This is a genomic window from Kitasatospora sp. NPDC048662, from assembly GCF_055587065.1.
The window spans coordinates 116,963-172,976 of record NZ_JBVJHA010000009.1 but is presented as its reverse complement, the minus strand read 5'-3'; the positions used below and the strand labels follow the sequence as shown (position 1 = coordinate 172,976).

The window sequence follows — 56,014 nt, the reverse complement described above, 5'->3', positions numbered from 1 at the left end:
CCGGCGGTGACGGTCTCGCCCGCTTCGGCGGCGATCCGCACGACCGTGCCGGGCATCGGGGCGAGCAGGGTTCCGGGGGCCAACTGGGCCGCGGGGTCCGGGAATCGGTCGAGCACGGTCAGGGTGTGGTGTTCGGTCGGGCCGTCCACGAATTCCTGGTCGCCGTGCCGGGCGATCCGGTAGCGGCGGCGCAGCGGGCCGACCGCGAGATCGACGGATTCGGCGGTGCTGCCGAGGAGTTGGACCTCGGGGTGGTCCTCGGCGAGCAGGCCGTCGCGGGTGAGGCGGTAGCGGACGTCGAGTTCGGTGCCGTCGCTGGTGCGGTAGCGCTTGAGCTGCGGCTGGGAGGGCAGGTTGCGCCAGCCGGACGGTACGGCGCCGGGGTGGCGGGCGGCGTCGGCGAGGGCGGCGGCGAGGGCGGCCAGGGGTGCGGATTTGCCGTCCTGGTCGAGGAGTTGGTCTGCGTGCTCGGCGAGGAAGGCGGTGTGCACGGCGCCGTCCAGGAAGGCCGGGTGGCGAAGCGCGCGGACCAGCAGGTCGCGGTTGGTGGCCGGGCCGTGCAGGCGGGTGCGGGCCAGGGCGTCGGCGAGGCGGCGGGCGGCGGCGCGGCGGGTGGGGGCCCAGGCGATCACCTTGGCGAGCATCGCGTCGTAGTGGACGGTGATCCGGTCGCCGCCGCCGCCCGCTCCCTCGCCGATTCCGGCGTCCAGGCGCAGTCCGGCGGGTGCCGGACGGGTGTCGAACTCGACGTCCACGCCCGGGACTTCGAGCAGGTGCACGGTGCCGGTGGCGGGTTGCCAGTCGCGGGCCGGGTCCTCGGCGTACAGCCGGGCCTCGATCGCGCAGCCCTGAGTGGGCGGTGCGGCGGCGGGGAGCTTTTCGCCTTCGGCGACGGCGAGTTGGAGGGCGACCAGGTCGAGGCCGGTGACGGCTTCGGTGACGGGGTGTTCGACCTGGAGGCGGGTGTTCATCTCCAGGAAGGCGAGTCGCCCGTCGGGGGCGAGCAGGAACTCGGCGGTGCCGGCGCCGCGGTAGCCGATGGCGCGGGCGGCGGCGGTGGCGGCGGAGTGCAGGCGGGTGCGCAGTTCGGGGTCGAGGCCGGGCGCGGGGGCTTCCTCGACGACCTTCTGGTGCCGGCGTTGCAGCGAGCAGTCGCGGTCGCCGACGGCCCACACGGTGCCGTGCGCGTCGGCCAGCAGTTGGACCTCCAGGTGGCGGCCGGTGGGCAGGTAGGGCTCGCAGAACACCTCGTCGTCGCCGAACGCGGCTGCTGCCTCGGCGCGGGCGGCGGCCAGCGCCTCGGGCAGGTCGGCGAGGGTGCGCACCACTCGCATGCCGCGTCCGCCGCCGCCGGCCGCGGCTTTGACCAGCAGCGGCAGGTCGGCCTCGGCGGGCTCGGGCCCGACGCTCAGCACGGGGACGCCGGCGGCGGCCATCAGCCGTTTGGCGGCGGTCTTGGAGCCCATGGCGGCGATCGCGGCGGGTGGCGGGCCGATCCAGAGCAGGCCGGCGTCCTGGACGGCGCGAGCGAACCCCGCGTTCTCGGAGAGGAATCCGTACCCGGGGTGGACGGCGTCGGCGCCCGCGTCCAGCGCGGCCCGGATCAGCAGGTCGGCGCGCAGGTAGGTGTCGGCGGGCGCGGCGCCGGGCAGCCGGACGGCGGTGTCGGCCTCCTGGACGTGCCGGGCGTCGGCGTCCGGGTCGGCGTACACGGCGACGGTGGCGATGCCGAGGGTGCGGCAGGTGCGGAAGATCCGGCGGGCGATTTCGCCGCGGTTGGCCACCAGCAGAGAGCTGATCATCCGTCAGTTCGCTTTCGCTGTAGGGGGTTTGAGTTCGTCGGTGGCGCTACATCCGGAACACGCCGTAGCCGCGGGCGCCTTCGACCGGGCCGCTGTGGATCGCGGAGAGGCAGATGCCGAGCACGGTCCGGGTGTCGCGCGGGTCGATCACCCCGTCGTCGTAGAGCCGGCCGGACAGGAACGCGGGCAGCGACTCGGCCTCGATCTGCTGCTCGACCATGGCGCGGATGGTGGCGTCGGCGTCCTCGTCGTACGGCTGGCCCTTGGCGGCGGCGGACTGGCGGGCCACGATCGAGAGCACCCCGGCCAGTTGCTGCGGTCCCATGACGGCGGACTTGGCGCTGGGCCAGGCGAACAGGAAGCGCGGGTCGTAGGCGCGCCCGCACATGCCGTAGTGGCCGGCGCCGTAGGAGGCGCCCATCAGCACCGAGATGTGCGGGACGGTGCTGTTCGACACGGCGTTGATCATCATCGCGCCGTGCTTGATGATGCCGCCCTGTTCGTAGTCGCGGCCGACCATGTAGCCGGTGGTGTTGTGCAGGAACAGCAGCGGCCGGTCGCGCTGGTTGGCGAGTTGGATGAACTGGGCGGCCTTCTGCGACTCCTGGCTGAACAGCACGCCCTGGGCGTTCGCCAGGATGCCGACCGGGTACCCGTGGACGGTGGCCCAGCCGGTGGTCAGGCTGCTGCCGTACAGCGGCTTGAACTCGTCGAAGTCGGAGCCGTCGGCGATCCGGGCGATCACCTCGCGCGGGTCGAACGGTGCCTTCAGGTCGCCGGGGACGATACCCAGCAGCTCGTCCTCCTGGTACTTCGGCGGCTCGTACCAACTCCTCGGCTCGGGGCCGGACTTGCGCCAGTGCAGGCGGTGCACCACCCGGCGGGCCAGGCGCAGCGCGTCGGGTTCGTCGAGGGCGAGGTGGTCGGCCAGGCCGGAGGTGCGGGCATGCATCTCGGCGCCGCCGAGGGACTCGTCGTCGGCCTCTTCGCCGGTGGCCATCTTGACCAGTGGCGGTCCGCCGAGGAACACCTTGGCCCGCTCCTTGACCATGATCACGTGGTCGGACATGCCGGGCACGTACGCCCCGCCCGCCGTGGAGTTGCCGAACACCACGGCCACGGTGGGGATTCCGGCCGCCGAGAGCCGGGTGAGGTCGCGGAACAGTGCGCCGCCCGGGATGAAGATCTCCTTCTGGCTGGGCAGGTCGGCGCCGCCGGACTCCACCAGGTTGACCAGCGGCAGCCGGTTGCGCAGTGCGATCTCGTTGGCCCGCAGGGCCTTGCGCAGCGTCCACGGGTTGGACGAACCGCCGCGCACGGTGGGGTCGTTGGCGGTGATCACGCACTCGGTGCCCTCGATCACGCCGATCCCGGTGACCAGCGACGCGCCGACCGGGTAGTCGCTGCCCCAGGCGGCCAGCGGCGAGAGTTCCAGGAACGGCGAGTCCGGGTCGATCAGCAGCTCGATCCGCTCCCGGGCCAGTAGTTTGCCCCGACTGCGGTGCCGCTCCACGTACTTGGGCCCGCCGCCGGCCAGCGCCTTGGCGTGTTCGGCGTCCAGCGCGGCGAGCCTCTCCAGCATGGCGGCGCGGTTGGCGGTGTACGCGGGCCCGCTGGTGTCCAGCCGGGTGGGCAGTACGGTCACAGCAGTGCCTCCGGGATGTCGAGGTGCCGGGAGCGCAGCCACTCCCCCAGCGCTTTGGCCTGCGGGTCGAACCGGGCCTGGGCGGCGACGCCTTCGCCGAGCAGGCCGCGGATGGTGAAGTTGACGGCGCGGAGCTTCGGCAGCAGGTGCCGCTCGATGGTCAACTGGCCGGTCTCCGGTATGAGTTCGCGGAGCCTCTCGGTGGTCAGGGTGTGTGCGAGCCAGCGCCAGCCGGCCTCGTCGCGGGCCCACACGCCGAGGTTGGCGTCGCCGCCCTTGTCGCCGCTGCGGGCTCCGGCGACCAGGCCGAGCGGGGCCCGGCGGGTCGGGCCCTTCTCCGGCTCGGGCGGCAACTGCTGTTCCGTCGGGGCGAGTTGGCTCACACCGTGCTGGTGGGAATTGACGGTGACGGGGGCGCCGCCGGGCAGGTGGGCCAGGTGCTCGACCTCCTTGGCGTCCAACTCCCTTGCCTCGAACACCCCGTAGGGGGTGGCCGGGGCGGGCGGGGCGGTCAGATGGAAGCCCGGATAGCCGGCCAGGCCGAGTTCGACGGCGGCCGCGGTGAGGGCGCGGCCGACCTTGGCCTCCTGCGGGTCGCGGGCGGTGAGCCGGAGCAGGGCGCTGGCCCGCTCCTCGGTGTCGGCGTCCGCATGATCGGTGCGGGCCAGCGTCCAGCGCAGTTCGGCCGGCGGGTCGGCCAGCGCGCGGGTCAACTGCCGTTGCAGGAAAGCCGCTTTGGCCTCGATGTCGAGCCCGGTGAGGACGAACACCAGCTCGTTGCGGTAGCCGCCGAGCCGGTTCAGCCCGACCTTGAGGGTGGCCGGCGGGGCCTCGCCGCGCACCCCGTCGATCCGCACCCGGTCCGGCCCGTCCTGGGTGAGCGTCACGGTGTCCAGGCGGGCGGTGACGTCCGGGCCGAGGTAGCGCGGTCCGCCTGTCTCGTACAGGAGTTGGGCGGTGACGGTGCCGACGTTCACCACGCCGCCGGTGCCCGGGTGCTTGGTGATCACGCTGCTGCCGTCGGCGTGCAGTTCGGCGAGCGGGAAGCCGGGGTGGTCGAGGAGGCCGTTCCTGTGTTCGGCGAAGAATGCGTAGTTCCCGCCGGTGGCCTGCGCCCCGCACTCCAGCACATGTCCGGCCACCACCGCACCCGCCAGCGCGTCCAAGTCGCCGGGCGTCCACCCGTAGTGTGCGATCCCCGGCCCGACCACCAGCGCGGCATCGGTCACCCGCCCCGTCACCACCACGTCCGCGCCACCGCGCAGGCACTCGGCGATGCCGAACGCCCCCAGGTACGCGTTGGCGGCGAGCAGCGGACGGCGCGGGTCCTCCCCCGTCCAGCCGAACTCCGCGGCGCGGGGCAACAGTTCGTCTCCCGTCAGGTACCCGATCCGGGCCCGCACCCCTTGCCGGTCGGCGAGCTCGCCGAGTGCCTCGGCGAGGCGGGACGGGTTGAGGCCGCCCGCGTTGACGACGATCCGCACGCCTCGGTCGATCGCCTCGGCGAGGCATTCCTCGGCCTGCCGCAGGAACGTCCGCGCGTAGCCGCGCTGCGGGTCGCGCAGCCGGTCGCGGGCCAGGATCAGCATCGTCAACTCGGCCAGGTAGTCGCCTGTCAGCACGTCCAGCGGACCGCCGGTCAGCATCTCCCGGAACGCGGCGAACCGGTCCCCGTAGAACCCCGAAGCATTGCCGATCCGCAGCACGGAACCTCCCAACTCCCAGCCGTCCGACCACCGTTCGTCCGGGTGGTCGCGACCGAGCGTGACACTGGCCCGCCGACAAATCAAGCACGCGTGCTTGTTTTTCTGCCGGCGCACGGCGCCCGCCCACCTGTCAAGCAAAACTGACGTTTCGTCGGTTTTGGGGAGGAAATCCACCGGCGGATCGACGGCCTCGGGCATGCTGAGCCTGCTGTGGTCAACCACCTTCCGGAGGAGTGAACATGTCGAACATCCCTGCTGATCTGCGGTTTGCCGAGTCGCACGAGTGGGCGCGCCTGGAGGCCGACGGCACGGTGACGGTCGGAATCAGCGATCACGCCCAGAACGCGCTCGGCGATGTGGTGTTCGTGGAGCTGACGGCGGTGGGGAAGGTCTTCAAGGCCGGCGACGCGGCCGGTCTGGTCGAGTCGGTCAAGGCCGCGTCGGACATCTACGCGCCGGTCGGCGGCACGGTGGTCGCCGTCAACGAGGAGCTGAACGACAGCCCGGAACTCCTCAACGAGGAGCCCTACGACGCCTGGATCTTCAGGCTCAAGCCGTCCGACAAGTCCGAGCTCGACAATCTGCGCGACGCGGCCGGCTACAAGGCGGTCATCGGCGAGTAGCCTCCGGGTCGGCCGGGCAGGCAGGGTCGGCCGGGGGCGCAGGGCCGGCCCGGGTGCGGAACCGAGCTCCCCCGCCGGGCGTCTTCTCCCGACGACGGCGACCGGTGATCATGAATGCCACCGGCGCCCCCACCGGAGGAGCATCGTGGCTGACGGCGTGTCGGGAACCGGTTCACTCGCGCGGAGAGGCCGCTGGTGGCGTCCGGCGCTGACCGTCCTGTGCGGCCTGCTGCTGCTCGGGCCTGCCGCGCTCGCCACGGTCCGCGTCCTGGGCCTGGACGACGGGACGGTCCTCGCCCTGCCGATCGCCGGGCTGCCGTTCGCCGCTCTGCTGACCTTGCTGCTGGTGCCGGTACTGGCCGTGCTGCGCCGCCGCTGGCTCGCGGGTCTGGCCGCCGTCCTGGTCGGGCTGCAACTGTGGTGGCTGGTACCGCGGTTCGTCCCGGACGGGGCGCAGGTGCCGGACGGTGCGCCGCGGCTTCGGGTGGCGACCAGCAACGCGTACATGGGCAATGTCTCGCCGCAGGCACTGGTCGACCTGGTCCGGGCGCAGCGACTGGACGCGCTGGCGGTCGAGGAGTTGAGCGGTTCGGCGGCGGCCGCGCTGGACGCGGCGGGCATCCGCGAGCTGCTGCCGCACCGGGAGATGCCGGACGGCACCGACACCGCGATCTACACCCGGCTGCCGGTGACGGCGGCGGCCGATCCGGCCTGGCCGACCACGAACGTGACCGTCACCGTGGACGGCCGGCCGGTCCAGCTGGTGGCGGTGCACACGTACTACCCGCTGGGTGACGCCCGCAAGTGGGCGGCCGGGATGCACGCGCTGCGGGATGCCGCGCCGGGGCGCAGCCGCAACGCGGTGCTGCTGGGCGACTTCAACGCGACGCTCGACCACGCGCCGATGCGGAGCCTGCTGGAGACCGGACTGGCGGACGTGCACGCCGAGTTGGGGGCCGGACTGTTCCCGACCTGGCCGGAGCACAACCTGGACTTCCCGTACCTGCCGCCGATGATCCAGATCGACCACGTCCTGCACGGCCCGGCCATGCTCCCCGTGTCGATCGACGAGCACACCCTGGTCCGGACGGACCACCGTGCGGTGGTGGCCGAACTGGCCGTCCGCGACAGCTGACTTTCCGGCCGCGAGGCTGGGGACCGCGACGGGTCGGTGGCGGAGCCCGCTCCACCAGCTGCCGGAAGACGTGCCTGCAGATCCGCTCGGCTGAGTGACCGACGTCTTCGTCGCCTCACCGCCCACGACACCCGCGCAGGCGAACGAGCCACGGACGGGCGCGAGCGGCCCAGCGACCGGCCCGCACGCCTCGGGTAGCGTTCAGCGGAAAGTGATCAAGCGATTCCGCCGGGCCGCGCCGGCGGACGGCGGTCATGGGAGGGCGATGTGACGTCGGCTACCGGCCGGAGGCTTGTGCTGGTGCGGCATGGGCAGGCCGAGCGGGACACGGCCGTTGATCAGGAGCGGCGGCTCGACGGGCCGGGGCGGGCGGAGGCGCTCGCGGCCGGGCGGTGGCTCGCGGGGTTCGGTGTCGTGCCGGAGCTCGCGCGGGTGTCCGGCGCCCGACGGACCCGGGAGACCTGGGACTGCATGGGCGCGGCACTGGCGCGGCTGCCCGAGGTGGTCCGCGAGCAGCGGCTCTACGACCTCAGCGTGGAGATCCACCGGCGGGCGGCGCCTCTCGGCGAACTGGTCACGCTGCTGCGGGAAACGCCCGAGGAGGTGGGCGAGCTGCTGGTGGTCGGGCACAATCCGAGCCTGCCGGAGCTGGTCGCGTTTCTGCTCGGAACGGCCGGCGGCGAGCTCTCGCGGCGGGTGGCGGATTCCGGTTTCCCGACCGCCTCGGTGGCCGTCCTGGAGTTCGACGGTTCCTGGCAGGACCTCGGGCCCGGTGCCACCAGGATCACCGCGTTCTGGACGCCGACGCAGGTCGCCCGGCCCGACGGGGGTGCCGGGCCGGGCGCCGGGTGACGGGCCGGGCGCCGGGTGACGGTCGGGCGCCGGGTGACGGTCGGGCGCCGGGTGACGGTCGGGCCGTCAGTCGAGGCAGAACTCGTTGCCCTCGACGTCCTGCATGACCTGGCAGGACTCGTTGTACCCGTCGGCGAGCAGGAGCTGGCCGCGGGTCGCGCCGAGGGCTTCGAGGCGGGCGCATTCTGCTTCGAGGGCGGCGAGGCGCTCCTGGCCGACCAGGCCGGTGCCGACCCGGATGTCGAGGTGGACGCGGTTCTTGACGACCTTGCCCTCGGGGACGCGCTGGAAATACATCCGCGGGCCGACGCCCTCCGGGTCGCTGGCCACGAACCAGGAGCCACGCTGCTCGGCCGGCTGCGACTCGGTGTACGCGCCCCAGCTGTCGAAGCCCTCCGGCACGGCCGGAGGAACGTAACCGAGCGCCTCGCACCAGAAACGACCGACGCGCTCCGGTTCGGCGCAGTCGAAGGTGACCTGGAACTTCTTGACCGTTGGCATCGCGCCACCGTAGCAGGGGGCCATCCTGCCCTCGACTGATTTACAGCGCCCGGCAGTTGATCCCGATGCCCTGGGCGCCGCGAGTGGATCGGGCGCGCACCTGCGGGGAAGCGGGCGGCGGAGTGATGGCGTGTCGGTGTGGCGTGCGATGCTCCCCCGCATGGGAGTGCTGTTCGGTTACTTCGCCGCCGCTGACGATGACGACGCCCTGGGGGCAGTGGTCCGGGACGACGACGAGCCCTTCGGGGCGGGGTACGACGGGGTGGTGGTGAAGGGCATCGATCCGATGGTGGTGCTCGGCCCGGCCGAGGAGTTGGTGACGGGCCGCTCGGCCGCCGAGCTCCGCGCGGACCCGCGGCGCGCGGCGCTGGTCGGCATGGCCGAGGGCGGCGAGGTGGTGGTGCTGACCCTGTCGGACACCTTCCGGGGCGCGCTCGGGCAGCTCCACGAGGACGCCGCGCTGCTGCACGAGGTCGCCGAGCGGTGGGCGGCGACCGAGGACATGGTCCACGACCAGGCCGAGCTCGCCGAGTTCCTGAGCGAGTTGTCCGGGATCGCGGTGCGGGCGGAGGCCGGCGGTGCGCGCCTGTACTGCTGGGCCTGCCCCTGACGGCCTGCTCCAGGACGGTCAATACCGCGCTCAACGGCGCGGCGGCCCTGCCGGGCGGGCGGGAGCTGGTACCCGGGATCGGGTGGGAGGGGCGTGCCGGTGCGCGTCGGGCGGTGCGCTGCCGGACAGGGCGCGGCCGGCGGTCTTCGAGCCGGACGCCACGACGCTGCTGCCGCGCAGGCGGGTGGCCGCCCTCCGGTGCGGGGAACCGTTCCCTCTCGCCGAGCGGACCGGCGTGGACGAATAGCGGGCGACCGGTACGTGCAGGTGCGGTACCGGCGGGACAGCGCGTGCTACCGGTTGGAGTACCGCGACGGCCTCCCGTCCGGGCATGACCGGGCGGTGACGGACTCCCCCGCTGCGGTGGCGGGCCTGTCGGCGTGGCGGCGGAACTTCGACCGGGCGCTTCTCGACGACCGGTGCACCCACCCGTCCGCCGGGCCGGTCAGAGGAGCCAGAGGCCGAAGCCGGTGACCAGGATGCCGGTGGCGATCAGGAGGGGGCCGAGGAGGTGGTCGCGCGGGCGGTCGGTACCGGGGCGGATCCGGATGGTGGAGGCCAGACCGACGGCGAAGAGCACGGCGCCGAGCGGGGCGATCACCCAGAGCGCGGGCGCGACAGTGTGACCGGAGATCATCGGGCGGTCGGCAGGGCGGCGGGTCGGGGGCGCTCGCCGGGCGCAGACGGGGTGTGGGGTGTGGCCATGGTGGGTCCTCCTGCGGTGTTCCGCACGACGCTACCCGCGTCCACAACAAGACTCCGCCACGGATTGGCAAAGCCTTTACCGCGACCGGCGGACGGGCGGGCCCGCTCGAAGTTTTGACGGTGCGTCAGCTCCCGCACGCGGTCCAACCGGCCGCGACGGGCGTCCTTCGGCTCCCAGCGAACGCCCAGGAAACTCCCCGGCCGTTCGCAGGGGGGTTCCGCGCGGGTTGCGCAGGCGGTGAGGAGAACGCGCCGAGGGCGCGGCGGCCGTGCGGAGGTCCTGCGCAGACGCCCCGGCCCCGGTCCGGCACCACTTTGCCGGTCCGGGGCCGGGGGCCCGTACGTCGAAAGGTCAGCCGACCGGGACGGAGGACGGCGTCGCGTTGACGGCGGCAGCTTCCTGCTTCGCGGTGCGGCTCGCGGCACGGCGGGCGAAGAAACGATTGACCAGGGTGACCGCCGCCCAGGCGTAGGCCCAGCCGACCAGCACGTCGATGATGAAGTGCTCGCCGCCGTAGACCAGGGTGAAGCCCATGGCCAGGGGGTACGCGGCGAGGATCACCCGCAGGGTGCGGCCGGCCCGGGGCCAGAACACCAGGGCGATCATCATCGGGTACGCGGAGTGCAGCGAGGGCATCGCGGCCACGTCGTTGGCGAACCGGCTGCCGTTCTCGAATATGGTGCCGGCCCGGTGCAGGCCGCTGTTCTCCAGCACGACGTTGACGATCCGGTCGACGGCCGGCATGTGGTTCTCGATCCCGGCCAGCCACGGCGGGACGGCCGGGTACAGCACGTAGGTGAGGAAGCCGGCGAAGGTAATGGCGAGGTAGCAGGCGAGGAAGTGCCGGAACCGGGCGTGGTTGCGCTTCCAGAGCACGGCGAGGATCACGAAGACCGCGAAGAAGTGCGACATGTAGACGCTGACTATCGCGTAGTCGTACCACTGCGGCTGGCCCGGGTGGTAGAGCAGGTGCTGCAGGCGCACCGTCCACGTCTCGCCGAAGCCGAGGACCTTGTCGAAGGCGAGCTGGGGGGCGTAGTGCGGCCGCCAGGGGGTGTGCGCCCCGTAGCCTCTGAGCAGCGAGTACGCCCAGACCACGGCCATCACCGGCACCCAGTCGCGCAGCACGTGCAGCCAGCCCTTGCGGCCGCCGCTGTGCACGGACGCGGCAACCAGCGCGGCGATCAGCCAGAGGAAGACCACGTCGTTGGCGTAGGGCAGTCCGTAGACCGCGAGGTAGCGCCAGAATGCGAGGGCGAACAGCGGCCAGGCGGAGTGCCTGGGGCGGAGTCTGGCCAGCAGATTGACCAGCAGCGAACGTGACCGGGCTGCCAAGTGGGACGAGTCGATCATGCGTCACGAAGCTAGCAAGAGCGTCTTGGAGAAACCTCAAGCCGCGCGCCCGGGCTCCCAGTGAATTCCCAGACGGCACACGGACGGGCGACGGGGGTGCGCCGCCGCCCGCCGGCGGTGGGCCGGGCCGGTCGGAACCGGCCGGGAAAGCCGAGACCAGCTGGGTTCAGTGGAGCCGGGTGGACTCGCCGAGGGCGAGGCGCGTGTAGCGGGCGTCCGCCTCGCCGTCGAGCCAGCCGTCGAAGTTCTCCCGGCCGGCCGCGCTGTGGTAGTGGTCGTGGATCGGGACGACGCGCCCCGGGCGGACGGCGCGCACCATCTCGATCGCCCCGCGCATGGTCAGCCACGGCCCGGTGGTGGGCAGCAGCAGGGTACGCACCTCCTCGTCGGGGACGTGCAGCGAGTCGCCCGGGTGGTAGAGAGCGCCCTCGACCAAGTAGCCGAGGTTCGGGCAGTCCGGGTAGTTGTCGATGACCTGGGCGTGCCGCCCGCCGACGGCGCGCACCGCGAAGCCGCCCGCCTCGAACCGCTCCCCCACCGCCAACGGGCGGACGCCGTCGCCCAGTTCGGCGGCGACGTCCTCCGGGGCGAACACCTCGAGGGCCGGGCCGGCCTTCCGGGCCGCCGCCAGCAGGTCGTGGTCCACATGGTCGCGGTGACCGTGGGTGATCAGCACCGCGCGGACTCCGGCGAAGGCTTCCGGCGCCGTCCAGCACCCCGGGTCGATCAGCACGGACTTCTGGTCGTCCTCGATCCGGACGCACGCGTGGACATACTTCGTCAGCAGCATCCGGTCAACCTATCGGCCCCGCCGGAGCGCCGCCTCCCGTTTTTCCCAGGCTCCCTGACGCTCCGTCAGCTCCCGGGAGCCCGGGGCGGCGGTCAGTTCGCGGCGGCCTCGCGCAGGCGCTTCTTGTCCGGCTTGCCGACGGGCGTCAGCGGGATCTCCTCGACGAGGTGCAGCACCTCGGGGGCGTAGATCCGGCCCTTGCGTTCGGTGACGAAGGCGCGCAGCTCGTCCAGGCGCGGCTGCCGGCCCGGGGCGGGGACGACGGCGACGTGGACGTGCTCGGTCTCCTGCTCGTCGCGGACGCCGAAGACCGCGCAGCGGGCGACCGTCGGGTGGGTGACCAGGAGGTCTTCCAGCTCGGAGGGGTAGACGTGCCCGCCGACCACGATGATCAGGTCCTTGACCCGGTCGGACAGGTAGAGGTAGCCGTCCTCGTCGAAGTAGCCGACATCGCCGGTGTGCAGCCAGCCGTCCCGCACCACCGCGGCGGTGAGCTCGGGCTGCTTCCAGTACCCGGCCATGACGGCCTCGGAGCGCAGGTGGATCTCGCCCTCCTCGCCGGTCGGCAGGTCGGCGCCGTCGAGGTCACGGATCGCCACCTCGACGCCCGGGACGGGCCGGCCGACCGGGATCTGCCCACCGCGGCCGGTCCGGCCGTGCTCCTGGGGGCCGAGGGCGGAGATCAGCTGTGCCTCCGACATGCCGTAGACGCCGACCAGCACCGGGCCGAAGACCTTGAGCGCCTCGCGGATCCGGGTCGGCGAGGCGGCGCTGCCGCCGTACATGATCAGCCGCAGGCTGGACAGGTCGGTGCGGCCGATCATCGGGTGGTCGAGCAGCTGGTGGAGCAGCGCCGGCAGCACCCAGAACTCGGTGATGCGTTCGCGTTCGATGGCCGCCAGGACGGCGCCGGGGTCGAAGGAGCGCTGCAGGACCACCGTGCCGCCGCGCTGGAGGACCAGGTCGGAGAAGATCCCGGCGAGGTGGGCCAGCGGGGTGGCGACGAGGAGCCGGGGCGCGAGGGCGCCGCTGCCCACCGGGGCGTCGAAGACGCGGCGGTAGGGCCCGTGCAGGCTGACGATGCCCTTCGGGATGCCGGTGGTGCCGCCGGTGTGGCGGATGCCGAGGTCGTCCTCCGGGCCGATCCGGACGTCCGGCGGCTCGGCGGGGCGGTGGGCGGCCGCGGCGATCACATCCACACCGATGGCGTTGGTGCCGTCGGCCGGACCGGGGCCCAGGGTGAAGACGGTCGGCACGTCGATCAGCGGGAGCAACTCCGGTGCGTGGGCATACCGTTCGGCGTCCACGAGCAGCACGGCGGTGTCGACGCTCGCGGTGATCTCGGCCAGCACCGGGGCGCTCATCCCGTCGTACAGGTTCACCACCCGGGCGCCGGCCAGGCCCGCCGCGTACCGGGCGCTCAGCGCCTCGGGGGTGTTGCCGGTCAGCAGGGTCACGGTGGTGCCGCGGGCGACGCCCCGGGAGATCAGCTCGTGGGCGAGGCGGTAGGTGGCGGCGGCGAACTCGCCGGCGGTGATCCCGGCGCCGTCGGCGGTGACGATGGCCGGCCGGTCCGGGGCGGCGGCGAGGGACCGGAGGATCAGCGCAAGGCCGTTGACGAACTCCGCGTCGGGCATGGCTACTTCTTCGTTGTGGTAGGCAACCATGGCCTCAGGCTAACCCGGCCGGGCCGCCGAACCGGGAAGCGGCGGCCGGTAGTTGGCGCGAACACTTCGCCGACGGCGCATTTTTGACGACCAGCCGGATTGCGCGCCGGGGGTGACGGTGGTGCAGATGCCATCCGGCGCTCGATGTCGGCGAGGTCCTCGTGGATGAGGCCGGTTGACGTGGCCGCACCGGGCGTGACCGTCGTCGCGCAGCGTGAGCAGCGAGCGGATCTCGGCGAGGGTGAGTCCGGCACCTCGGGTGTCGCGGAGGAACCGGGCCGGCTCACCGCGCTGTCCGGGCAGTCGCGGCAGCCGCCCGGGGTGCGCGGGGGCGGGCGCAGCAGGCCGCTGTCCTCGTGGAAGCGGACGGTCTTGGTCCTCGGCCCGGTGCGGGCGGCGAGGTCGCCGATGCGCATGGCCCCAGGCCGGCGCTTGACCTACCAGTACGGTGGAAGGTCCAGCCTCGAACGACGAGGCGACGAGGCGGCGAGGCGACGGGACGCCGGAGAAGTGGAGGAGCGGCACATGCGCATCACGGTGCTGACGGTGGCGGACTGCCCGAACGCGCGCCCCGCGCTTTCGCTGGTGACCGCCGCGCTGGCCGGGCAGGAGGCCGAGGTCGACCTGATCGAGGTGGCCGACGAGTCCGAGGCCGCCCAGCTGGGCATGTACGGCTCGCCGACCATCCTGATCAACGGCGCCGACCCCTTCGCCCCGCCCGGCGCGGAGCCCAGCCTGTCCTGCCGCCTCTACTGGCACCCCGACGGCAGGATGTCCGGCCTGCCGGACGAAGCCGCCCTCCGCCGGGCCCTCGCCGGACAGGCCACGCCGACGCAGCACGGCGCGGCAACGCAGCACGGCGCGGCGGCGGACTGCTGTTCGACCAAGTGACCGGCTAGTGGCGCAGCGCGGCGAGGGCGTCCCGCAGTCGTCCCGACCACTCGTCGGCGGTGCCGGTGATTCGGGGGTCGGCGGCTCGCAGGTCCGCCCAGTCGGGCGGGGGGACGGCGAGGGTGTCCAGCCGCAGTCGCCCCGGGTGGCCGGGCTCGCGGGCGAGGACGCGACGCAGCAGGTCCGGGGTGAGGGTGGCCGCGCACACTTCGGCGAGCAGGACGGCGTCGTACAGGTCCTTGGCGCGGGCTCGGCCCTCGGCGCCGTCGGCGTGCAGCCACAGCAGTTTCCAGGCGAGCGACAGTTCCCTGCTCGCCGTCCGGACCGCCGTCACCCCGGCGCCGTCACCGCGTGGCACGGCTGTCAGTACGGGCGGCTCGGGCAGCCGTTCGTCGTGCGCGAAGTCGACGGTCACCTCGCCGGCCGGCCGCCCGTCCGCCGTCCACTGCACGGCGATCCGCACGCCCGGTACCTCGCCGTCGCTGTCGTAGGTCCACCCGCCGTCGGTGCGAACGGAGTTGGGGTCGAGCGCGATGCCGGGGGCGGCCACCGGGTGCCGGGCGACGAGCTCGCGCAGCACCGTTTCCGGCCCCTGGTCGTCGGCCTCGGCCTCCGGTACCCAGTGGCATCCTTCGGGCGGGAGGTGCGCGCGCAGGCCGCGCGTCTCGAACTCCTCGAACGCCCACATCTCGTACCCGGCCGCGCCGTCGGCCGCCTCGGGCCACTGCTGGAGCGTCGTCAACTCCTGGACGTACGGGTAGGGGTCGGCCTGGTCGACGGGGACCAGGGTGGACGGTTCCACGACCCAGTCCAGATCGGCGGGTTCCCGCGCGGCCTCACCCACCCAGGCGGGCATCACCATGCTCCCCCGCAGCACCAGCGCGCCGCCCCAGGCCGACCCCGCCAGCAACGCCACCAAGTGGTCGAGCACCGCACGCCGCCCCACCGGCCACCCACTTTCCGTCCTGGTCCGCGCGGGCGACAGTAGCGGGCCCCACGGACAATCGGCCCGGCCGGGCCAATACTGTTGCCGCACACGGAAGTTATGTTGACGAACCGGTCCGGCTGGGCAACACTGTCTGACGCGGTCGCGTCAAGCGGCGGCAGATTCAGTCACCCGCACGACGCCCGGTCACCGGAGGTTGCGGTGGCCTGCCGTGCGCTCTTGTCAGGAGGACCCTCCATGGAAGCTCCTACCCTGCAAGCACCCCAGGGCGACACCCTCGTCCTCGACGAGGAGTTCGACCTCGTGGTCGGCGAACTGGAGCAGACCGCTCCGGCGAACACGCCCAGTGCCACCACCTGCACCCTGCACATCTACTGCGTTCCGCAGTAAGCGTTTCCGAATCGCTGGGCCCCTCCTACCGTCAGGGAAATCGATGGAGACTTTGACCGTGCAGGCGCCGCAGGACTTCACCTTCACCGCGGAGGAGGAGTTCGACCTGGTGATCGGTGACCTGGAGCAGGGCGTTCCGGAGCACCGGCAGACCAGGATGGAGAGCGTCCCGACCGCGACGTGGGCGCGCATCTACTGCTGCTTCTAGCTCCGGGCGCGACGTAGCCCACGGCGCCGCGCGGCCGGGCGCCGCGCGGCGCCCGGCCCGAACGGCCGCGCGGCGTCGTACCCCGACCACCTGACCAGGGGCGGAATGGAACTGCGCGACCACGGCGGCGCCACCCGTGCGCCCGAACTCCCGCCCGCGACACGGCGGTTGCTGGCGGCACTGGCCGAGGGCAGGGCCGGGCGGGCGTTCCCGCCGGTGGCCGTCCCCGGGCCGGACGGCACGCTCGCCGTCGCGCGCCCGCTGGGGGGACCGTCCGACGCGCGGGCCCTGGAGCAGGCGCTGGCCGACGCCCGCTTCGCGCCACTGCACGAGGTGCTGCGGCGGATCGACGCGTGGTCGGCGCGGGCCGATGCCCGGCGGGTCGATCCGCAGGTGCTGCGGCTGGAGAACGCGGACCTGTTCGGTCCGCTGCTCGCCGAGACCCTGGCGGCCTGTCTGGACCAGCCGCCCGGGCGCGCCGCCGCCTTCGCCGACCGGCGGGCCGGGCAGTACCTGGACTTCCTGACCTTGTTCCTGGAGCGGCTGGCCCGCGACCGGCCCTCCGGCCACCGGGTCACCGGCCTGTGGGCGAACGGCGAGGAGACGCACAACGGCGGCCAGCGGGTGCTGCGGGTCGAGTTCGCCGACGGCGGCCGGCTCGCGTACAAGCCGCGCCCGGCGAACGGCGAGATCCTGTTCCTGGCCACCGAGGGCTCGGTGTTCGCCCTGCTCAACTCGCTGCCCCCGGCGGCCTGCCCCATCCGGCTGCCGACGATGCGGAGTTGGGCGGGCAGTGGCCCGGACCGGGCGTGCTACTCCTGGCAGGAGTGGATCGAGCCGCCGGACGCGTGGGGCGTCCTGCGCGCCGACGGCGGGTTCAGCCTGCGCGGCGCCGTCCTCGACCCCGGGGCGGCGGCCCGCTACTGGCACCGCGCCGGGTCGTTGGCCGCCGCCGCGTTCGCGTTCGGGATCGCCGACCTGATCGGTGGCAACGTGCTGATCGGGCAGCGCCCGGAGGACGGCGAGCCGCTGCCGTTCCCGGTCGATCTGGAGGCGTACTTCGCCGATCTGAAGCGCCTGTTCGAGACCGGGCTGCTGTTCGATCCCGCGGTCTCCGCGCAGCACCACACCGGCCTGGAGAACGTCGCGCGCTGGTGCGACGTGGACGGCCCCGCGACCTGCTGGCGCCCGCAGCCGGACGGCTCGCTGCGGCTGGAACGGCGGACCCTGCCCCTGGCCCGCACCGAGACCCGCGCGGTGGTCGGGGACACCGAGGGCAGCGCCGGGTACGGCCCCTACCTGCCGGCCATGCTGCGCGGCATGTTCGACGCCTGGACGCTGATGTGCCGAAACCGCGCCCGGCTCGCCGAGTTCATCGGCGAGCGGGCCGCCGGGCACCTGCTGCGGGTGATCGCCCGCCCGACGGCCGAGTACCCGGACGGCGGTGAAATCCCGTTCACCGAGGGCGAGTTGGCGCAGCTCGCGGGTGGCGACGTCCCGTACTTCTTCCGCGCGGCCGACGGCGGCCCGCTGCTCGCGCTGCGGATGCCGCCCGGCCGCGAGCTGCGCACGGACCCGGCCGATGCCCCGGGGTGGGACGGGGGCCGCCTCTGGCCGCCGGTCGCCGCTGTCCGCGAGGGCGGGAAGCTGGACCTCGCCGGGCTCGGCATCGCCCTGCGCGACGCGGTCGAGCACGTGTACGGCGACCTGGAGCCGCAGCGGAGCGAGCTGCACGACCCCGAGCGCGGGGTGCGGATCGCCTGGCGCGGCCCGCGTGAGGGCGAGGCGTCCTTCGACTGGCCGCAGGCGGACCGCCGCATCACCTACCGGTGGGACGAGACCACCTTGCGGCTGCGCGTGGACCCCTTGAACGGTGCGAAGGCCCAGGCCGCCGCCGGGATCCGCGCACGGCTGCTGCGCCTGGGCCGGCTCGACGCCGCGCTGCGCGAGCCGTGGGCCGCCGGGGGCTTCGCCGACACCGGGCTGGAAGCGAAGCTCGACCGGCTGACCAGCACCGGGATCAGCTGGCTGCGCGGCGTGGTCGCCGAGCACGGCTGGCCCGGCCGCGCCCTGGTCGGTGCGCAGGCCGCCACGGTGGCGTGTGCCCTGCTCCAGCACCACACCGGCGACCTCGCGTTCCGGCGCGAGTGCCTGGCGCTGATCGAGGCCGCGGCCGAGCGCGGCGACCTGCCCCGGCGCGACGCCGCCTACCTCACCGACTCGCTGCGCCGCGCCGAGGGCCGCCCGCAGCTGTACGGCACGAAGTTCGAGCGGGTAGCGGGCGGCGCACTGCGGCCCTGCCCGATCGAGGACGAGGACCGGGTGGACGAGCGACGCGCGGCCGTCGGCCTCGGCCCGCTCGCCGACTACGCCGCCCTGCTGGCACGGAAGTATCCGGCACCCGAGAACGAAGGGGTACAGGCGTGAGCACCACCGACTGGACCGAGCTCCTCGCCGGAGCCTGGGGCAAGGAGCCCGCCCTGCTCCCGGCACCCGCCCCGGCGGACCCGGCGCACCTGCACCGCACGATCGTCGCCGCCTGCGAGCCCTTCCGCGCCGGAGCGGTGTTCCGGACCTTGCCGCAGGTCCGCCTGCACACCCCGCTCGGCTGGCTCGGCGCGCCGGGACGGCTGCTGCCCGACGCCGCCGACCGGAGCCCGGCCGCCTACCGGGCCCGGCTGCGCGGCGAGCCGCCCGGCAGCGGGACGGACGCCGGATTCCTGCTGAGCGTCCGTCAGCCTCTGCACACCGACTGGTCGCTGTGGTCGGCGGTCCGGGACACCCTCGCCGCACTCTGGCGCCAGGTCGGCCTGCCGTGCCTGCCGGTCGTGGCCGAGCTGACCGAGGGCGACGACTTCACCCACCTCCGGGGCCTGGGCCTCCCCTCCGAACACGCGGTGCTGACCTGGGTGCTGGAGGGCACCCTGGAGGCCGAACTGCACGAGGCGGACGGCGAGTTGCGCGTCCTGCGGGCCACCGCCGGCGAACTGCTGTACTGGCCGGAGGGCTCCCGCTGGCGCGAACGCCACCTCGACGGCTGCCTGACGCTGCGGATCTGCGTCCCCCGTGCGCAGCGCCTGGCGACCGGAGCGGTGAAGAACCTGCTGGCCGAGGACGTCCGGGACCGCCTGGAGTACGACGGCACGGTGCCCTGCCTGCCCTACCCGCCGCCCGTTGACCGGCCGCCCCTCCCGGCCGCCGCGGTGGTCGCCGTCGGCGAGGCGGCCCGCGCGGCGGCCGGGGGCGCGGAGCTGCCCGCCGCGCTGCGCACCCGGTGGGCGGCCTGGTGTTCCTCGGCCGGGCTGGAACCCGCACCCGGGCCCCGCGCCGAGGTCCCGCTCACCCCCGGGCAGCGGCTGCGGGTGATGCCCGAGATCGTCCGGCTGCCGGACGGGCCCGGCCGCTGGATCTGGGCCGTCAACGGGCACGTCTTCCCGGTCGGCGGGGCCGCCGGGGAGCGGATCGCCCAGCAGCTGCGGCCCGGCCGCGAACTGACGGTCGGCGAGCTGTGCCGGGCGGTGGGCGCGGACGAGCACAACGGCGCCGTGACCGCGCTGCTGGGCACGCTCCACCGGCTGCGGGGAATCGACCTGACCGATGGCGGGAGGACGGACGGATGACGACCGCACCCGTGAGCGACCTGGCCGTCGTCCAGGGACCGCTCCGCTGGGACGAGTTCACCGCGCTCTACTGGGACCGGCGCCCGGTGCTGATCAAGGCCGCCCTCCCGGCGCCCTTCGAGCTGCGCGAGGTCTTCGCCGCCACCACCCTCGGCACCCGGCCGCCCGGCGCGTACCTGATGCCGCCGAACGCCCAGTTCGCCGTCGGCCGTTTCCAGCAGTCCGAGCCCGCGAACTGGTTCCCGCGCTCCGGGGACGGCAGCTTCGACGGCTACCGGCGGCGGCTGGACGCCGAGTTGGCGGCCTTCTCGCGGGAGCGGCGGTACGCGCTGGTCGTGCACGCCTTCCACGCCTTCCACGCCGGGCAGTGGGAGCGCCAGCGGGCGTTCTTCGAACCGCTGTGGGAGCGCACGGGGCTGCCGCTGTCGGGGGCGATCACCACGCTCTTCCACGGCAACTACGAGCACACCCCGGTCGGTGTCCACCGGGACCGCTTCGCCACCTTCCTGTTCGCCCTCGCCGGCCACAAGCGGATGCGGTTCTGGCGGGAGCGCCCGTGGACCGAGCCGGTGACCACCAAGCTGGACTACCAGGCCCACCTGGCCACCTCGTTCACCGCCGAACCCGAGCCCGGCGACCTGCTGTACTGGCCCGCGAACTACTACCACGTCGGCGAGAGCGTCGACGGCGCGGTCGCGACCAGCGTCAATGTCGGCGTGCCGCGCGAGGCGCACCGCGCGGTCCACGACGTGGACGACCTGCTGCTGGGCCGGGCTGCGGACGCCATGGTCGATCCGGACGCCGCCCTGGTGCGGCTGCCCGCCGCCACGGCTCCGCTGTCGGTGCCCGCACTGCCGGCGGACGGCGCGCTGCCCGAAGCGCTGGAGCAGACCCTGCGGGTCTTCCAGGCGTACCGCGACCCCGACCGGATGCGGGACCGCGTCGCCTCGGTCTCGCTCCGCGACCTGAGCGCCTCCGGCCTGTGCCCCGTGCCGCCGCCCGAGCCACTGCGGCCCCTGGACGACGGCACGGTGGTGCGGGTGCGCGCCCGGGTGCTGTACGAGCCGGTCGGCGGGGCGCTGCTGTGCGCCGCCAACGGGCACCTGCTGCGCAGCGCGCTGACCCGGCAGCAGGCGGAGCCGCTGCTGCGGCGGCTCGCCGGACGGAAGCCGGTCCCGGTCGGCGAGCTGCTGGCCGGCCTGCCGGACGCCGCCCGGGCGGACGCCCGCGACCTGCTGGAGGCGTTGGAGAGCTTCCGTGCCCTGACCCGCGACCGGTAGGGCCGTCCGTCACCAGATGGTCACGTCGAGCTTGACCAGGCCGAGATCGTAGGGGATGTCGGCGATCCGGACGGCGATCACGGCGCCCTTGCTGCTGGTCAGGCAGAGCGTCGCGCCGGCCCGAAGGCCCTTGGCGTCGTTGGCGGGGCGCTCGGCGGCGGTGGCGTAGCGAAAGCTCTTGATGGTGCCGGCCCGGGCGGCTTCGCGGCAGCCGGCTTCGGTGAGCTCGGTGCCGGGCGGGAGCACGGCGGCGAGGTTGCCGAGCACGAGGGTGGGCGCCGGGTGGTCGTGGGCGACGAGCTCGTAGGACTTCTGGTCGGCCTCGGACATCGCGTTCCAGTCCTCGTCGGTGACGAGGGTGGAGAGCGGCTTGTCGTTCGGGGCGTCCAGGTCGATCAGCTCGTAGCCGGTGCTGACCACGTCGATCTGGAACGAGACGGTGCGCGGCGCCCGGATGCTCGGACTCGGACTCGGGCTCGGACTCGGTTCGGCGGACGGCGACGGGAGCGGCGACGGCGCGGGCACGGACGGGGCCGACGGCACGGGCGCCGACGGTGGCGGCGGGACCCGGGGAGTGCTGACGGCCTCATTGGACTTGATGCCGATGGGGAGCGCCGTGATGATGCCGGCCGCGTTCATGGCGAGGACGGTGATCGTGGTGACCGTCCCCAGGATGGCGAGCGAGAGCAGCAGGGCGCGCCGGTTGGCCTGGGTGTCCGGGGCCTCCCAGGAGACGCCGTCGCGGCTGGCGTGGAACGTCACCCGGTCCGGATGGCCCTCGGCGGGGTGCGGGCCGTCCGGCTGCTCCCCGTCGTGAGGTGGGGGCCCGGGGTCGGGTGCGGTCACGTGGCTCTCCTGCGGTCGGATCTCGTTCGCCACCGTACAGTTGGCGCCGCCGACCGCCGGTGGCCGTCCGATGCCTGGTCAGGGGCTCGTCGGCAGCCGGTCGGCGGCTTCTCTGCTGGGCGCATGCCCCGTCCCGGTGCCGGTGGAACTGATCCTTTCGGGGTGCGCACCGATCGGGTGAATCGCTCGTTCGAGCGATCCGCGCCGGGGCCGGCTGACGGCCTGTCGGCAGAACGGGATCCGGGGGTCAGACGGCGGACTCGATGCGTTCCACGATCAGTTCGCACAGTTCGTGGGTGCGCAGCGCGTCGGTGGCGTCGAGGGTCTTGCCGGCCCGCAGCGCGTCCAGGAAGTGCAGGACCACCTGTTCGATGCCGCGCTGGCGGGCGACCGGCACCCAGTCGCCGCGCCGGCGGACGGTGGGCTGGCCCTTGTGGTCGATGACGTCGGCGAGGTTGTGGACCTCGCGCTTGGAGTCGGCTCCGGACACTTCGAGGATCTCCTCGGCGGAGCCCGAGACCCGGTTCATCAGGCCGAGCGCGGTGAAGCCCTCGCCGGCCAGGGTCAGCACGACGTGCTCGACCAGGCCGCCCCGGACCCGGGCCCGGACGTCCACCTGCTCGATCTCGCCGGGGGCCAGGAATCGCAGCGTGTCCACCACGTGGATGAAGTCGTCGAAGACCAGGGTGCGGGCCTGCTCGGGCAGCCCCTCGCGGTGCTTCTGCAGCACGATCAGGTCGCGCGGGCGTTCGGCGGCCAGCAGGTAGCCGGGGGCGTGGCGGCGGTTGAAGCCGACCATCAGCGAACGGCCTTCGCGCCCGGCCAGCTCGACCAGGTGCCGCGCGCCGTCCAGATGGTAGGCCAGCGGCTTGTCCACGTACACCTCGACGCCCCTGGTGAGCAGCTTCTCCACGATCGGGACGTGCTGCTCGGTGGCGGCGTGCACGAACGCGGCCCGGATGCCGGAGTCGATCAGCTCGTCCAGGTCGGTGGTCCGGAACGGGATCCGGTAGGCCTCGCCGATCCGGTCCAGCTTGGCCCTGTCCCGCGTCATCAGCCGCAGGTCCAGGCCGGGCTGGGCGGTGAGGACCGGCAGGTAGGCCTTCTGCGCGATGTCTCCGAGCCCGATGACACCGATCGGAAGGGCGGCGGTGCGGTCGGACTCGTGATCGCTCATTCTGGGCACTCCTGCGAGGTGGATGACGGCCCGGCGCGGGCCACCCGGCAGCATATGCCAGACCGCTGTTGAGCAGTCAGGTTGCGGATGGACCGGCCGAATCACCCCGTCTCCGGGCTCCGTTTCGACGACTGCGCCTGCGCCGCCGATGCGCCCAGCATCCCGCGGAAGTCGGCCACCGCGTCCGGCAGTTGGCCGGCATAGCCACCCTGGGCCAGGCGCAGCACGAACTCGACGGCGTCGTCGGGGTGCGGGTCGGTGTAGGGCTGGTGGTTGTAGTCGAGGAACAGCAGCATCGACTCGAAGCTGGTGCGCTTGTTCCGGTCCGTCATGGGGTGGTTGCGGGCCAGGGATTCGCCGAGGGCGACCGCCTTGGTCCACACGTCCGGGTAGGCGTCGGCGCCGAACACCGAGGCCTGCGGGCGGCCGAGTGCGGACTGCAGCAGGGAGCGCTCGCGAACGGTGGCGACCTCGCCCAGCAGGTGGGTGAGGTCGTCCTCGTCGAGGTAATCGGTCGCGCGCACGGTGGTCACAGGTCGGCCAGCCTCTCCAGCGTCTCCGCGTTGGCCGCGCGTATCCGCGCCACCAGCGCGGCCCGCCGCTCGGCACGCTGCGCGGGCGCCCAGGCGAGGGCGCGCGGATCCCGCTGCTGGTCCTGCTGCTGTCCCTGCTGCTCCATGGTGGCGCTCCCTCCCGGTTCCGTCGGTTCGGGCACCGACGGTAGTGAACCGGAAGGCGGCCGTCCACCGATTTAGGAGCGCGGAGGGCCCGTCAAACCGCTTGCCCCGCGCGGCGGTCGAGGTGGCCGGCGGCTTCGGCGAGGGCGCGTAGGACGGGCCGGATCAGGGGGTGGAGTTCGGCGCCGGCCCGGGTCGCGGCGAACACCTTGCGGGTGGCGAGGGCGCTGGTGACGGGGCGGACGGCGACCCGGCCGCGGTCGGCGGCGCGCAGGGCGGAGCGTGGGACGAGGGCGACGCCCGCGCCGGCCGAGGCGAGTGCGGTGACGGCGCTGAAGTCGTCGGAGGAGTGCACCAGCCGGGGCTGGAAGCCGGCGTTCTCGCAGGCCAGCAGGACCACGTCGTGGCAGGGGTTGCCGGGGTAGGGGCCGATCCACGGTTCGTCGGCGAGTTCGGCGACGGCGACGGGGCCGGTGCCGGCGGCGAGCGGGTGGTCGAGCGGGAGGACGGCGTCGAAGGGTTCGGCGTACAGCGGGAGCCGGGTGAGCCGCCGGTCGTCGGGGCGCGGGGCGCCGCGGTATTCGACGGCGACGGCGATGTCGGCGCGGCCGTCGAGCAGCATCGGCAGGCTGGCGTCGCCCTCGGAGTCGCGCGCCTTGACGCGCAGGCCGGGGTGGGTGCCGGCCAGTGCGGCGATCGCGGGGGCGAGGACCATGGCGATGCCGGTGGCGAACGCGGCGACGGTGACTTCGCCGGCGGCTCCGGAGCTGTAGGCGGCCAGGTCGGCCTCGGCGCGTTCCAGTTGGGCGAGGACGGCGTCGGCGTGGCAGACCAGGATCTCGCCGGCGGCGGTGAGGCGGACGCCCCGGCCGTCGCGGACCAGCAGGGTGTGGCCGGTCTCCTGTTCGAGGGCGGCGAGCTGCTGGGAGACCGCGGAGGGGGTGAGGTAGAGCGCGGCCGCCGCGGCGGTCACGGTCCGGTGGTCGGCCACGGCCCGCAGGGTCCGCAGCCGTCGTGCGTCGATCACGGGTCAATTCTGCCAGCGCCGCGGGGGTGATCCGAACGGGTGCTCGGAGGTGGCGCGGGGAGCCGGGGATCGGCTCCCCGCGCCTCGGCGGGCCGCCCGGGGGATGGGAAGGAGGCGGCCCGTCGCGGATGGCGCGGTTGAGGGTTGGCCCGCGCCGGGTCGTGGGGCTTACTCTCCGAGCGCGGCCCGGGCGTCGATGAACGCGGCGACGGCGCGCTCGACGTCCTCGGTGCTGTGCGCGGCGGACAGCTGGACCCGGATCCGGGCGGCGCCGTGCGGCACCACCGGGTAGGAGAAGCCGATCACGTAGACGCCGCGCTCCAGCAGCAGCTCGGCGAGGCGTCCGGCCTTGGCGGCGTCGCCGATCATGACGGGGGCGATCGGGTGCTCGCCGGGCAGGATCTCGAACCCGGCCTCGGTCATCCTGGTGCGGAACAGCTCGGTGTTGGCGGCGAGCTTCTCGCGCAGGTCGTCGCTGGTCTCCAGCAGGTCGAGCACGGTGAGCGAGGCGGCGGCGATCACCGGGGCGAGCGAGTTGGAGAACAGGTACGGGCGGGAGCGCTGGCGCAGCAGCGCGACGATCTCGCGGCGGGCGGCGACGTAGCCGCCGGACGCGCCGCCGAGGGCCTTGCCGAGGGTGCCGGTGATGATGTCCACGCGGTCCATCACGCCGTGCAGCTCGGGGGTGCCGCGGCCGGTGGGGCCGACGAAGCCGACGGCGTGCGAGTCGTCGACCATGACCATGGCGTTGTAGCGGTCGGCGAGGTCGCAGATCTCGGCGAGCGGGGCGATGTAGCCGTCCATGGAGAACACGCCGTCGGTGACGATCAGCCGGCGGCGGGCGTCCTGGGTGGCCTTGAGCTGCTGCTCCAGGTCGGCCAGGTCGCGGTTGGCGTAGCGGTGGCGGCGGGCCTTGGAGAGCCGGATGCCGTCGATGATGGAGGCGTGGTTGAGGGCGTCGGAGATGACCGCGTCGCGCTCGTCCAGCAGCGTTTCGAAGACGCCGCCGTTGGCGTCGAAGCAGGAGGAGTAGAGGATGGTGTCCTCCTGGCCGAGGAACTGGGAGAGCCGCTGCTCCAGTTCCTTGTGCACGTCCTGGGTGCCGCAGATGAAGCGGACGGACGCCATGCCGTAGCCCCAGCGGTCCAGCGCCTCCTTGGCGGCGTCGATCACCTTGGGGTGGTCGGCGAGGCCGAGGTAGTTGTTGGCGCAGAAGTTGAGCACCTGGCCGCCGGTGCCGGAGGTGACGGTGATCTCGGCGGACTGCGGGGTGCCGATGACGCGTTCGGGCTTGAACAGGCCGGCTTCGCGGATCTCGACGAGGGTGGCGGCGAGGTCGTCGCGGACGGTGTCGAACACGGGGGTGTCGCTCCTAACGAGGGTCAACAGGCTTGCCGAGCTTGCGGTCTAGAGCGTGGTCCAGTCGAGGATGACCTTGCCGCAGTTGCCGCCGGCGGCTTCGTCGAAGGCGGCCTCGAAGTCCTGGGCGGCGTGCCGGCCGGTGATCACCGGGCTGAGGTCGAGTCCGCCTTCGAGCAGCACGGACATCGCGTACCAGGTCTCGAACATCTCGCGGCCGTAGATGCCCTTGATGGTGAGCATCGAGGTGACCACGGCGGACCAGTCGATCGGGAACTGGTCGGCGGGCAGGCCGAGCATGGCGATCTTTCCGCCGTGCGTCATGTTGGCGATCATCGACTGCATGGCCTCGGGGCGGCCGGACATCTCCAGGCCGACGTCGAAGCCCTCGCGCAGGCCGAGCTGGTGCTGGCCGTCCTCGATGGTGTGCTGCGAGACGTCCAGGGCGAGGGTGACGCCGAGCTTGCGGGCCAGCTCCAGGCGGTACTCGGAGACGTCGGTGATCATCACGTTGCGGGCGCCGGCGTGCTTGGCGACGGCGGCGGCCATGATGCCGATCGGGCCGGCGCCGGTGACCAGCACGTCCTCGCCGACCATCGGAAAGGACAGCGCGGTGTGCACGGCGTTGCCGAACGGGTCGAAGATGGCGGCCACGTCGAGGTCGACGGGGACGCGGTGCACCCAGACGTTGGAGGCGGGCAGCGCGACGTACTCGGCGAACGCGCCGTCGCGGTTGACGCCCAGGCCGATGGTGTTGCGGCACAGGTGGCGGCGGCCGGCCAGGCAGTTGCGGCACTTGCCGCAGACCAGGTGACCCTCGCCGCTGACCAGGTCGCCGACGCTGATGTCGGTGACGGCGGCGCCGAGGGCGGCGACCTCGCCGACGAACTCGTGGCCGATGGTCATCGGGGTCTTGATGGTCTGCTGGGCCCAGCCGTCCCACTTGCGGATGTGCAGGTCGGTGCCGCAGATGCCGGTGCGCAGGACCTTGATCAGGACGTCGCCCGGGCCGATCTCCGGCTCCGGGACGTCGGTCATCCACAGGCCGGGGGCGGCGTCCAGCTTGACGAGTGCCTTCACTGCGAGGGCTCCTGACGCGAAGTGCGGGCGGTCCTGCGGTCGGCAGGCCCGGGGGTGGCCCGGCGTGCGGCGGTTCACCGGCCGGGCAGGGTGAAATCTGCCTGGTCACGGGGGGTGCGGTCCATCGAGGAATTCTTAACGGGTGCCACAGCAGGGCTGAACGATCGTGCCCGAGCAGGACGGCGCGGCGGTCGGCGGCGTGCCGGAAAGCACCCGGACGGAGCAGCGCCACGGGGGCCCGGACGGCCGCTCGGCGCGCCGTCCACAACCGCTGTGCCTTCAGTCGGCGTTCGCACCCGGCAGGTAGTGCGCCAGGTACGCGAGGTGCTCGGGGTCGAGGTCGGCCGCGCGTCTGCGGTCGTTGATCGCCTCGATGAGGTGGCCCTCGGCGAGGAAGCGGTAGGCGAAGATCTCGGTGCTCGGCGCGTTCCAGAACAGCTCCGGGGACGAGGGCATGACCAGCTCGCCGTCCGGTCCGTAGCGGGCCTCCGGTTCCTCGGTGAGGTCCCGGGCCGAACTGACCACCGCCGACTGCCCGTTGTGGTGCAGGTACAGGTACCAGACGATGCAGCTCTGCTGGTCGCGGAAGAACGCCACCAGCCGGTCGGCCGGGTCCAGCGGGCTGGGCACCGGGCCGGAAACGTCCGTCCACGCGCCGCCGCCGACCCGGTCGAGGCAGCGGTGCAGAGCGGCCCGGGTGATCAACGCCAGGAAATCCGCCGGGAGTTCGAGCCCGTCCCGGGCCAGCTCGGCCGCGATCGGGTCCGTCACGGCGGTGCGGTAGTCCAGCGGCTCGCCGGTCTCGCCGAACCACGCGTAGTCGCCGACGAAGCTCGCCTCGTCCAGCGGCGGCACGGTGTCCGGGGCGTAGGCCTGGAACCAGGCGAAGGTCCGGGACTGCCGGTCGTACGGCCGGTAGGGGCCGATGCCGTACCCGGCCCAGCACGCCGGCAGCCGCACCGCCGACGGGCCGTCGCCGATCGCCCGGTACGCGTCCTCCGGTGGCGGCGGCGCTGCCGCGAGGACCCGCGTGTGCGGGCTCCACCGCGCTTCGGGCAACTGGACGTCCGGGTGGCCGAGTTCGTCCGGCAGCGGGTCCCGGTCCTCCGGGGCGGGCTCGGGCTCGGGCACCAGGAACCCGCCGAGGTCGTCGCGCCGGTCCTCGGGCCAGCGGGCGTCGATGGCCCGGGCCGTGGCGGTGCAGTCGGGGCACTCGTCCTGGCCGCCGCCCCACATGCCGAACGGCGAGCCGGTCAGGTCCGGGCGTTCGATCCCGCAGAGCGTGCGCCGGAAGTACCCGTACGCGTGCCGCCGGGCATCCGGCAGCATGTCGCTCCAGGCGGCCTCCCACCGCAAGTCCCACTCGCTGTACGCCTGCCGGGCGCACGCGCCGTCGAGGCCGACCCGGACGACCGCGAAGCACCAGGTGCAGATCCGGATCTCGCGGTACCACCGGGAAGGCGGCACGTCGTACTTGGCCAGGTCGTGGTCACAGAGGTCGCAGCGCATGACGTTGATCATGCCGTTCGCCCCCGACACCGGCCGTCCGAGCACTACGCTGCGCGCGTGACTGAGCAATCGAACGCCCGTCTTGAGGAACTTCTCGACAGCCGCGCGGACGGGCACGAGCCCGCGCCGGAGGCGGTGCTGACCGCACTGTTCGAGGGCGGGGCCTTCATTCCCGTCACCACCGACCGGAAGGTGATCGTCCTCCCCGACGACGAGATGCCGCCCACCCTGCTCGGATTCACCGGCGCGGAGGTCGGCGCGGAACTGCTGCCGTCGGCCCCCGCGATGCTGCACTGCGACGTGGCGCAGCTGCGGGACATCCTGGCGCAGACCGGCATCGCCCGGCTCGCGATCCGCTCCAGGGACGGGCAGGCGCTGCTGCCCGAGCAGGTGCTGCGCGACTGGGCGGACTACGGGCCCGGAACGGAGATGGAATACGGCCCGTCCACCGACCCGACCGCGATCGCCCTGCGCGACGCGATGGCTCGGCGGATCCGCGAGTTCCCCGCCGTCCGCTCGGTCTGGGTCGCCCGGGTGACGGCCGAGGGGGAACACCTGATGGTGCACTTCGCCGTGGACGAAGACCTGCCCTCCGGTTCCGCCGACCGCCTGATGCAGACTGTGCTCCGCGAGGACGTGGAACTCGGCCCGGGCCGGCCCAAGGTCGCGATGGCCGCCCTGAACACCATCACCCACGCCGACACCATCGCCCAACTCGACCGCCAGGGCCTGGACACGGTGCGCCACGACGCCGAATCGGGCCAGGTCCAGGTGGTCTCCCACGAACACGACGACCCGATGAACACCCCCGCGCCCCCGCCCAACTCGCCTGCGGGGAACGGCAGTCGGGCGTCGAGGAGACCCGGCGGGCAGCAGCCGCCCAAGAACTCCGGTGCGCCCGGGAACAAGCAGTCGAACCACCGTCTCGCCGAGCTCCTCGACAGCCACACGGACGGGCACGAGCCCGCGCCGGAGGCGTTGCTCGCCGCGCTGGTCGAGGGCGGGGCGTTCATTCCCGTCACCGACGCCTGGAAGGTGATCTTCCTCCCCGACGACGACCAGTCGCCCATCCTGATCGGGTTCACCAGCGCGGAAGTCGGCGCGGAGCGATTTCCGACGGCCCCCGCGATGCTGCACTGCGACGAGGCACGGCTGCGGGACATCCTGGAGCAGACCGGCGTCGGCAAGCTCAAGGTGTACTCCGGGCGCTGGTGGGCGTCCTTTCCCGGGCAGCTGCTGCGGGATCGGGCGGCCTACGGACCCGGGGCGGAGTTCAGGCTCGACTGGTCCACCGACCCGACCGCAGTCGCCCTGCGCCAGGCCCTGGTTCGGCGGATCCGCGAGTTCCCCGCCGTCCGCTCGGTCTGGATCGCACAAGTCCGGTGGCAGACCACCGGCGAGGAGCACCTGCTGGTGCACATCTCGGTGGACGAGGACCTTCCCTCGGGCTCGGCCGACCGCCTGATGCAAACCCTGCTCCACGAGGAGGTGGAGCAGGGCCCGAAGCATCCGAAGATCGGGATGATCGCCCTGAACACCACCACCCACGCCGACACCATCGCCCAACTCGACCGCCAGGGCCTGGACACGGTGCGCCATGACGCCGAATCGGGCCAGGTCCAGGTGGTCTCCCGCGAGTACGACGGCCCGCCGGCGGACGCCCCCGCGCCGCCCCGGCCCCCGGCCAAGCGCCGCTGGTTCGGCCGTTCCTGACGACGGCTCCACGCTCAACCGCCGTGTGGGGCCAAGGCGTTGGCGTAGTCGGGCAGTTCGACCTCGCTCGCCTTCGCGGCCTGGGCCTCCATGATGGAGCGCAGTGGCCTGCGGGTCATCCAGCGCATGGACGCGGCGCGCAGCGCGATCATCGTGCGGCCGTTGGGGGCGTAGCCCGCCATGCCTCCCGGGGGAAGTTCCTGGGCCTTGGCGGCGTAGGGCTTCATCCGGTGCTGGAAGCGGGCGAAGGCGGTGGTGAAGTCGCCGTTCGCGGTGGCGAGTTCGCCGGCCAACAGGTAGGCGCCGACCAGCGCGAGGCTGGTGCCGAGGCCGGTGAGCGGGGTGGGGCAGCAGGCGGCGTCGCCGATCAGGGCTGTTCGACCGCGGGTGTAGCGGTCGAGGCGGACCTGTCCCAGGTGCTCGAAGAAGAAGTCGTCGGCCTCCGTCATCGCGGCGAGCAGTCGGTCGACCTCCCAACCGGCCCCGGCGAAACGGTCGGTGAGCAGGCGCTGCTGGGCGGCGCGGTCGCGGCGGTCGTAGGCGAGGGGGGCGGAGCGGAAGCTGAGTCCCGCCTTGACCTCGCCGGGCGCCCGGCCGGGGCGGGCCATCGCCACCCGCCCGCCGGGGGCGTTGTACATCAGGAACCAGTCGTCGAGGTCGAGGCCGAGGCGGGCGGTGAACCACGCGGTGTAGCCGCCGATGGGGACGAAGTGCTCGCTCTCGGGCCCGAAGGCGAGCCGGCGGACGGTGGAGTGCAGGCCGTCCGCACCGACCACCAGGTCGAAGCGGCGGGGCGGGGCGTTCTCGAACGTGACGTGCACGCCGTCGGCGTCCTCCCGGAGGGCGGTGACGGTGTCGTCGAAGAGGTACTCGACGTCGTCGGCGGTGGCCCGGTACAGCACGGTGGCGAGGTCGTCGCGGAGGAGTTCGAGGTCGGAGACGATGCCTTGGCCGCCGAAGGCTTCGGTGGGTATCTCGGCGATGCGCTTGCCGTCCCGATCGACCAGGGCGAGGCCGCGCTGGTCCACGGTGACCTGCCGGACCTGGTCGAGCAGGCCCATCCGCTCGATGACGGTGCGTCCGGCGCCGCGCAGGTCCACGGCCTGTCCGCCGGGGCGGGGCGCGGGGGCGCGTTCCACCACGACGGGACGGAAGCCGGCTTTGCGTAGCCAGTACGCCAGGGTGGGTCCGGCGATGCCGCCGCCGGAGACGAGGATGTCCGCGTTCTTCATGGCATCGAACGTACGGCGTACGCACCGCACTGCACAACCCAATCAAGCCGATCCCTCGAATTACTGCACTAGTGCACTAGTGCAGCCCGAAGCACTCCGAACCCTGGTACGGTGCCGAGACGGGCAGCTGGCACGGGCCGACTGGTGCACTAGTGCGGAGGTGGAGCGGGTGGATCGCTACGAACAGATCGCGGGCGAACTGCGGCAGCGGATCGAGCGCGGCGAGCTCCGGACCGGCGACCGGGTGCCGTCCACCCGGGAGATCACCCGCCGCTGGAACGTGGCGATGGCCACCGCCACCAAGGTGCTGACGGAGCTGCGCGGCCAGGGCCTGGTGCGGATGGTCCCCGGCGTCGGCACCGTCGTCGCCCAGGCCGCCGCTCCCACCGCGCACGGCGCACCCGCCACGCCCACCGCACCCGCCAGGCCCGCAGCCCGCACGACCGCCGGCGGCGAGCGGCAGATCCCGCGCCGGCTCACCGTCGAGGGCGGCCTGACGGCGGACCGGATCGTCGCGGCGGCCGTGGCGATCGCGGACGCCGAGGGCCTGGAGGCCCTGTCGATGCGCCGGGTGGCGGCCGAGCTGGACGCCGCCACCATGTCGCTGTACCGGCACGTGCCCGACAAGGACGGCCTGGTGCACCTGATGATGAACCAGGTCTTCGCCCACATGAGGTTCTCCCCCGCCGACGCCGCGCTGCCCTGGCGGGCCCGGCTGGAACTGGCCGCCCGCCTGCTCTGGGACCTGTTCCGGGCGCACCCCTGGCTGGCGTCCGCAATGTCGGTGACCCGCCCCCAACCGGTCGCCAACGCGCTGCCGTACGGCGAGTGGGTGCTGTCCACCCTGGTCGCCGAGGGCCTGGACGTTCAGACAGTGTTCACCGCGTACCTGACGCTGTTCAACTACATCCGCGGCACCGCGCTCAACCTGGAGATGGAGGCCGCCGCCGAGGCCGCCACGGGGCAGGACGCCGAGGCCTGGATGGACCAGCAGGAGCCCCGGTTCATGGAGTTGATCGCCGAACACCCCACCTTCCTCCGACTCACCCACGAGAGCTACGACTTCGACCTCGACCAGCTCTTCGAGTTCGGGCTCCAGCGCCTGCTGGACGGCCTCGCGGTACTGGTCAACTCGGCCGCTCAGCCCAGCAGTTCGCCCAGGTCGTAGGAGACCGGCTCCTCCAGCTGCGCGTACGTGCAGCTCTCCGGCGTGCGGTCCGGCCGCCAGCGCTTGAACTGGGTGGTGTGCCGGAACCGGGTGCCCTCCATGTGGTCGTAGCCGACCTCGGCCACCCGCTCGGGGCGCAGCGGCACCCAGGAGAGGTCCTTCTTGCCGGTCCAGCGGCTGACCGCGCCGGGGAGCCGACTGCTCGCCTGGGCCTGTTCGTCCGCCCAGGCCGCCCACGGGTGGCCGCTCAGGTCGTCGGCGTCGAGCCTCAACGGGGCGAGTTCCTCGGCGAGTTCGCGGCGGCGGGCCATCGGGAAGGAGGCGCTGACGCCGACGTGCTGGAGGCGTCCGTCGGGGTCGTACAGGCCGAGCAGCAGGGAGCCGACCACGGGGCCGCTCTTGTGTTCGCGGTAGCCGGCCACCACGCAGTCGGCGGTGCGGACGTGCTTGACCTTGAACATGGTGCGCTCTCCCGGCCGGTACGGGGCGTCGAGCGGTTTGGCTACCACGCCGTCCAGGCCGGCGCCCTCGAAGCGGGAGAACCAGCCGCGGGCGGTGTCGAGGTCGGTGGTGGCGGGGGCCAGGTGGACGGGCGGGGTGCCGTCCGCCAGCAGCTGGGCGAGTTCGGCGCGGCGTTCGATCAGCGGGCGGGTGGTGAGGTCCTCGTCGTCGAGGGCGAGCAGGTCGAAGGCGACCAGCGAGGCGGGAGTGCGTTCGGCGAGGGTGCGGACCCGGGACGCGGCGGGGTGGATGCGTTCCAGCAGTTCCTCGAAGTGCAGCCGTCCGTCGTGCGCGACGACGATCTCGCCGTCCACCACGCACCGCTCGGGCAACTGGTCCCGGACGGCCGCCACCACCTCGGGGAAGTATCTGGTCAGCGGCTTGCCGGTGCGCGAGCCGAGTTCGATCTCGTCTCCGTCGCGGAACACGATCGCCCGGAAGCCGTCCCATTTCGCCTCGTACTGCATGCCGGGCGGGATCGCGGTGACGGCCTTGGCGAGCATCGGCGAGACCGGCGGCATCACGGGTAGCTGCATGCCCCCGATGGTCCCCGGCCCGCGCACCGCGCCACGGCGTGTCGAGCCGCCCCGGCGTGTCGGCTGCCTGAGCGCGGTGGGCGCAACGCGCGGCGGGCGCAACGCGCGGCGGGTGCAGCGGGTAGTGGGCGCAGCGGGCGCAACGCGCGGCGGGCGCAACGCGCGGCGGGCGCAACGCGCGGCGGGCGCAACGCGCAGTGGGCGCAACGCGCGATGCGTGGGCGGGCCGCCTAGCGTGGACGGCATGGCTTCTGCTGTGGAACTGGAGGTCGGCGGCCGCACGGTACGGCTGTCCAACCCGGACAAGGTGTACTACCCGGAGCCCGGGTACACGAAGCGGGACGTCGCCGAGTACTACCTGGCGGTCGCCCCGGGCGTGCTGCGCGGCCTGCGCGAGCGGCCGACCACGCTGCAGCGCTTCCCGGACGGCGTGGACGGCGAGTTCTTCTACCAGAAGCGGGCGCCGAAGGGCCTGCCGGAGTGGCTGCCGACCGCGCGGATCGCCTTCCCGTCCGGCCGCAGCGCCGACGAGATCTGCCCGACCGAGGACGCCGCCGTGCTGTGGGCGGCCAACCTGGGCTGTCTGACCTTCCACCCGTGGCCGGTGCGCCGCGCGGACACCGAGCACCCCGACGAGCTGCGCATCGACCTCGACCCGCAGCCCGGCACCGACTTCACCGACGCCGTCCGCGCGGCGCTCCAACTGCGGCCGCTGCTGGAGGAGTTCGGCCTGACCGGCTGGCCGAAGACGTCCGGCGGCCGGGGTCTGCACGTGTACGTGCCGATCGAGCCGCGCTGGACGTTCACCGACTGCCGGCACGCCGTCATCGCGCTCGGCCGCGAGTTGGAGCACCGCAGCGGCGGCGAGGTCACCACCAAGTGGTGGAAGGAGGAACGCGGCGAGCGGATCTTCGTCGACTACAACCAGATGGCCCGCGACCGCACCATCGCCTCCCCGTACTCGCTGCGCCCCCGCCCGCAGGCCACCGTCTCCACGCCACTGCGCTGGGAGGAGGTCGAGCAGGTCTCCCCCACCGAGTTCACCCTGCGCACCGTGCCCGAGCGGTTCGCCGAACTCGGCGACCTGCACGCCGACATGGAACGCCGACCCGCCTCCCTGGAGCGCGTGCTGGAGCTGTACGCGCACCAGGACGCGGGCGATCTGCCTTACCCGCCGGACCACCCGAAGATGCCGGGCGAGCCGCGCCGGGTGCAGCCGAGCCGGGCCAAGAAATGACCCGCCCTCACTCGAACAGGTCGGGCTGTTCGCGGGTGATCTGGTCGTACAGGGGCTGGTAGTTGACCCAGCCGGCCAGGTCGTTGCCGATCTGGCGGTAGGTGAGGGCGGCGTTCTCGGGGGAGATCGGGACGGTGGGGCCGGCGGCCTGGGCGAGCAATTGGACCTGGCAGGAACGTTCCATGGTGATGAACCACCAGGCGGCGGCGTCCACGGTGCTGCCGACGGTGAGCAGGCCGTGGTTGCGCAGGATGACGGCCTTGTGCGGGCCGAGGACGGTGGCGATCCGCTCGCCCTCCTCCAGGTCGGTGACCAGGCCGGTGTAGTCGTCGAACAGGGCGTGGTCCTGGTAGAAGGCGCACACGTCCTGGGTGATGGGCTCAAGGCGGCGGCCGAGGGCGGACAGCGCCCGCCCGTGGGTGGAGTGGCTGTGCGCGGCGGCGACCACGTCCGGGCGGGCCCGGTGGATGGTCGAGTGGATGACGAACGCGGCCTGGTTGACGGGGTAGCGGCCCTCGACCACGGTGCCGTGGTGGTCGACCAGCACCAGGTCGCTGACCTTGATGTGCTTGAAGGACAGGCCGAACGGGTTGACCCAGAAGTGGTCGGTGAGTTCCGGGTCGCGGGCGGTGATGTGCCCGGCGACGCCTTCCTCGAACCCGAGCTTGCCGAAGATCCGCAGCGCGGCGGCCAGGCGTTCCTTGCGGTGGCGGCGCTCCTCCTCGACGGTGTCGAAGCTCGGTGGCAGTCGGAAGATCAGGTTGCCGGGCAGGCGGTCGAGCAGGGACTCGGTGTCGGACATGGCAGGTCACCTCTCCATGGGGTGCGCACTGGCGGGGGCGGGCACAGCTCACCAGGGCCGGCCGGGCCGGGCATAGGCTTGCGGCGCCCAACGCGGACGGCGCCGATTGTCCGCCGGGGTCAAGCACGAGCGGGGTCGAGCACCGGCAGGGTCGAACACAGGCCGGATCGAGCACCGGCAGGGTCGAGCACAGGCAGGGTCGAGCACAGGAGGTTGACGGTCGGTGGAGGCGTTCGTGCGGCTGGTGGCCGGGCGCACCGAGGACCCGGAGGTGCTCGCGGCGGCGGTACGGGCCGCGCGGGCCGCGTCCGAGCTGGTCGCCGCGCTGCCGGAACGGGAGGTGCGACGGCACACCCGGGCCCTGCTGGACGGGGTGCGCGCGGCGTTGCAGGGCGACGGCGAGCCGGGGGCGCAGGCGCTCGCGGCGGCGGCGCTGCTGGGCTCGGACCGGGCGCGCCAGGGGGTGCCGGTGGCGGCGCTGCTGGACGGTTTCCAGGCGGGCCGCTCGCACCTGGTGGGGGCGGTGATCGCGGAGGGCCGGCGCTGCGCCGTCCCGGCGGACGAGCTGCTGGACGGCGTGACCCGGATCGACCACATCACCATCATGCTGGCTCGCCGCATGGTGCAGGCGCACCGGGTGGCGGAGCTGGCGGCGGCCCGCACCGCCCGCGAGGGCCACGCCCAGACCCTGCGTCAACTCCTGCACGGGGAACAGGTGGAGACGCCCGGAGCGCCGCTGTCGCCGACCGGCCGGTACCGGTGCGTGGTGACGGCGGTGAGCGATCCGGCGCTGGCGGGCCCGCTGGAGCAGGCGCTCGCCGCGGCGGGCCCCGGCCTGTGCGGTTTCGTGGACGGCCGGCTGGCGGCGCTGACCGGACCCCTGCCCGTCCTGCCCATCGACGGCCCGACCGCCGTCGTCACGCCGCCCGCCGAACCGTCCGGCCTGGCCCCCCTGTACGTCCTCGCCCGGCAAGCCCTTCGAGCCGCCGAGGCGGCCGGCCTGACGGGACTTCACCACTTGGCCGAGCTGGCCCTGCTCACCGCCACGCCCGCCGAGAGCGAGCTCGGGGCCCTGCTGGCGGGCTCCCTGCTGGGCGCCCTGGACCCCGGCGATCCCTTCCACCGTGAGCTCGCCGCCACCGCTCTGGCCCAGCTGACCCACGGCGGCCGCACCGACCGGACGGCCGCCGAGTTGCACGTGCACCCCAACACGGTGAAGTACCGGCTGCGGCGACTGCGCGACCTGACCGGTGGCGACCCGCTGACCGGTGGCGTCGAGCACACCGCGCACTGGTGGTGGGCGCTGCGCAGCTGGCTGGAGCGTGGGGCGCCGCCCCGGGCCCGCCCGCAGAGCGCGGCGGGCCCGGGCGCGCCTGGACCGTCGTCGGTCACTTGTTGATGCAGATGTTCCCGACCGCCGGGTTGAGCAGGCCGACGATGTTGACCGAGTTGCCGCAGACGTTGGCCTGCACCTCGATGGGGATCTGGATCAGGTTGCCGGAGAGGACGCCGGGCGAGTTGGCGGCGACGCCTTCCGCTTCGGCGTCGGCGGCGGCGGAGCCGGCTCCGACGAGAAGGCAGGCCACGGCCAGTCCGGAGGCGGCGAGGGACGTGCGAATACGCATGGAAAACTCCTCATGTGATGATCGGACAATCTGACCCCGATCACACCTGCTCAAGCGCCCCGAACCTCCGCATTGAACGGATCGTGGGCGTGTCCGCCGCCCGCCCCGAACCGGGCCCGATGCCCAACCGGTCCGGTGGTCCGGCCGGACGGGCCGCCGCGACCACGCCGACCCTGGTGATCGCGGGCGGTCCGGCCAGTCACCGACCGCAGAGCCGGGTCGCCGCGTCGGCCCGCACCATCCCCCACGGCCGCCTGCACACCGTCCCGGTGGGACACCTGGTGCACGAGGCGGCCCCGCCTGGCGATCGACTTCCCTACGGGGGCCGGCTGCCCGGGGAGCCGGTCAGCTCCGCAGGAACTCGCGGTTGAGCCGGGCGATTCCGGTCAGCGGGATCCCCTTGGGGCAGGCGGTGGCGCACTCACCGGTGTTGGTGCAGCCGCCGAAGCCCTCGGCGTCCATCGCGCCCACCATGTTCCGTACCCGCGAGGCGCGTTCGGGCGCGCCCTGCGGGAGGACGCTGAGGTGGACGACCTTGGCGGCGGTGAACAGCATCGCCGAGCCGTTGGGGCAGGCGGCGACGCAGGCCCCGCAGCCGATGCACTCGGCGTGCTCGAAGGCGAGGTCGGCGGCCTCCTTGGGGACGGCGGTGGCGTGCGCCTCGGGGGCGGAGCCGGTGGGTGCGGTGATGTAGCCGCCGGAGCCGATGATCCGGTCCAGCGCGGAGCGGTCCACCACCAGGTCGCGCACCACGGGGAAGGCGCCGGCCCGCCAGGGTTCGACGTCGATGGTGTCGCCGTCGTTGAAGTGCCGCATGTGCAGCTGGCAGGTGGTGGTGCGTTCGGGGCCGTGCGCCTGGCCGTTGATGACCATGCCGCAGGCGCCGCAGATGCCTTCGCGGCAGTCGTGGTCGAAGGCGACGGGGCGCTCGCCGCGCAGGATGAGTTCCTCGTTGAGGGTGTCCAACATCTCCAGGAAGGACATGTCCTCACTGATGCCGGATATCTGATAGATCGTCATCTCGCCCGGGGTGTCCGGGCCTTGCTGGCGCCAGATGCGCAGGGTGAGGTTCACGCGTAGCTCCGCTGGGTGGGGTGGACGTGCTCGAAGACGAGCTCTTCCTTGTGCAGGACGGGGGCGTCGCCGGTGCCGGTGAACTCCCAGGCGGCGGCGTAGCTGAACTCCTCGTCCCGGCGAGCGGCTTCGCCGTCGGGGGTGGCGGATTCGGTGCGGAAGTGGCCGCCGCAGGACTCGCTGCGGTGCAGCGCGTCCAGGCACATCAGTTCGGCGAGTTCGAAGTAGTCGACCAGCCGATTTGCCTTCTCCAGCGCCTGGTTGAGTTCGGCGCCGGTGCCGGGAACCTTGATCCGCCGCCAGAACTCCTCGCGCAGTTCGGGGATCCGGGCCAGCGCGTGCCGCAGGCCGGCCTCGTCGCGGGCCATCCCGCAGTTGTCCCAGAGCAGTTCGCCGAGTTCGCGGTGGAAGGAGTCGGGGGTGCGGTCGCCGTCCACCGAGAGGATCAGGTGCAGCCGGTCCGTCACCTCGGCCTCCACCTCGGCGAGTTCGGGGTGGTCGCCGGGGACGGGCTCCAGCGGGGTGCGGCCCAGGTAGTCGTTCAGCGTGGGCGGCAGGACGAAGTAGCCGTCGGCGAGGCCCTGCATCAGCGCGCTCGCGCCGAGCCGGTTGGCGCCGTGGTCGGAGAAGTTGGCCTCGCCGATCGCGAACAGGCCGGGGACGGTGGTCTGCAGGTCGTAGTCGACCCACAGGCCGCCCATCGTGTAGTGGATCGCCGGGTAGATCCGCATCGGCACGGTGTACGGGTCCTCGGCGGTGATCCGCTCGTACATCTCGAACAGGTTGCCGTACTTGGCCTCGACGGCGGCCCGGCCGAGCCGGGCGATCGCGTCGGCGAAGTCCAGGTACACCCCTTGCCCGCCGGGGCCGACGCCGCGGCCCTCGTCGCAGACCACCTTGGCGGCCCGGGAGGCGATGTCGCGGGGCACCAGGTTGCCGAACGCCGGGTAGATCCGCTCCAGGTAGTAGTCCCGCTCGTCCTCGGGGATCTGCCCGGGCGGCCGGTTGTCGCCCTTCGCCTTCGGCACCCAGATCCGGCCGTCGTTGCGCAGCGACTCGCTCATCAGCGTCAGCTTGGACTGGTGGTCGCCGGAGCGCGGGATGCAGGTCGGGTGGATCTGCGTGAAGCAGGGGTTGGCGAAGTACGCGCCGCGCCGGTGGGCGCGCCAAATGGCCGTCGCGTTGGAGTTCTTGGCGTTGGTGGACAGGTAGAACACGTTGCCGTAGCCGCCGGTGGCGAGCACCACGGCGTCCGCCAGGTGGGAGCGGATCTCGCCGGTGACCAGGTCGCGGGCGACGATGCCGCGGGCCCGGCCGTCGATCACGATCAGGTCGAGCATCTCGGTGCGGGCGTGCAACTCGACGTTCCCGGCGGCGATTTGGCGGGACAGCGCCTGGTAGGCGCCGAGCAGCAGCTGCTGGCCGGTCTGGCCTCGGGCGTAGAAGGTGCGGGAGACCTGGACGCCGCCGAAGGAGCGGGTGTCGAGCAGGCCGCCGTACTCGCGGGCGAACGGCACGCCCTGGGCCACGCACTGGTCGATGATCTCCACCGAGACCTGGGCCAGGCGGTGCACGTTGGACTCGCGGGCGCGGAAGTCGCCGCCCTTGACGGTGTCGTAGAACAGCCGGCGGATCGAGTCGCCGTCGTTGCGGTAGTTCTTCGCGGCGTTGATGCCGCCCTGCGCGGCGATCGAGTGGGCGCGCCGCGGGGAGTCCTGGAAGCAGAACTGGACGACGTGGTAGCCCTGTTCGGCGAGCGTCGCGCCGGCCGCGCCGCCGGCCAGGCCGGTGCCGACCACGATCACGGTGTGCTTGCGGCGGTTGGCCGGGTTGACCAGCTTGGCCTCGAACCGCCGCTGGTCCCACCGCTGTTCGATCGGCCCGGCCGGGGCCCGGGTGTCGGCGACGGGCGCGCCGACGGTGTAGTCGAGGTAGCTCATCGGGGCCTCTCCGGCGTTCGTTCCGTCGTGGTTCATCGGACCAGTCCCGCCATCACGGAGACCGGCACCGACAGGAAGCCGACCGTCAGCAGCAGCGCCAGCGCGTTCGCGGCGAGCTTCAACACCCGGTCGCGGCGCGGGTTGTTGACGCCAAGGGTCTGCGCGGCGCTCCAGAACCCGTGCCGGATGTGCAGCCCGAGCGCGAGCATCGCCAGGCAGTAGATTCCGCCGCCGTACCAGGTGGAGAACGAGGCCACGATGTTCCGGTACGTGTTCCCCTCCTCGGCGGCCGGATTCACGGTGAGCGTGGTCAGGTCGAGGATGTGCCAGACGACGAACAGGCCGAGGATCACCCCGCCCCAGCGCATCGTCCGGGTCGCGTAGCCGGCCTGTCGGCGCCGGTGCACGTACTGCTGCGGGCGGGCCCGCAGGTCGCGGCGGGAGAGCTGGTAGGCGGCGACGCCGTGCGCGACCACGGCGGCCAGCAGGACGGCGCGGGCCAGCCAGAGGAACCAGCCGAAGTGCAGCAGCGGCTGGCCGATGGTGCGCAGCCAGTGTGCGTAGCCGTTGAGGTCGTCCGGGCCGAAGAACACCTTGAGGTTGCCCAGCATGTGGGCCACCAGGTAGGCGAGCATCAGCAGCCCGCTGACGGCCATCACCGCCTTCTTGCCGACGGAGCTGCGCCACAGCGCCACCGCGGCGGACGGATGCCGACCGGGAGTGAGGGTCCGGTTCTCCCGGTTTGTCCGGGTAGCAGAAGCCATGAGCATGACGGTAGGCCCGGCGCGCAGGCGCTGTCCAAGACATGAAACCGCTGCCGACGATAGGCGATTCCTATGATTGCTGCCTAGGATGGCCGGTGTGCAGTTGCAGCAGCTCACCTACTTCGTCGCCGTCGCCGACGCCCGGCACTTCACCCGGGCCGCCGAACTGACGCACGTCTCACAGCCGTCACTCTCGCAACAAATCCGCTCTCTGGAACAGGAGTTGGGCGCGGAGCTGTTCCACCGATCGCGCTCGGGCAGCTCGCTGACCGACGCCGGGCAGGCGCTGCTGCCACTCGCCCGGCGCATCCTGGCCGACGCGGAGAGCGCCCGGCGGGCCGTCGCCGAGACGGTGCAGCTGCGCCGGGGCCGGGTCCGGTTCGGGGCGCCGCCCTCGCTCTGCGCCAGCCTGGTGCCCGAGGTGCTGCGCGCCTACCGGGCGCTGCACCCCGGCGTGGACCTGCGGCTGACCGAGGGCGGCTCGCGCGACCTGGTCCGCGATCTGGAGGCCGGTGAACTCGACCTCGCCCTGATCATCGCCGAGCCGTCCGCCGCGCCCGCCGGCCTGTCCGTCACGCCGCTGCTGCACGAGGACCTGGTGCTGGTCTCCGCCGAGCCGCTCCCCCGCCGCCGGGCCCGGATCACCGACCTGCGCGGCCAGGGCCTGGTGATGTTCCGGGAGGGCTACGACGTCCGCGAGACCACCCTCGCCGCCTGCCGCGCGGCCGGCTTCGAGCCGACGTACGCCGTCGAGGGCGGCGAGATGGACGCCGTCCTGGCCGCCGTCCGGGCCGGCCTCGGGCCCGCCGTCGTCCCCGGCATGGTCGCCGCCCGCTCCGGCCTGGGCTCCACGCCCTTCGCCCCGCCCGGCCTGGGCCGCACCATCGCCCTCGCGCACGGCCGCGACCTCCCGCTGACCCGCGCCGCGAGCGCCTTCCGCGGCACCCTGCTCGCCTACCTGGTCGACGCCGACCGGGCCGGATCCCTCCCGCCGGGCAGCCGCCTGCTCCCACCGGACTGACCGCCGCATAGGCTGACGGAAGGAACGTTCGTTCAACGAAAGGCGGTCCGGGTGTCCGGCAACGTGGTGGCAGTCAGCAGCAAGGGCGAATACTCCTTCAGCAAGCCCAACCGGCCCGGCATCCGCCTGCTCGAAGGCCTCGGCGTCGAGGGCGACGTGCACTCCGGCGTCACCGTCAAGCACCGCTCCCGGGTCGCCCAGGACCCGACGGCGCCGAACCTCCGCCAGGTCCACCTGATCCACGCCGAGCTCTTCGACGAGGTGGCCGAGGCCGGATTCACCGTCGCCCCGGGCGACTTGGGCGAAAACGTCACCACCCGCGGCCTCGACCTGCTCGGCCTCCCGGTCGGCGCCCTGCTGCACCTCGGCCCCGAAGCGGTGGTCGAAGTCACCGGCCTGCGCAACCCCTGCGCGCAGATCGACAACTTCCAGCACGGCCTGCTCAAGCAGGTGGTCTTCCGCAACGACAACGGCGACCTGGTCCGCAAGGCGGGCATCATGGGCATCGTCCGCACCGGCGGCCCGATCCACCCCGGCGACACCATCACCGTCACCCTGCCGGACGGCCCGCACCGCCCGCTCGACCGCGTCTGACCGCCCCGGCGCCCGGGCCGGGGAAGGCGGTTCGGTCAGAACCGGCCGGTGCCGAGCTCCAGGTCGAACGGGGCGGGCAGCCGGACGGCGCTGCCGAAGGGGTGGGGGGCCGTCGACTTCCCGCCCGCTTCTCCACCGAAAGCGACTCACCGTGCCGAACCGGCGGGCCGTTCACCATTTCGGGGCTGCGGCCCCCGGGCTGTCGGGGGCCTCGTGTCAGTCGTCGATCCGGACCAGGGCGAGGGTGATGTTGTCCGGGCCGCCGGCGCGGATTGCGGCGCGCCAGAGCTCGACGACGGCGTGCTGGTCGTCCTCGCCCGCGTCGCCGTCGGCGATCAGGGTCGTCCACTGCTCCGGCGGGACGGGGTCGCTCAGGCCGTCGGTGCACAGCAGGTAGCGGGCGCCGCGGCGGAGGGGCAGGCGGGTGACGTGCGGGTGGAGGGCGTCGCGGGGGGTGGCGCCGCCGAGGACGCTGGTGACCAGGTGGGTGGTGCGCTGCCCCTCGGCGAGCGGCGGGCTGTCGTCGGTGCTGAGCAACTTCGGTTCGGTGTCGGTGAGTTCGTAGACGCGACTGTCGCCGACGTTGAACACGAGCACGGATTCGGTGGTCAGCGCCAGCCCTGCCACCGTGGTGCTCATGCCGGTCAGCGCGGGGTCGGCGTCGGCCGCGTCGTGCAGGGTCGCGTGGCCGGCCTGAAGCGCGTCCCGAACGGCCTGTTCATCGGTCAACTCCGTGCCGGTCGAGGCGAGGTGGCCGGCGATCAGCGAGGAGGCCAGGTCGCCGCCCGGGTGGCCGCCCAGCCCGTCGGCGACCGCCACCGTCAGAGCGGTGTCGCCGAGCGGGAAGTAGAAGGTCTGCGGGCTGTCGGTGGCCGTCGCACAGAGCGTCCACGGCCCGACCGCCACACTGTCCTCGTTGTGCTGACGCACCACTCCCGTGTGACTGAGCACGCTCACCGCGATGATCGGCACGACCATCCACCTCTCTCCGAACTCTCCCGCTCGCGCGATCCGTTGCGCGGCCGTGACGTCAAGCCAAGCACATCCGACCTGGTGCTCCCTGCCGAGGGGGCCCGGGCGCTGCCTCCGCTCCACTCGGGCGGAATTCACGGCCCGGGAATTCTCTTCGTCAAGGAAATCCGCTGGAACGCGCCCGGTCCGTCCTGGTGCGGGTACTGCGGCCACCAGGACTCCTTGTCTCTTGCACCGGCTCCCGACGGTCACCGTCAACGGCGGCGCCGGCCCGCGCGGCCCCCTCGTGGTCGTGCCGTCAGCCCTGCTCGGTGCTGCTGCCGCTGACGCTGCCGCTCCGTGACCAGCCGCGCCGCTCGCCCTCGTCGATCAGCCGCCGCCCGGCCTCCCACAGCGCCGCCGACGCGTCACCGATCACCGCCTTGCGGGCCCGGACGTCGTCCGCCGTCACCCCAGGGGTGCGCCAAGTGCCGCCGTGCGCCATCCAGTTGAGCAGCAGCGGCTGCAACCGGTCCATCGCCTTCGCGAACCGCGCCTCCGGTGTGCGGCGCTCCTCGAACTCGTCCCACAACTCCCGCATCCACCGGGCCTGGTCCTTCGGCAGCAGCCCGAACAACTCGTCCGCGGCCGCCGACTCCCGCTCCGCCTGATCAACGCCCGCCGCCGCGTCGTACAGCGGCGTGTCCCCCGCGTGGATCTCCACCAGGTCGTGCAGCAGGACGAGTTGAACGGTGCGCCCGACATGGATCGGCTCGTCCGCGTGCTCGGCGAGGAGGGTGACCATCATCGCCAGGTGCCAGGAGTGCTCGGCGTCGTTCTCGCGGCGCTCGGCCGCCACCAGGGGCGACTGCCGCAGGATCGTCTTGAGCCGGTCGATCTCCACCAGGAAGGTCAGTTGGGCACGCAGGCGATCGTCGATGCCGTCGGGGAAGGGCGTACTGTCCACCAGCAGGGGTCGGGGTGAGTCGCTCATGCGGCCCATCGTGCCACGACTCCAGGCATGCTTTTGACGCACCGTCAGCTCACTGCGTCCCCGAAGGAGTCCCGGCAGCGATCGACCGACCTGCGCGGCTCGCAGGCCGGTCGCCACGCACCGAGACTCGGCGGCACCCGGCGGGAACCCCAACCACCGGGCGCCACCGCGCAGTTCTAGCTGTCCTGCCAGATGGCGTCGGCGTCGCTGAAGCCACCGGAGACACCGGTGTCGTCGGCCCAGACCCCGAAGTCGGTGTGGTAGACGCCGTAGGGGGACACGACGGAGCTTTCCTCGGTCTCGCCGGCACCGTTCTGGTTCGCGGCGAACTGATCCTCGCTGAAGTGTGCGGCCACGCTGTCCTGGGCGGACGCGAATCCGGCACAGCCGAGGGCGAGCGGGGCGGCGAAGGCGGTGACGGCCAGGACACGCTTGAGAGCACGCATGAAGATCTCCTTCGAGAAGTTGGTCGATGGCGGGGCGCGGTGGTGGCCCTGCCGAGATCCAGACAGCCACGGGTTCCGGAGGCCCGCAAAAGGGGCCATGCCGCCGTGTGGTCCTCACGGGGCGTGATGGGCCCTGGTGCCCGCCCAGGCGGGGCAGATCGAAGGTTCACCCCTGGGTGGCCGCCGGGCGACGCAGAAGTGGTGCAGGTCGGGCGGGCGGTCGGTCTTCCTCGCGGCGGCGCGGTGGTCGCGCCCCGGGGCCCGCAGTACGCCCGGCCGGGACACACGACGGTGCCCGGCGGGTGGGGTTCCCGCCGGGCACCTGAAGGTGAAATGTCGAGGTCAGCCCTTAGAAGTCGGCACCGGACTCGGTGTGGGAGCCCTCGACGCCCTCGTCACCGGCGAAGACGCAGCTGACGCCGTGCTCGACGCCGTCGCCGTCGACCTCGGAGAACACGTGGGCCTCGCCGGCGCCCTCCTCGTTGGCGACGAACTGGTTCTGCGAGAAGTGGGCCTCCGGGCCTTCGTGGCCCTCGTGGCCCTCGTGGGCGGAGGCGAGTCCGGCGCAGCCGATCACGAGGGGGGCGGCGAGGGCGGTGACGGCCAGGACACGCTTGAGAGCACGCATGAGAATCTCCTCCGAGAGGTTGGGGCGGTGGCGGGGCGCGGTGGTGGCCCTGCCGAAATCCAGACAGCCACGGGTTCCGGAGGCCCGCAAAGGGAGCGTGCGGCCGTCCGGCCCTGACGGGACGTCGGCGACCCTTGCGGCGGCGAGGGAGGGGCGTCCCGAAGGTTCACCCCTGGGTGGTCGCCCGGGAAGCGCAGACGGGGTGGATTCGGCCGCACCCGGCAGACGACGTGACCCTCGATGCGATCGTACGGCTCGGTGGGCTTGTCTCCGACTGACTGCGCTGCTCACTGACGGTCCGTTGGGCCGGTAGGGTGCGGGCGGGGACGGGTGGAGCGAAGGGGCTGTGGGATGTCGGTGGTCGCGACGGCGGCGGGTGTGCTCGGGAAGCTGGTGGCGAAGCCGCTGACGGATGCGGCGATGCGGCAGGAGCGGGTGCTGCGGGCGTTGAAGGCCGTCAGGTTGGATCCGCGGAAGCCGCCGCAGGACTTCGACGGTATTTACGCCGTCACGCTGATCGAGTACTGCGCGGGTCGCGCGGAGTCGGTGCTCGCGGTGTTCCGCGACGAGTACGTGATCGGGTCGTTCCGCCGGTCGTTCGCGCTCCGGGATCTGGCGCGGGTGCGCCGCGAGGTCGCCGAGGCGGTCGAACGGAACGGGGAGACCGGGGAGTTCGGGCATCTGGCACACGGATTCGAGGAGCATGTGGACGGGTTCGCCGCCGCGTTCGAGCAGGTGGTGGACCGGACGCGGGCGCCGCACGAGGCGCGCTTGGAGGAGACCGTCAAGGCGCTGGTCAGCCAGGTGAGCCGGACGCGGGAGGAGGAGGAGGGCCGGCGGCTGCGGATCGAGCCCGGGCGGGCCGAACTCACGCCGGCGCAGCGGCTGGCGCGGGACGCCGAGGAGTGGTTCCGGGCGGTCGGGTACGAGATCCGGCAGCCGCAGTGGCCGGTCGGGGAGGACGCGATCGCGCTGCTGGTGGATATTCCGCGGCGCCGGGGACGCTTCGACCGGACGGTGATGCTGTGCGTGGCGGGCGAGTTGGGGCCGCACCATCTCAACACGCTGGCCGGGCTTGCCGATTCGGCCGATGCGGCGGAGGGCTGGGGCATCGCGCGGCTGCGGGTGAGCGCGGCGGCCCGGGCCAGGGCGGCCGCGAGCGAGGACCGGCTGTTCTGCTACTCGTTCGACGAACTGATCGACGAGGAGGCCGACTTCGAGCCGTACCTGGCCTGGGTGGAGGAGGAGGTGCGGCGGCGCGGCATCGACACCCGCTACGTGCCGCAGTCCTGCGAGAAGAGCGAGATCGACCCGGCCACCGGGCAGCCGATCGCCACCAGTCGGTACCACTGGCAGGACGGCGGCCTGGACGACTACGTGGCCCGCTGGTTGGACGAGCCGGCCAAGCAACACCTGTCCGTGCTGGGCGAGTTCGGCATGGGCAAGTCCTGGTTCGCGCTGCATCTGGCGCACACCATGGTGCTGGCCTGGCGGGACGCCAAGCGGCGCGGTGTGCCCCGGCCCCGGCTGCCGCTGCTGATACCGCTGCGCGACTACGTCAAGCAGACCACCGTGCAGGGACTGTTGGCGGAGTTCTTCTTCGACAAGCACAAGGTGAATCTGCGCAGCGCCGAGGTGGTCCGGGTGCTCAACCGGATGGGCCGGCTGCTGCTGATCTTCGACGGCTTCGACGAGATGGCGGCGCGCGCCGACCGCAACACCGTGGTGGCGAACTTCTGGTCGCTGGCCTCGGCGGTGGACCAGGGCGCGAAGGTGCTGCTGAGCAGCCGCAAGGAGCATTTCCGGGACGACCGGGAGGCCCGCGACCTGTTCGGCGCGAAGATCACCGCGGCCGGGCACGGCGCGACGGCGGACGGCCCGATCTTCGAGATCGTCCAGCTCGTCGAGTTCGAGGACGAGCAGATCGAGCGGATGCTCCGGCACCGGCTGAAGCAGGACAAGGTCCGCGAGGTCATGCGGCATCCCACCGTTCGGGAGCTGATGCGGCGCCCGCTGATGTCCGAGCTGGTGATCGACGCGCTGCCGGAGATCGAGCAGGGCGCGGAGATCGACCTCGCCCGGATCTACCTGTACGCGGTGCGGCGGAAGATGGACCGCGACATCCACGCCGAGCGGACCTTCACCTCCCGCGCCGACAAGCTGTACTTCCTCTGCGAGGTCGCCTGGGAAATGCTCTCCACCGATCGGCTGACCCTCAACTACCGTGATTTTCCCGGGAGGTTGCGTTCGTTCTTCGGCCCGGTGGTGCAGCGTGACGCGGACCTGGACTTCTGGGAGCAGGACATGCGCAACCAGGGCATGCTGGTGCGCAACGCGGAGGGCGACTACGGGCCCTCGCACAAGTCGCTGCTGGAGTTCCTGGTCGCGCTGAAGCTCGCGGGTGAACTCGGCCTGCTCACGGGCGACTTCCTGGACGCCGTGCGGGTCCCCGGCGCGGCGGCGGGCGACGGCTCCCGGTCCTGGTCCGCGCACTTCGCGGCGCGCGGCGCGGACGGGAGCCTGCCCGGTCTGACCGCGTTCGCGCCCGAGCCGGCGGAAGCGCTGGCCGGAACCTTCGGCGAGCTGGGGCCGGACGACGCGGTGTTCGAGTTCCTGGCCACCATGGTCCGCGAACACCCGGACCATCGCGCCCGGCTGCTGGAACTGGCGCAGGTGAGCAGTTCGGGCAGGCCGCTGCTGAACTGCCTGCGCCTGCTCGCCGAGGCCGACGGCCATCTGGAGAACGCTCCACTGGCCGGGCTCGACCTGTCCGGTTTCGGGATCTGGATGACCTACCGGAAGCTTTCGCTGTCGCGCGCGGATCTGCGCGGTGCGGACCTCACGGCGGCGGAGCTGAGGGGTGCCGACCTCTCCGGGGCCGATCTCACGGGCGCGCAGCTGTCTCGGTCGATCCTCCGGAGCGCCGAGGGCTGGCAGTGCCTGCTCACCTCGGGCGGGGGTCTCGTGGCCTGGAGGCGCGACCGGGCCTTGCACTGGCCCGGTGGCCTCCCGGTCGGGCCTCCCCTGCGGTTCGGTCTCGATGATGCCCTGATCCTCCACGAGTGGACCGAGTCGGTCTGGTGGACCTCCGACTTCGAGGCCGGTCGGCTGGTCGACACCCGGGCGGGCCGGCCCACCAGCAGCACCGTGCTCGACGGGTCGATGCTGCTGCCCGTCCGCTGGCGTGGCCGACGGCTGCTGCTTGAGCCGACGGAGGGTTCCTTCCGCGATCCGCGGACCGGCCAGGAGATCGAACGCTGGACTCCTCCTGCCGACGGTGCCCGGCACTGGGTGCTTCTCGGCGGAAACTTCCGGGCGAGCGTGATCGCCGTCAACGGCGACCGGATGTCCTACCTCGTGCCCGACAGTGACGCGGCGGACGGCTGGCGGACCGTCGCGGTGCTGGACCACGGCGGCGACCGCTTCAGTCAGGTGGGGTCCGGCGACAGCGCGTTGATCGTTCCCGGCGGGCGTCCGGTCATGGCGATCGACGCCATTGCCCAGCAGGCACTCGTCCGACCCGAGGGCCTGCCGCTGCGCATCGACGGGGACACCGGCCTCGAAGGATTCGTGTTCCGGGCCGGAATCGGGCTGGCCGTACTCGCCCAACTCGGGCGAATCACGGCATGGTCGATGACGGCGGAGGCGGGCGATCCGGTGTGGGAGCGCACCATCGGCTGGCCGGTCAACGGGATCTGGGCCGACCCGGCCGGCGAGCGGCTCGCCGTCGTGACCACCATGGGCGAGCTGTGGCTGCTCGACTTCCGCACCGGCGAGGTGCTGGCCCGGGCCCCGCTCACCGAGCGCCTGCGCGGCACCCGGTTCTCCCGGGACTGCGGGTTCGACGACGAGACCCTCGCGACGGTCGTCCGTCTCGGCGGGATCGTCGTCGACTGACCAACACCCCGTCTACTCCTGAAACTTCGCCAACTCCGCCCGCCCCCGCACCCCGTACTGGCGGAACAGGCGGGTCAGGTTCGCCTCGACGGCCTTCACCGACAGGTGCAGCGTCGCCGCGATCTCCCGGTTCGTCGCCCCGGTCCGGATCAGCGCGAGGATCTGCTGCTGTGTCGGCGTCGGGTCGGCCTCCAGTGCGTCCAAGGACGCCAGGGCCGTCTCGACGTACCGGAGCCAGGGCAGGCAGCCGGCTGCCGCGTAGCGGGCGTGGGCGTCCTGGAGGGCGGTACGGGCGGCGGCGCGGCGGCGAGCGCGGCGTTCGAGGGTGCCCAGGGCCAGCTGGGCGCGGGCGAGTTCGAGGGGGTAGGGGTGGGCGGCGGGGAGGAGGGCGCGCAGGGTGTCGGCGGCACGGCGGGGGTCGGTGAGGGCGGTGAGGTGGGCTTCGGCGCGGTGCAGGCCGAGCAGGACGACTTCGCGGCCGAGGCGGGTGGCGCGGTCGCGGGCGTCGGCGAGGGTGGCGGCGGCGTCGGCGGGGCGGCCGGAGAGGGCGAGTGCCTCGGCGAGGTCGGCGTCCACCAGGAACAGGCTGGGGTCGGTGAACTGCATCCGGCGGAGCAGGAGTTGGCAGCGGGTGAGGTGCTGGACGGCGGACGGGAGGTGGCCGAGCAGCAGTGAGGCGCGGCCGCGCAGTCCGTGGGCGTAGGCGAGCCATTCGTGGTCCTGGTCGTCCTCGGCGGCGCGGATGGCGGAGTCGAGGAGGCGGGCGGCGCGGTCGGCGGTGCCGCCGTTGAGTTCGGCGGCACCACCGAGGACGCGGGCGGGGCCGGGGGTGGGTTCGATGCGTTCGCGCAGGTCGTGGGCGGCGCGGCCGGCGGCGTAGGCCTCGGTGCAGCGGCCGGCGCGTTCCAGGACGGAGGCGGCGATGTGGAGGACGGTGGCGAGGTCCTCGGTGCGGCCGGCGGCCTCCGTTTCGGTGCGCAGGGTTTCGACCTCGGCGAGAGCGCGGGTGGTGTCGCCGCTGCGCAGGGCGGCGACGGCGAGGCCTTCGCGGCAGCGGACGGCGGCGGCGGTGGGGGGTCGGCCGGCGGCGAGGCGGCAGCCGCGTTCGAGCAGGGCGAGGCCGTGGGCGGGGTCGGTGAGCAGGGTGATGGGGGCGCGCAGGGCGAGGAGTTCGACGAGCAGGTCGGGGTGGTCGGCCTGGTCGGCGTGCTTCTCGGCGATTTCGAGTTCGGCGAGTCCTTCCGCCCGGTCGCCGCGGTGCAGGGCGCGGACGGCGCGTTCCTGGTGGACGGCGGCGGTGAGGGCGGGGTGGCCTCGGGTGTCGTCGGCGGCGGCGGTGAGCAGGGCTTCGGCGCCGGGGTGGTCGGGGCCGAGCAGGCGGGTGAGCAGCAGCCGGGCGTGGACGCGCAGGTCGGCGGCGGGGGCGCCGAGCAGGGCTTCGGCGCAGGCGCGGGCGAGGTCGGGCAGGCCGGCGGCGGCCGCGTTGCGGGCGGCGGCGAGCAGGCGGCGTCCGGCGGTGTCGGGGTCGGGGGTGTGGTGGGCGGCGTGGCGCAGGAGTTCGGCGGCGGTGCCGGGGGCGCCGCGGGTGAGGGCGGTGTCGGCGGCGCGGGTGAGGCGGGAGGCGAGGTGCGGTTCGGGGTGTTCGGCGGCGAGGGCCTGGTGGCGGACCTGTTCGACGGCGTCGGCGGTGAGTGCGGCAAGCAGGCGGTGCGCGTCGCGCAGGGCGGCGGGGTTGGCGTCGGCGAGGACCACTTCGGCGATCAGCGGGTGGCTGAACTGCGGTGTGCCGGTCCGGGTTTGGCGGAGGATGCCGTGGCGCAGAGCGGCGGCGAGGGGTTCGGTGACGGTGGCGGGCAGGCCGGTGCCGGTGCGGGCGGCGGCGAGCACGGTGAGGGCGGCGCGGGCGTTGGCGGGGAGTTCGGTGAGGCGGGCGGAGACCAGGGCGCGCAGCCGGTGCGGGACGTCGAGCGGGCGGGCGGGGTCGGTGGCGAGCGCGGCGTCGCTGCCGCCGGCGGCCAGTGAGCGTCCCAACTCCAGGGCGTAGTACGGGTTTCCGCCGCTGACGGCGTGAACGCGGCCGAGTGTGAGGCCGCTGAGGCGCAGGCCGAGCCGTTCGCGCAGCAGGGCGCCGGTGCCGCGTTCGCCGAGCGGGCCGACGGGGAGGTCACGGGCGGTGGGCGGGCAGAGGGCGCCCATGGTGGGGGCGGCGTCGGCGTGTTCGGTGCGTTCGGTGACGGCGAAGCGGACCCGGCGGTCGGCGAGGCGGCGGGCGGCGAAGGCGATGACCTGGCGGCTGGCTTCGTCGAGCCACTGGGTGTCGTCGAGCAGGACGAGCACGGGGCGGCGCCCGGCGAGTCGGCGCAGGGTCTCCAGGACGGCGACCCGGACGGCCAACGGGTCGGTGGCGGCGCCGGGTTGGGGGGCGCGGTGGAGCAGCGCGCATTCGAGGGCCTGGCGCAGGTGGCCGGGGAGTTCCTCGGCGAGCGCGGGGAGGGTCTCGCCGAGCAGGTCGATCAGGGCGAGGTGCGGCAGGTCGGCCTCGGCGGCGGTGGGGCTGCTGCGCAGGACCGACTCCCCTGCCGCGTCGGCCTGTTGGGCGAGTGCGTCGAGCAGTGCGGTCTTGCCGATGCCGGCCGGGCCGTGGAGCAGGACGCCGCCGGTGGCGTCGAGGGTGGCACGGATGTCGGCGAGCAGGTGCGCACGGTCGACGAGTGCGGGCTCGGCCGGACCTGCCATGGTGGTGGCTGGTCCGGCCGGGCCGGGGCGAAAGCCGGTCATGGCGGTCAGTGTGCCGCCTTCGCCCGGGTCGCGCGAGGGTGTCACATGAACACGACACTGTCGCGACTTGGCGTTAAGTCCCCTTTAAGACTGCCCGGTTGGTGTCCGCCGGGACGGACCGCGGGTTGGCCGGTCAGCCGATGCTGACGTCGTCGAGCAGGAAGGTGGTCGCCAGGTGGGCGTCCTCCTGGCCGGCGAACTGCAGATTGACGCTCTGGCCGCGACAGGCGCCGAGGTCGACGGTCTTCTGCACGTATCCGGCGCCGGCGTTGGCGTTGGAGTAGGTGGCCAGGGTGGCGCCGTTGACGGTGACCTTCAGGGTGTCGTAGGGCGTGGTGCCGGTCTCCTGGGTGGTGACCTTGAGCCAGAAGGTGAGCTTGGGGCTGCCGGTGGCGGGCACCGCGATGCTGTTCTGGGCGAGGGTCTCGCCGGCGGCGGAGCCGTAGCCCATCATCCACGCGTACCACGAACCGCCCTGCGGGGTCCGCTGGTTGGAGTTGGTGATGTCGTTGGCGCTCTGCGTCCAGCCGGTGGCACCCTGCTCGAAGTCGTCGTTGGTGAGGGCGTTTCCGGGGTTCGGGTTGCCGGTGGGCGAGCCGGACGGGGACGGGCTGGGGCTGCCGTTGCCCGGGTCGGGCAGAGCGGTGCCGAGCGAGACGGCGGCCCACGCCTTCGAAATGCGGTACCGCTCCTGGGAGTTGGCGCCGTACGCTAGATCCGCCGCAGGCCCCAGCGACATGCCCTCGCCAACCCCACAAGGGCCACGCAAGGGTGATCCCTGCCCTTCCGGGGGGGGCGACCCCTGAGGTGCTGTCAGGGTGTGCTCGGGTTGTCGAGTTCAGCGCGGCGGCTCAGTTCGGTGTCCAGGCGGCCGAGGGTACGTGGCGATCCGTCAGGGCATCGCGGCGCGCCGTCCCGACGGGCTCTCAAGTGACCGCGTACTTTGGCTCGTTCTGATGCTGCGTGTACCATCTACTTCCCTGGATACTGCTGGCCATGAACGGACCAGCAGCTCCGCGGTTCCTCGCCGCTCTCGCCGCTTTTGCGGCCGGCGCCTCCCTGCTCGTGAACCTCCAGGTAACCCCCGCGGCCGCGGAAGTCATCTGCGGCACCTACTCGGTCGATGGCGCCATCTGGACCGAGTACACCCAGACGCCCGGCGTACGGGAGGCCCTCGGGTGTCCCAGAAGTGACGAACTCGGCCTGCCCGACGGGGTCGGCCGGCGGCAGGTGTTCGACAAGGGCTCGATCTACTGGAGCCCGCGCACCGGGGCACACGCCGTGTGGGGTCTGATCGGCGAGGAGTGGGCGCAGCACGGGTGGGAGAGCGGCTACCTGGGGTACCCGCTCACCGACGAGTTGCGGAACCCCGACGGGGTCGGCGTCCGCCAGGAGTTCCAGGGCGCCACCGTCTACTGGTCGCCCAGCACCGGGGCGCACGCGGTGCACGGCAACATCGGCTGGTGGTGGGGGCAGTACGGGTACGAGCGCGGGACGTACGGCTACCCCACGAGCGACGAGTACGGCGCCGGGCACGTCGGCGGAAACGTCGAGGACAACAACGGGGTGCGCCAGGACTTCCAGTCCGGCAAGTACCTGTTGTGGAGCGCCGGCCAGGCCGACGCCTTCGAGTCCTGCCAGTCCGCGTGCATCGGCTACGGCGGCATCACCAACACCAAGTGGGTGCAGAAGACCGAGGTCTACATCAACTGGAACGACAGCCGCTTCACCTCCGTCCACGTCACTCCGACGTCCGCCGCGTTCAAGACCGTCCTGGGGCACGACGACGCCGCCAGTGACGTGAAGGACGACTGGCGGCAGGTGTGGTCCAACACGCAGATGTTCCCGGGTGCCACGCCGGCCGCGCAGAACTCGACGTATCAACAGCTGATGTGCCACGCGGAGTTCTCCTACCCGAACACCAGCGGGGGGCATCTCGGCGGTCCGACCTGGGACCTGGAGACCTGGCGCCCGGTACTCACCGGGAACGGTGACACGATCCTCAAGAAGATGCTCTCCTCCGGGTGCAACTGGGACACCGACGGATAGTTCCTGCCGCCGCCGCGCGGACAGTTCGGTGTCGGCCGGGGCTGCCGGGACGCTCAGGACATGGACGGAGGTCCGGTTCGGGAAGACGTGGTTCCGTTTCTGAGGTAGCGTCAGGGCCCGGTCGGGATCCGGACGCCCGGTGCCGGTGGGGGGAACCCTTCGGACGTGTGGCGGCTGTTGGTCCGGCCGACCGTCGCCCCGCTCCCCCGGGCGGGGCGGTAGCCGACAGGAACGGAGCCGCACCCATGCAGAGCGGAGCAACCCGCACCAGATCCGGTAGAGCGCCCCGGCCCGTCCAGGTGGCGCTGGCCGTGGGGGTGGCCGCGGTGGTGACCACGGGCCTCACCGTGGTCGGCCCGGAGGGCGAGGCCGCCGCCTCCCGGCGTCACGGCGCGGCCTCGGCGCCGCCGCCCACCGCCGGGTCCATATCGAACTCCCCATCCGCGGCGGCGAGTTCGGCCGCCCCGTCCGCGACCTATCTTCCGTCCGCACCCGGCTCTTCCTCGGCCGCGCCGACAGCGACCGGCACTGCCACCGCCACCACCCAGGCCGCGCCCAAGCCCTCGCCGAGCGCCGCCGCGACCACTGCCACGACCATCGCGCCCGCCACGCGGCCGGACCTCACCGACCCGAAGTGGAAGGAGTACGCGCAGGAATTGGTCTCCAGCGCCGAGAACTCCACCCTCGACTGGCGCTCCCAGTACCCGTACATCGAGGACATCGGCGACGGCAACGGCTACACCGCCGGGATCATCGGCTTCTGCTCCGGCACCGGCGACCTGGCGGACGTGATCCGGCGCTACACCACCCTGAAGCCCGACAACGTGCTGGCCAAGTACCTGCCGGCGCTGGCGCTGCTCGACGGCAGCCCCTCGCACCAGGGCCTCGACCCGACCTTCGTCGGCGACTGGCAGCGCGCCGCGTCGGACCCGCTGCTCCAGCAGGCCCAGAACGAGGAACGCGACCGGCAGTACTTCACCCCGGCGGTGGGACAGGCCAGGACGGACGGGCTGCACGCGCTCGGCCAGTTCGCCTACTACGACGCGCTGGTGGTGCACGGCCCGCAGGGCTTCGCCGCCATCCGCACCACCGCACTGGGCAAGGCGAGGACTCCGGCCAAGGGCGGCGACGAGACCGCCTACCTGGACGCCTTCCTGGACGCCCGCAAGGCGTACATGCTGTCCGGCAACCCGAACCGCGACACCTCCAGGATCGACACCGAGCAGCGGGTCTTCCTGCGCGCCGGCAACCTCGACCTCCAGCCCCCGCTGACCTGGCAGGTGTACGGCGACAGTTACACCATCCCGGCCTGACGCACCACCGCTCCACCGGCACGGAGTGCGGGCGGCGGGAAGCCCGCCGAGGGCGGCGCGCCGGGCCGGCCTCCTGGGCGTGACCATCGGCAGCTCCCAACAGTTGGGAAGTCTTCCCTGCCGCCGCTGGAAGCCGGAGCGCCGGCCGGAGGCGGTCAAGACGCTTCGTCGCTTACCTGACGCACCGTCAGTCTGATTGTCGGGGCCCGGCCTACCGCGTCTTGACCACCACGCCGACCGCGAAGGCGATCTGGTCGGCTGTCAGGTCGGCGCGGGCGGTCAGGCGCAGCCGGGGCACGCCGTCGGGGACGGACGGGGGGCGGAAGCAGCCGACCGCGAGTCCTTCGTCGC

The 56,014-nt window shown here is 72.9% G+C and carries 51 protein-coding genes and 1 pseudogene (2 of these 52 cut by a window edge); 19 read left to right on the top strand and 33 right to left on the bottom strand.

The features are described from left to right. The 3 genes in view from ACZ6R9_RS24140 to ACZ6R9_RS24130 are tightly spaced (at most 46 nt apart) and all read right to left on the bottom strand, a layout consistent with a single transcriptional unit that may run on beyond the window. Positions 1 to 1,802, bottom strand: partial view of an acetyl/propionyl/methylcrotonyl-CoA carboxylase subunit alpha gene (locus tag ACZ6R9_RS24140; protein WP_465540274.1) — the 5' portion only. Its footprint begins 145 nt before the window's first position; the window shows 1,802 of its 1,947 coding nt (coding positions 1-1,802); the start codon lies at positions 1,800 to 1,802; its stop codon lies beyond the left edge, outside the window. Between the two features lie 46 nt (positions 1,803 to 1,848). Then, positions 1,849 to 3,447: an acyl-CoA carboxylase subunit beta gene (locus tag ACZ6R9_RS24135; RefSeq protein WP_380478674.1), complete on the bottom strand. Its 1,599-nt coding sequence runs from the start codon at positions 3,445 to 3,447 to the stop codon at positions 1,849 to 1,851. Beyond that, positions 3,444 to 5,093, bottom strand: coding sequence for an acyclic terpene utilization AtuA family protein (locus ACZ6R9_RS24130; RefSeq protein ID WP_465540350.1), 1,650 nt, complete (start codon positions 5,091 to 5,093; stop codon positions 3,444 to 3,446). Before ACZ6R9_RS24130 ends, ACZ6R9_RS24135 begins: the two co-directional genes overlap by 4 nt. 299 nt (positions 5,094 to 5,392) lie before the next feature. Between ACZ6R9_RS24130 and gcvH the strand changes: the two genes are divergently transcribed. From gcvH to ACZ6R9_RS24115, 3 genes are all read left to right on the top strand, one after another. Continuing rightward, the gene (gene gcvH / locus ACZ6R9_RS24125) at positions 5,393 to 5,776 is read left to right on the top strand and encodes a glycine cleavage system protein GcvH (RefSeq protein WP_380478676.1); all 384 of its coding nucleotides are present in this window, start codon (positions 5,393 to 5,395) and stop codon (positions 5,774 to 5,776) included. Positions 5,777 to 5,921: 145 nt separating this feature from the next. Further along, positions 5,922 to 6,911 carry an endonuclease/exonuclease/phosphatase family protein gene (locus ACZ6R9_RS24120; RefSeq protein ID WP_465540272.1) on the top strand — a complete coding sequence of 330 codons (990 nt, stop codon included), beginning with the start codon at positions 5,922 to 5,924 and terminating at the stop codon, positions 6,909 to 6,911. 300 nt (positions 6,912 to 7,211) lie between these two features. Next, positions 7,212 to 7,763, top strand: a complete 552-nt coding sequence (locus ACZ6R9_RS24115; RefSeq protein WP_465540271.1) for a SixA phosphatase family protein — start codon at positions 7,212 to 7,214, stop codon at positions 7,761 to 7,763. Between the two features lie 66 nt (positions 7,764 to 7,829). Here the strand turns inward: ACZ6R9_RS24115 and ACZ6R9_RS24110 are convergent, their stop codons facing one another. Next, entirely contained in the window at positions 7,830 to 8,264 is a 435-nt protein-coding gene (locus ACZ6R9_RS24110; RefSeq protein WP_380478682.1) for a VOC family protein, read from the bottom strand. 160 nt (positions 8,265 to 8,424) lie between these two features. Between ACZ6R9_RS24110 and ACZ6R9_RS24105 the strand changes: the two genes are divergently transcribed. Then, positions 8,425 to 8,874: a hypothetical protein gene (locus tag ACZ6R9_RS24105; protein WP_465540270.1), complete on the top strand. Its 450-nt coding sequence runs from the start codon at positions 8,425 to 8,427 to the stop codon at positions 8,872 to 8,874. A 445-nt stretch (positions 8,875 to 9,319) separates the two neighbouring features. Here the strand turns inward: ACZ6R9_RS24105 and ACZ6R9_RS24100 are convergent, their stop codons facing one another. The 6 genes and pseudogenes from ACZ6R9_RS24100 to ACZ6R9_RS24075 form a co-directional block, all read right to left on the bottom strand. Beyond that, positions 9,320 to 9,511: a hypothetical protein gene (locus ACZ6R9_RS24100; protein ID WP_380478688.1), complete on the bottom strand. Its 192-nt coding sequence runs from the start codon at positions 9,509 to 9,511 to the stop codon at positions 9,320 to 9,322. A gap of 420 nt (positions 9,512 to 9,931) precedes the next feature. After that, positions 9,932 to 10,933: a phosphatase PAP2 family protein gene (locus ACZ6R9_RS24095; protein WP_465540269.1), complete on the bottom strand. Its 1,002-nt coding sequence runs from the start codon at positions 10,931 to 10,933 to the stop codon at positions 9,932 to 9,934. A 166-nt stretch (positions 10,934 to 11,099) separates the two neighbouring features. Further along, the gene (locus ACZ6R9_RS24090) at positions 11,100 to 11,723 is read right to left on the bottom strand and encodes an MBL fold metallo-hydrolase (RefSeq protein WP_465540268.1); all 624 of its coding nucleotides are present in this window, start codon (positions 11,721 to 11,723) and stop codon (positions 11,100 to 11,102) included. 92 nt (positions 11,724 to 11,815) lie between these two features. After that, positions 11,816 to 13,390 (bottom strand): AMP-binding protein, encoded by a 1,575-nt coding sequence (locus ACZ6R9_RS24085; RefSeq protein WP_465540267.1) that lies wholly within the window; start codon positions 13,388 to 13,390, stop codon positions 11,816 to 11,818. A gap of 9 nt (positions 13,391 to 13,399) precedes the next feature. Next, positions 13,400 to 13,621, bottom strand: coding sequence for a hypothetical protein (locus tag ACZ6R9_RS24080; protein WP_465540348.1), 222 nt, complete (start codon positions 13,619 to 13,621; stop codon positions 13,400 to 13,402). Between the two features lie 92 nt (positions 13,622 to 13,713). Then, positions 13,714 to 13,806, bottom strand: a pseudogene (locus ACZ6R9_RS24075) (MerR family transcriptional regulator); the annotation flags it as partial. A gap of 109 nt (positions 13,807 to 13,915) precedes the next feature. Between ACZ6R9_RS24075 and ACZ6R9_RS24070 the strand changes: the two are divergent. Then, on the top strand, positions 13,916 to 14,281 hold the full coding sequence (locus ACZ6R9_RS24070; protein WP_465540266.1) for a DsbA family protein: 366 nt from the start codon (positions 13,916 to 13,918) through the stop codon (positions 14,279 to 14,281). 4 nt (positions 14,282 to 14,285) lie between these two features. Here ACZ6R9_RS24070 and ACZ6R9_RS24065 read toward each other — a convergent pair whose 3' ends face one another. Next, a complete protein-coding gene (locus ACZ6R9_RS24065; protein WP_465540265.1) occupies positions 14,286 to 15,227 on the bottom strand; it encodes a nucleotidyl transferase AbiEii/AbiGii toxin family protein in 942 nt (313 codons plus the stop codon). A gap of 237 nt (positions 15,228 to 15,464) precedes the next feature. Between ACZ6R9_RS24065 and ACZ6R9_RS24060 the strand changes: the two genes are divergently transcribed. The 5 genes from ACZ6R9_RS24060 (at position 15,465) to ACZ6R9_RS24040 (ending at position 20,725) form a co-directional block, all read left to right on the top strand. After that, a complete protein-coding gene (locus ACZ6R9_RS24060; protein ID WP_380478700.1) occupies positions 15,465 to 15,617 on the top strand; it encodes a hypothetical protein in 153 nt (50 codons plus the stop codon). A gap of 43 nt (positions 15,618 to 15,660) precedes the next feature. Beyond that, complete coding sequence (locus ACZ6R9_RS24055) at positions 15,661 to 15,825, top strand: hypothetical protein (protein ID WP_465540264.1); 165 nt, start codon at positions 15,661 to 15,663, stop codon at positions 15,823 to 15,825. Positions 15,826 to 15,930: 105 nt separating this feature from the next. Beyond that, the gene (locus ACZ6R9_RS24050) at positions 15,931 to 18,252 is read left to right on the top strand and encodes a DUF4135 domain-containing protein (RefSeq protein ID WP_465540262.1); all 2,322 of its coding nucleotides are present in this window, start codon (positions 15,931 to 15,933) and stop codon (positions 18,250 to 18,252) included. Next, positions 18,249 to 19,445 carry a hypothetical protein gene (locus ACZ6R9_RS24045; RefSeq protein ID WP_465540260.1) on the top strand — a complete coding sequence of 399 codons (1,197 nt, stop codon included), beginning with the start codon at positions 18,249 to 18,251 and terminating at the stop codon, positions 19,443 to 19,445. The genes ACZ6R9_RS24050 and ACZ6R9_RS24045 overlap by 4 nt, the downstream gene beginning before the upstream one ends. Next, the gene (locus tag ACZ6R9_RS24040) at positions 19,442 to 20,725 is read left to right on the top strand and encodes a JmjC domain-containing protein (protein WP_465540258.1); all 1,284 of its coding nucleotides are present in this window, start codon (positions 19,442 to 19,444) and stop codon (positions 20,723 to 20,725) included. Before ACZ6R9_RS24045 ends, ACZ6R9_RS24040 begins: the two co-directional genes overlap by 4 nt. A gap of 9 nt (positions 20,726 to 20,734) precedes the next feature. Here the strand turns inward: ACZ6R9_RS24040 and ACZ6R9_RS24035 are convergent, their stop codons facing one another. From ACZ6R9_RS24035 to ACZ6R9_RS24000, 8 genes are all read right to left on the bottom strand, one after another. Further along, complete coding sequence (locus ACZ6R9_RS24035; protein ID WP_465540256.1) at positions 20,735 to 21,571, bottom strand: hypothetical protein; 837 nt, start codon at positions 21,569 to 21,571, stop codon at positions 20,735 to 20,737. A 247-nt stretch (positions 21,572 to 21,818) separates the two neighbouring features. After that, entirely contained in the window at positions 21,819 to 22,748 is a 930-nt protein-coding gene (locus ACZ6R9_RS24030) for a Gfo/Idh/MocA family protein (protein ID WP_465540254.1), read from the bottom strand. Positions 22,749 to 22,849: 101 nt separating this feature from the next. Beyond that, complete coding sequence (locus ACZ6R9_RS24025; protein WP_465540252.1) at positions 22,850 to 23,272, bottom strand: type II toxin-antitoxin system death-on-curing family toxin; 423 nt, start codon at positions 23,270 to 23,272, stop codon at positions 22,850 to 22,852. Between the two features lie 5 nt (positions 23,273 to 23,277). Then, positions 23,278 to 23,427: a hypothetical protein gene (locus tag ACZ6R9_RS24020; RefSeq protein ID WP_465540250.1), complete on the bottom strand. Its 150-nt coding sequence runs from the start codon at positions 23,425 to 23,427 to the stop codon at positions 23,278 to 23,280. Between the two features lie 92 nt (positions 23,428 to 23,519). Then, positions 23,520 to 24,452, bottom strand: a complete 933-nt coding sequence (locus ACZ6R9_RS24015) for a LysR family transcriptional regulator (protein ID WP_380478714.1) — start codon at positions 24,450 to 24,452, stop codon at positions 23,520 to 23,522. Between the two features lie 168 nt (positions 24,453 to 24,620). Continuing rightward, a complete protein-coding gene (locus tag ACZ6R9_RS24010; protein ID WP_380478716.1) occupies positions 24,621 to 25,811 on the bottom strand; it encodes a glycine C-acetyltransferase in 1,191 nt (396 codons plus the stop codon). Positions 25,812 to 25,859: 48 nt separating this feature from the next. Beyond that, entirely contained in the window at positions 25,860 to 26,891 is a 1,032-nt protein-coding gene (gene tdh, locus ACZ6R9_RS24005) for an L-threonine 3-dehydrogenase (protein ID WP_380478718.1), read from the bottom strand. A 279-nt stretch (positions 26,892 to 27,170) separates the two neighbouring features. Further along, the gene (locus tag ACZ6R9_RS24000) at positions 27,171 to 28,412 is read right to left on the bottom strand and encodes a hypothetical protein (protein ID WP_465540248.1); all 1,242 of its coding nucleotides are present in this window, start codon (positions 28,410 to 28,412) and stop codon (positions 27,171 to 27,173) included. A gap of 45 nt (positions 28,413 to 28,457) precedes the next feature. On the opposite strand from ACZ6R9_RS24000, the gene ACZ6R9_RS23995 reads away from it, so the two are divergent. Continuing rightward, complete coding sequence (locus ACZ6R9_RS23995; RefSeq protein ID WP_465540247.1) at positions 28,458 to 30,113, top strand: hypothetical protein; 1,656 nt, start codon at positions 28,458 to 28,460, stop codon at positions 30,111 to 30,113. A 14-nt stretch (positions 30,114 to 30,127) separates the two neighbouring features. Here the strand turns inward: ACZ6R9_RS23995 and ACZ6R9_RS23990 are convergent, their stop codons facing one another. Beyond that, the gene (locus ACZ6R9_RS23990) at positions 30,128 to 31,345 is read right to left on the bottom strand and encodes an FAD-dependent monooxygenase (protein WP_465540245.1); all 1,218 of its coding nucleotides are present in this window, start codon (positions 31,343 to 31,345) and stop codon (positions 30,128 to 30,130) included. A gap of 169 nt (positions 31,346 to 31,514) precedes the next feature. Here ACZ6R9_RS23990 and ACZ6R9_RS23985 point away from each other — a divergent pair, with 169 nt between their 5' ends. After that, a complete protein-coding gene (locus ACZ6R9_RS23985) occupies positions 31,515 to 32,513 on the top strand; it encodes a TetR/AcrR family transcriptional regulator C-terminal domain-containing protein (RefSeq protein WP_465540243.1) in 999 nt (332 codons plus the stop codon). On the opposite strand, the gene ACZ6R9_RS23980 is transcribed toward ACZ6R9_RS23985, so the two are convergent. Next, positions 32,486 to 33,550, bottom strand: a complete 1,065-nt coding sequence (locus tag ACZ6R9_RS23980) for an ATP-dependent DNA ligase (RefSeq protein WP_465540242.1) — start codon at positions 33,548 to 33,550, stop codon at positions 32,486 to 32,488. The genes ACZ6R9_RS23985 and ACZ6R9_RS23980 overlap by 28 nt on opposite strands. A 244-nt stretch (positions 33,551 to 33,794) precedes the next feature. Between ACZ6R9_RS23980 and ligD the strand changes: the two genes are divergently transcribed. Then, positions 33,795 to 34,787 carry a non-homologous end-joining DNA ligase gene (gene ligD / locus ACZ6R9_RS23975; protein ID WP_380478729.1) on the top strand — a complete coding sequence of 331 codons (993 nt, stop codon included), beginning with the start codon at positions 33,795 to 33,797 and terminating at the stop codon, positions 34,785 to 34,787. A gap of 7 nt (positions 34,788 to 34,794) precedes the next feature. Here ligD and ACZ6R9_RS23970 read toward each other — a convergent pair whose 3' ends face one another. Next, entirely contained in the window at positions 34,795 to 35,589 is a 795-nt protein-coding gene (locus tag ACZ6R9_RS23970) for a class II aldolase/adducin family protein (protein ID WP_465540240.1), read from the bottom strand. A 223-nt stretch (positions 35,590 to 35,812) separates the two neighbouring features. On the opposite strand from ACZ6R9_RS23970, the gene ACZ6R9_RS23965 reads away from it, so the two are divergent. Continuing rightward, on the top strand, positions 35,813 to 36,988 hold the full coding sequence (locus ACZ6R9_RS23965) for a helix-turn-helix domain-containing protein (protein ID WP_380478733.1): 1,176 nt from the start codon (positions 35,813 to 35,815) through the stop codon (positions 36,986 to 36,988). Here the strand turns inward: ACZ6R9_RS23965 and ACZ6R9_RS23960 are convergent. The 4 genes from ACZ6R9_RS23960 to ACZ6R9_RS23945 form a co-directional block, all read right to left on the bottom strand. Further along, complete coding sequence (locus tag ACZ6R9_RS23960) at positions 36,978 to 37,214, bottom strand: chaplin (protein ID WP_380478735.1); 237 nt, start codon at positions 37,212 to 37,214, stop codon at positions 36,978 to 36,980. The two genes, ACZ6R9_RS23965 and ACZ6R9_RS23960, sit on opposite strands and share 11 nt — an antisense overlap. 345 nt (positions 37,215 to 37,559) lie before the next feature. Then, positions 37,560 to 38,288, bottom strand: coding sequence for a succinate dehydrogenase/fumarate reductase iron-sulfur subunit (locus tag ACZ6R9_RS23955; protein WP_380478737.1), 729 nt, complete (start codon positions 38,286 to 38,288; stop codon positions 37,560 to 37,562). Continuing rightward, positions 38,285 to 40,228: a fumarate reductase/succinate dehydrogenase flavoprotein subunit gene (locus tag ACZ6R9_RS23950; RefSeq protein ID WP_465540346.1), complete on the bottom strand. Its 1,944-nt coding sequence runs from the start codon at positions 40,226 to 40,228 to the stop codon at positions 38,285 to 38,287. The genes ACZ6R9_RS23955 and ACZ6R9_RS23950 overlap by 4 nt, the downstream gene beginning before the upstream one ends. Positions 40,229 to 40,260: 32 nt before the next feature. Next, positions 40,261 to 40,992 (bottom strand): succinate dehydrogenase cytochrome b subunit, encoded by a 732-nt coding sequence (locus ACZ6R9_RS23945; protein ID WP_380478739.1) that lies wholly within the window; start codon positions 40,990 to 40,992, stop codon positions 40,261 to 40,263. Between the two features lie 97 nt (positions 40,993 to 41,089). On the opposite strand from ACZ6R9_RS23945, the gene ACZ6R9_RS23940 reads away from it, so the two are divergent. Continuing rightward, the gene (locus ACZ6R9_RS23940; RefSeq protein WP_465540236.1) at positions 41,090 to 42,013 is read left to right on the top strand and encodes a LysR family transcriptional regulator; all 924 of its coding nucleotides are present in this window, start codon (positions 41,090 to 41,092) and stop codon (positions 42,011 to 42,013) included. Between the two features lie 63 nt (positions 42,014 to 42,076). Then, on the top strand, positions 42,077 to 42,607 hold the full coding sequence (locus tag ACZ6R9_RS23935) for an MOSC domain-containing protein (protein WP_465540344.1): 531 nt from the start codon (positions 42,077 to 42,079) through the stop codon (positions 42,605 to 42,607). Between the two features lie 216 nt (positions 42,608 to 42,823). Here ACZ6R9_RS23935 and ACZ6R9_RS23930 read toward each other — a convergent pair whose 3' ends face one another. The 4 genes from ACZ6R9_RS23930 to ACZ6R9_RS23915 all read right to left on the bottom strand — a co-directional run bounded on the left by ACZ6R9_RS23930 (position 42,824) and on the right by ACZ6R9_RS23915 (position 45,626). Then, positions 42,824 to 43,585, bottom strand: a complete 762-nt coding sequence (locus tag ACZ6R9_RS23930) for a PP2C family protein-serine/threonine phosphatase (RefSeq protein WP_465540234.1) — start codon at positions 43,583 to 43,585, stop codon at positions 42,824 to 42,826. 292 nt (positions 43,586 to 43,877) lie between these two features. After that, positions 43,878 to 44,552 carry an HD domain-containing protein gene (locus ACZ6R9_RS23925; protein WP_465540232.1) on the bottom strand — a complete coding sequence of 225 codons (675 nt, stop codon included), beginning with the start codon at positions 44,550 to 44,552 and terminating at the stop codon, positions 43,878 to 43,880. A 176-nt stretch (positions 44,553 to 44,728) separates the two neighbouring features. After that, positions 44,729 to 44,998, bottom strand: coding sequence for a hypothetical protein (locus ACZ6R9_RS23920; RefSeq protein WP_380478749.1), 270 nt, complete (start codon positions 44,996 to 44,998; stop codon positions 44,729 to 44,731). Between the two features lie 349 nt (positions 44,999 to 45,347). Further along, the gene (locus ACZ6R9_RS23915) at positions 45,348 to 45,626 is read right to left on the bottom strand and encodes a hypothetical protein (RefSeq protein WP_380478751.1); all 279 of its coding nucleotides are present in this window, start codon (positions 45,624 to 45,626) and stop codon (positions 45,348 to 45,350) included. A 351-nt stretch (positions 45,627 to 45,977) separates the two neighbouring features. On the opposite strand from ACZ6R9_RS23915, the gene ACZ6R9_RS23910 reads away from it, so the two are divergent. Continuing rightward, entirely contained in the window at positions 45,978 to 49,523 is a 3,546-nt protein-coding gene (locus ACZ6R9_RS23910) for an NACHT domain-containing protein (RefSeq protein ID WP_465540230.1), read from the top strand. A 12-nt stretch (positions 49,524 to 49,535) separates the two neighbouring features. On the opposite strand, the gene ACZ6R9_RS23905 is transcribed toward ACZ6R9_RS23910, so the two are convergent. Both ACZ6R9_RS23905 and ACZ6R9_RS23900 read right to left on the bottom strand, forming a co-directional pair. Next, a complete protein-coding gene (locus ACZ6R9_RS23905; protein ID WP_465540229.1) occupies positions 49,536 to 52,301 on the bottom strand; it encodes a helix-turn-helix transcriptional regulator in 2,766 nt (921 codons plus the stop codon). Between the two features lie 133 nt (positions 52,302 to 52,434). Further along, complete coding sequence (locus ACZ6R9_RS23900) at positions 52,435 to 53,040, bottom strand: hypothetical protein (RefSeq protein ID WP_465540227.1); 606 nt, start codon at positions 53,038 to 53,040, stop codon at positions 52,435 to 52,437. A 257-nt stretch (positions 53,041 to 53,297) separates the two neighbouring features. Here ACZ6R9_RS23900 and ACZ6R9_RS23895 point away from each other — a divergent pair, with 257 nt between their 5' ends. Both ACZ6R9_RS23895 and ACZ6R9_RS23890 read left to right on the top strand, forming a co-directional pair. Further along, positions 53,298 to 54,350: a DUF2599 domain-containing protein gene (locus ACZ6R9_RS23895; RefSeq protein WP_465540225.1), complete on the top strand. Its 1,053-nt coding sequence runs from the start codon at positions 53,298 to 53,300 to the stop codon at positions 54,348 to 54,350. A 425-nt stretch (positions 54,351 to 54,775) separates the two neighbouring features. Continuing rightward, positions 54,776 to 55,663 carry a chitosanase gene (locus ACZ6R9_RS23890; RefSeq protein ID WP_465540342.1) on the top strand — a complete coding sequence of 296 codons (888 nt, stop codon included), beginning with the start codon at positions 54,776 to 54,778 and terminating at the stop codon, positions 55,661 to 55,663. A gap of 211 nt (positions 55,664 to 55,874) precedes the next feature. On the opposite strand, the gene ACZ6R9_RS23885 is transcribed toward ACZ6R9_RS23890, so the two are convergent. Next, positions 55,875 to 56,014: the end of an 8-amino-7-oxononanoate synthase gene (locus ACZ6R9_RS23885; protein ID WP_380478765.1), read on the bottom strand. Its footprint extends 1,036 nt past the window's final position; 140 of the gene's 1,176 nt are visible here — the last part of the coding sequence; the start codon falls outside the window, past its right edge; its stop codon occupies positions 55,875 to 55,877.

Coding starts and splice junctions, on each gene's coding strand:
- ACZ6R9_RS24130 (WP_465540350.1), bottom strand. CDS start 5,093: ATGCTGACCGGCGGTCCGCTGGACGTGCTGACAGGCGACTACCTGGCC.
- gcvH (WP_380478676.1), top strand. CDS start 5,393: ATGTCGAACATCCCTGCTGATCTGCGGTTTGCCGAGTCGCACGAGTGG.
- ACZ6R9_RS24110 (WP_380478682.1), bottom strand. CDS start 8,264: ATGCCAACGGTCAAGAAGTTCCAGGTCACCTTCGACTGCGCCGAACCG.
- ACZ6R9_RS24105 (WP_465540270.1), top strand. CDS start 8,425: ATGGGAGTGCTGTTCGGTTACTTCGCCGCCGCTGACGATGACGACGCC.
- ACZ6R9_RS24100 (WP_380478688.1), bottom strand. CDS start 9,511: ATGATCTCCGGTCACACTGTCGCGCCCGCGCTCTGGGTGATCGCCCCG.
- ACZ6R9_RS24095 (WP_465540269.1), bottom strand. CDS start 10,933: ATGATCGACTCGTCCCACTTGGCAGCCCGGTCACGTTCGCTGCTGGTC.
- ACZ6R9_RS24090 (WP_465540268.1), bottom strand. CDS start 11,723: ATGCTGCTGACGAAGTATGTCCACGCGTGCGTCCGGATCGAGGACGAC.
- ACZ6R9_RS24085 (WP_465540267.1), bottom strand. CDS start 13,390: ATGGTTGCCTACCACAACGAAGAAGTAGCCATGCCCGACGCGGAGTTC.
- ACZ6R9_RS24070 (WP_465540266.1), top strand. CDS start 13,916: ATGCGCATCACGGTGCTGACGGTGGCGGACTGCCCGAACGCGCGCCCC.
- ACZ6R9_RS24060 (WP_380478700.1), top strand. CDS start 15,465: ATGGAAGCTCCTACCCTGCAAGCACCCCAGGGCGACACCCTCGTCCTC.
- ACZ6R9_RS24055 (WP_465540264.1), top strand. CDS start 15,661: ATGGAGACTTTGACCGTGCAGGCGCCGCAGGACTTCACCTTCACCGCG.
- ACZ6R9_RS24050 (WP_465540262.1), top strand. CDS start 15,931: ATGGAACTGCGCGACCACGGCGGCGCCACCCGTGCGCCCGAACTCCCG.
- ACZ6R9_RS24040 (WP_465540258.1), top strand. CDS start 19,442: ATGACGACCGCACCCGTGAGCGACCTGGCCGTCGTCCAGGGACCGCTC.
- ACZ6R9_RS24030 (WP_465540254.1), bottom strand. CDS start 22,748: ATGAGCGATCACGAGTCCGACCGCACCGCCGCCCTTCCGATCGGTGTC.
- ACZ6R9_RS24020 (WP_465540250.1), bottom strand. CDS start 23,427: ATGGAGCAGCAGGGACAGCAGCAGGACCAGCAGCGGGATCCGCGCGCC.
- ACZ6R9_RS24000 (WP_465540248.1), bottom strand. CDS start 28,412: ATGATCAACGTCATGCGCTGCGACCTCTGTGACCACGACCTGGCCAAG.
- ACZ6R9_RS23990 (WP_465540245.1), bottom strand. CDS start 31,345: ATGAAGAACGCGGACATCCTCGTCTCCGGCGGCGGCATCGCCGGACCC.
- ACZ6R9_RS23980 (WP_465540242.1), bottom strand. CDS start 33,550: ATGCAGCTACCCGTGATGCCGCCGGTCTCGCCGATGCTCGCCAAGGCC.
- ligD (WP_380478729.1), top strand. CDS start 33,795: ATGGCTTCTGCTGTGGAACTGGAGGTCGGCGGCCGCACGGTACGGCTG.
- ACZ6R9_RS23970 (WP_465540240.1), bottom strand. CDS start 35,589: ATGTCCGACACCGAGTCCCTGCTCGACCGCCTGCCCGGCAACCTGATC.
- ACZ6R9_RS23960 (WP_380478735.1), bottom strand. CDS start 37,214: ATGCGTATTCGCACGTCCCTCGCCGCCTCCGGACTGGCCGTGGCCTGC.
- ACZ6R9_RS23950 (WP_465540346.1), bottom strand. CDS start 40,228: ATGAGCTACCTCGACTACACCGTCGGCGCGCCCGTCGCCGACACCCGG.
- ACZ6R9_RS23945 (WP_380478739.1), bottom strand. CDS start 40,992: ATGGCTTCTGCTACCCGGACAAACCGGGAGAACCGGACCCTCACTCCC.
- ACZ6R9_RS23930 (WP_465540234.1), bottom strand. CDS start 43,585: ATGGTCGTGCCGATCATCGCGGTGAGCGTGCTCAGTCACACGGGAGTG.
- ACZ6R9_RS23925 (WP_465540232.1), bottom strand. CDS start 44,552: ATGAGCGACTCACCCCGACCCCTGCTGGTGGACAGTACGCCCTTCCCC.
- ACZ6R9_RS23920 (WP_380478749.1), bottom strand. CDS start 44,998: ATGCGTGCTCTCAAGCGTGTCCTGGCCGTCACCGCCTTCGCCGCCCCG.
- ACZ6R9_RS23915 (WP_380478751.1), bottom strand. CDS start 45,626: ATGCGTGCTCTCAAGCGTGTCCTGGCCGTCACCGCCCTCGCCGCCCCC.
- ACZ6R9_RS23910 (WP_465540230.1), top strand. CDS start 45,978: ATGTCGGTGGTCGCGACGGCGGCGGGTGTGCTCGGGAAGCTGGTGGCG.
- ACZ6R9_RS23905 (WP_465540229.1), bottom strand. CDS start 52,301: ATGACCGGCTTTCGCCCCGGCCCGGCCGGACCAGCCACCACCATGGCA.
- ACZ6R9_RS23900 (WP_465540227.1), bottom strand. CDS start 53,040: ATGTCGCTGGGGCCTGCGGCGGATCTAGCGTACGGCGCCAACTCCCAG.
- ACZ6R9_RS23895 (WP_465540225.1), top strand. CDS start 53,298: ATGAACGGACCAGCAGCTCCGCGGTTCCTCGCCGCTCTCGCCGCTTTT.